The following is a 57,671-nucleotide window of genomic DNA, read 5'->3' on the forward strand; positions in this document are numbered from 1 at the left end:
TAAAGCCCCTTTTTCTAGCAAGTAAAACATGTCTTAAGTCATCTGAAATAATTACAAAAGGCACTTTTTTTTCTTCCAAAGTATTTGCAATCATTCTTCCAAGCATTGAATATCCACAAACAATAGTATGGTTTTTTTGATCAATTGGTGTAATTTTATCTGACTCATAAAACTCAACTACAAAATAAGAAGCTAATTTATAGATATTATTTACAATAAAAGGTGTAATTATCATAGATAAAACAGTAACTAAAATCAAAAATTTACTTAATTCTTCTGATATAATATTATTACTTGCAGCAAGGGCGAAAACTGCAAAAGAGAATTCTCCCACTTGACAAAGGGCAATCGCTGATTTTACCGAGTCACTTTTATTTTCTTTGAACTTAATAATAAAATAAATTACAGCCGCTTTTATAGCCATAACAGCTACAAAAATTAGTAATACATAATGAATATTTGAAAGTAAAAAACTAACATCTATTTTTGTCCCAACTGAAAAGAAAAATGTACCTAAAAGTAAATCTTTATAAGATGAAATATCTGATTCAACTTTTACATGAAAAGAACTATCCGCAATAATCATACCAGCAATAAAAGCTCCAAGGGAATATGTAAATCCTAAACTATGAGCTAAAATAGAAGTTCCAATTACTATTGATAAAACAGAAGCTAAAAATAACTCTTCAAGTTTTGTTTGAGTAGAAAGTCTTAAAAGCAATGAAATAAGTCTTTTCCCAATTATAAACATAAAAGCTATAATACCAACAGCTGAAACTACTGTTTTCAAAAGTACTTCTTGCAAACTTAATGTATCATTTGATAAAAAGCTAATAAGTAAGAGTATTGGAATTACTGCTAAATCTTGAAATATCAAAATTGCAGTTGCTCTTTGTCCATATGGTGTATATATATCTTTTGATTGTTTTAAATAAGTTAAAACAATCGCAGTTGAAGATAATGAAAATGCAAGTGAGATTATTAAAGATGAATTCGTGTCAATTGAAAAAACATATTTAGAAATAACAAATATAATAACGGCACTAATAAATACTTGCGATAAGCCATCAAAAATTAGAGCATTTTTCATTCTTTTTAGTTTTTCTATAGGCATTTCTAATCCTATAGAAAACATCAAAAATACTATACCAAATTCAGCGATTAAATTTAGAGCATCAAGATCTTCTTCACCATTAAAGTTAAACAAAGTACTTATTAGTGTACCAGTTATGATATATCCTAAAATATGGGATATAGATAACTTTTTAAATATGATATTTAAAATGGTTGAAATTGATAATGATATAAATAAAATAAATAGTATTGATTCCATACGATATATTATCAAAAGAAATGAAACAATAGAAAAATTATTTGTATATAAAATATCCAAATAATGATATAATTTTTCAAAGGATGAATATGTTAAATAAGTTTAAAATTTTTTTAAGTCATGGTAAAACTCACATTTTCGAAATAATATTAAAAGGTCTTTTTTGGTTAGCCCCAATTGTTGCTATTACTGTCATCATTAACTGGATATATGGAAAAATAGATGCAATAACAGGATATCTATTTAAAACTATTGGGATAAATCCTGAACATTTTCCTTTTATTTGGACGATTGTTGGTGTTTGTTTACTTTTATTTATTGCATATATTGTTGGAATCTTTGTAGAAACAAGACTTGGAGATTTTGTTCAAAAGATATATTCTAAAGTACCTGGATATGAGACAGTTAAAGAGCTTATAAATATATTTAATACTTCAAAATCTGGTGAAAAGAAAGTATTAGTTGTATTAATAAGAGGATTTTCTAAAGAAGATTACAATATTGGACTTATGTACTCTACTAGTGAAAGTATTATTAAAGACCATTATACCGTTACTCTTTCAATGACTCCAATTCCAAATGGTGGATTTATGTTTGAAGTACATAAAGATAAAATTTTAGTAATAGAAGAAGCAACTTTTGATACCAATTTACAATATTTATTATCAATGGGTGTAAAATCAATGGCAGATATTTTAAAAATAGAACCAAAAGCTATTGATGAGTTTAAAACTATTGTAGAATATTTGGAAAATAAAAAATCTTAAAAATCTTTGGTTTTTAGGGTTTATTCAAACTAAATATTATTTTTTTTCTGATATAATCGCTTACTAATAAAACACTTTTTTAAAGTAGCTATCATGACAAATAAAAACTTAAATAAACACCTTGCTGAACAAACAGTAATGTTCGCAAGTATCACAAAATGGATATTAATTTCTTCTTTAATTGGTGCAATAGTTGGTGCAATCGTATCTTTATTTTTAAAGCTTCTAGAATATTGTGAAAACTCAAGAGAGCTACTTCCCTTTAATTATTATTATACCTTACCCTTTGCCCTTGTTATTACAGTATTTTTAATAAAAAAGTTTGCCCCAAGTGCACAAGGACATGGAACAGAAAAAGTTATTGAAGCTGTGCATAAAAAATCTGGTGAAATGGATATAAAAGTAATACCAGTAAAATTATTTGCAACTGTATTAACCATATTTGCAGGTGGTTCAGTTGGTAAAGAGGGGCCAGGGGCACAAATAGGTGCTGCTGCTGCTTCTTTTATAGCAAATTTATTTAAGTTTTCAAGACGAGATAAAAAGAAGATGGTTATTTGTGGTATTAGTGCTGGATTTGCTTCTGTATTTGGAACTCCATTAGCAGGTGCTATATTTGGTGTTGAGATACTAATTGTTGGTGCCTTGATGTATGATATTTTACTTCCATCTATTGTTGCTGGATTTTCTGCTTTTTTTGTAGCAAAAATGTTATTTGGTATTAGTTATACCTATTTTGATATTGCTTTTTATACGGTTTTTGATTTTAATTATGCACTAATAGCTAAAATCTTAATTGGTGGGATATTTTTTGGATTAGTAGCAGATTTTATTATTACTACTATGTCTGCAGTTGAAAAGTTTGCAAGTAGCTTAAAAATGAATTATATGTTAAAAGCTTTTTTAGGTGGAGTTGTAATTGTAATTCTTACAATGATTTTTGGAACTGAGTATTTAGGATTGGGATTTGAGACTATTAAAAGCTCACTGTCTTCTAGCTTTGAGCTTCACGAAAATGTGCCTTGGTATGCCTTTATCTTTAAAACTGTCTTTACTGCACTTACTTTAGGTTTTGGTGGAAGTGGAGGAGTTATTACTCCTGTGTTTTATATCGGGGCTACTAGTGGAAACTTCTTTGGTTGGCTAGTTGATGGATATATTCCACTATTTGCTGCGTTAGGGTTTGTAAGTGTTCTTGCAGGTGCTACTAGTGCTCCAATTGCAGCTATGATTATGGCAGTTGAACTTTTTGGTATGAATGTTGCCCACTATGCAGCTTTATCAATTATAATCGCCTTTTTAATGACAGGACATAGAAGTGTTTTCCCTTCTCAACTTTTAGCTATGAAAAAATCAGAAGCACTAGATGTGAATTTAGGGGAAGAGATTAATAATACCCATGCAACTTATACAACTAAGTTTTTTGAAAATATAACAAAAATAGGAAAACTAATTTATAGAAAACTAAAAGAGCAAAGAGCTAGAAATAAGGATGAAGACCTATAGAGTTATATTTTCTAAAAACTCTAGTTCTTCATTTACAACAATAATTGCATCTATACAAAATGCAACATTTAGTTTTTTAGTTTGTAAATAATAATCGGCACTTCTTTTTATTTTTGATAGTTTTGATTTAGTTATATTATTTACAGCTGCTTCATATTCAAGACCAGATTTTACTTCTACAAAATGATAAGTTTCATTTTTTGAAGCAATAATGTCAATTTCACCTATTTTTTTTGCAAAAAAGTTTTGCTCAACTATTTTAAAGCCCTGTTCGTTTAAGTACTCACAAGCTTTTGTTTCTGCATATTTCCCTTTATGCTGAGTAGACATATTTTATCAACCACCACCAACAAATTGTAACAATTCTAGTTTATCATCATTTTGTGGTTTATAATTTGTCCACTCATCTTTTTTAACAATTTCCATATTTACCGCTGCTGCCATAACTTTATCTTCGATTTTTAGTGAAGTAATAATTTCTTGCAAAGAGATTCCCTCTTGAAAGTTCTTCTCTTCGCCGTTTATAATAAGATTCATTACACTTTTCCCTCATGTAGGTTTATTTTAGTAATGATTTTATCAAAAATATCTTTATGTTAAGTCAAATAAAAATATTAAGATTTAAGAGCTTGGGCAATTATTTTTATACCTTTTGTAATATCTTCTAAACTAGAGTTTGTAAAATTAAATCTAATCTCATTTTTATTTTTATTTTTTACATAAAATTCGCAACCAGGTACAAATACAACTTTTCTTTTCATACATTTATTTAAAAGTTCAAAGCTATCAACATCTTTAAATTCACCATAGACAAACATCCCACCTTTTGGTTTTTCATAAACAAATTCAGGAAGATATTTATCTAATTGTTCACAAAAGTATTCTGATTTTTCTTTGTAGTATTTTCTTAAAATATTTAAGTGGTTTTGATATTTTTTATCATTTTTTAAATACTCATTTAAAAGATGTTGAGATAAACCACAACTATGTAAATCAATACTCTCTTTTATTACTAAAAGTTCATCGATTAATTTTTTATTTGCTCTTATCCAACCAATTCGAAGTGAGGGACAAAGTGTTTTTGAAAAAGAACCTAAATGAAAACTATTATTTGGAATAAGTGAGCTTATACTTTTGTTTTTTTCATCAAAATATAGTTCAGTATAAGGGCTATCTTCTATTAATAATCCATTATTCTTTTCAACTATTTTTGCTACTTCTTCTCTTTTGTATTTAGAATAAGTTCTAGTTGATGGGTTTTGAAAATCTGGAATCAAATAACTTAATTTTGATTTTTCAAAAGCTTTTTTAAAAGATTTTAACTCTATACCATCACTTTCTAATGGAGCAGTTTTCATTTTCAAATCATTTAATTTAAAAGTATTAATTGCACCTAAATAAGAAGGATCTTCTAAAACTATAGATTTATTTTGGAAGTGTCTTGCTAAGATGTATAAAGCTTGTTGGCTTCCTGTAGTAATAAGTATATTTTCAGCTTCAGTTTCAAAGCCCTCATTACAATATTGTTTTGCAATTTTTTTTCTTAGGCTTTTAATTCCATTACTTAAACTATATTGCCAAACATCTCTTTTTTTTAAGATGTTATTTGCTGATAATTTTAAATCATCAACTGGAAATAATAAGCTATTTGGTAAACCACCTGCAAATGATATTGTCTCTTCATCTATTGCTTCAAGTATCTCTCTTATAAATGAGCGTTTCATTTAATCCTCTTTTTAGTGAAATGATATATGAATAAAATTTTTTATTCTTTACACTTTTTGCTATAAAAACTATCTATTCTTGCTAAAAATATAATATAATATTTTATGAAAAAAGAGACTTTAGAAAAACGAGCAAAAATCACTAATTACATTATGTACTATATTTACAAATATATTGATACCGATATAAATATAGATACTCTAAGTATGGATTTAAATATAAGTAAATTTCATATGCACCGTATATTTAAAGAAGAGTTTGGGAAAAATATTTATGAAGCAATTAAATCAATAAGATTACAAAAAGCCTCTACTTTACTTATTACAAATAAGTACTCAACTATTACCCAAATAGCTTCTATGTGTGGATATAGCTCACAAACTTCTTTTATAAGAGCATTTAAACAAAGATTTAATTGTACTCCTAAAAAATGGAAAAATGATGGTTATAAAGAGTACTCTAAAGAGATTTTAAAAGATTCAATTGATTCTTTGGATTTAAATATTCCTGAATTTAATATTGAAGCAAAAATTGTAAAAATGCCCAAATTAAGAGCTTATTATATAAGACATGAAGGTTATGATAATAGTATAAAAAATATTTGGCAAAAACTTTATACTTGGACACTTACAAAAAATATAAAAAATTATAAACAAATAGGTATTCATCACGATAATCCAGTAATTACACCCCTTGATAAGTGTCAATATATAGCTTGTATAGTTTTAGAAGATGAGGTTGAAATAGAAGACTCTTCTCTTCCAACATTTTTAATTCCAGATGGGATATATGCAAAATTTCACTTAGAAGGTTTTTCTGGAGATACTTTAAAATTTATGCGATGGCTTTATCACACTTGGTTATTAAATAGTGGTTATGAGACTAAAACAGCACCTTCTTATTCAATATATGAAAAGAATCATTTTTTAGAAGATGATGAAAAATTTATTTTAGATTATTATTTACCTATTACATATGTATAAATAGTACTTAATATAAAATTGGTATAATCGCAAAAAATTTTACTAGGAAAAATATGAAGAAAAAAGATTTGTTAAACTATTTATATGTTTTATTAGGAACTATGTCTTTGTCTTTTGGTGCTGTAACTTTATTATCTCCAAATGAGATAATAACAGGTGGAGGAATAGGTATTGCTTTACTTGTTCATTATGTATTTCCTAATCTTACTTTAGGTACATATATTATACTTGTCAGTGCTCCTTTTATAATTGTGGGATATATTTATTATGGTAAAAAATATACGATTAAAACACTAATTACAATGTTATTACTTTCATTCTTTACAGATTTTTTCAAAGAAGTTTTAGAATTAAAACCTTTAGTAAATGATATTCTTTTAGGAGCTGTATTTGGTGGTATATTTGTAGGATTTGGTGTTGGATTTATTATGAAAGGTAAATCATCAACAGGTAGTACTTCTATTTCAGGAGAATTAATAGCTTCAAAAACGAAGTTTAAAGTATCTGAAATATTATTAGCTCAAGATGCAGTGATTTTAATTAGTTCAATATTTGTATATGGAGATATTAAAAAATCATTTTATAGTCTTATTGGAGTTTATATTACTTCAAAAATTGTTGATATGGTATTAACAGGAAGACCATCTAAAAAAGTTGTTCATATAATCTCAAATAAGGTTGAAGATTTAACTGTACACATAAGAGAAAGAATTGAAGAGCATGGAGCTGTGATTACAGGAGTTGGTTTACATAAAGGGCAAGATAAGAATATAATCTTTGTAGCTGTTGAAACAAATAAAATACAATTATTAAGAGATATTATTTCAAAGCATGACCCAGAAGCATTTTTAATCATTTCAGAAGCTTCTGAAATACTAGGAAGAGGAACTAAAATATGAAAATAAAATTAAAAGAAATAGAAAAATTTGATATAGAGATTATTATTTTAAAAAGTTTAAAAGAGTGCAAAAAAGAAGAAAAAGAGTTATTAAAACAAAGTGGTTTCAATGCAAATGAAGGTGAAGTTCTATTTCATGGGAAAAAGTTATATGTTGGTACAAACAAACTAAAAGGCGAAGATCTAAAAATCGCTTTTTCAAATGCTATAAAAGCTATTTTAAAAACAAAATATAAAAATGTAAAAATCTCCCTTGTAAATAAAGATAAGGAATTAAATCTAAAAAATATCGTAGAAGGTTTAGTTTTAGGAGCATATTCTTTTGATAAATATAAATCAAAAAAAGAAGAAAAAGAGTTAAATGTTTTTATTGATAGCAAAGATTCAAAATACAAAAAAACTGATTTGCAAAATGAGTTAAATGAAGTAGTAGCTATTTGTGAAAGCGTTAATTTAGTTCGAAATATTGTTAATACTACACCTGAAGATTTTACTCCAATTACAATGGCACAAAAGGCAAAAGAGATATCTTTTTCAAATGGATTAGAGTGTAAAATCCAAGGGGAAGAGTATTTAGAAAAACATGGCATGAATGCTATGCTTGCTGTTGGACGTGCTTCAAGACATGAAAGCCAACTTATACATTTAACATATAAACCCAAAAATCCAAAGGGAAAAATTGTTCTTGTGGGAAAAGGTTTAACTTATGATTGTGGAGGATTGAGTTTAAAATCAGGTGAGGGTATGGTTTCTATGAAATGTGATAAAAGTGGAGCAAGTGCAGTCTTAGGAGTAATGAATTCTCTAAATGCTATTTCTTGTGAATATGAAGTTCATGGAATCTTAGGTGCTGTAGAAAATATGATTGGTGGAGATGCTTATAAACCAGATGATGTATTAGTGGCTCGTAATGGCAAAACCATAGAAGTGAGAAATACAGATGCGGAAGGAAGACTTGTACTTGCTGATTGTTTATGTTATGCCCAAGATGAGATTAAAGATATAGATTATATCTTTGATTTGGCAACACTGACAGGTGCTTGTATTATCGCTTTAGGTGAATATACAACTGGTGTAATGGGACATAATAAAAAACTAAAAGAAAAAATCAATAAAGCCTCAGAAAAATCAGGAGAATTAGTTGGATTCTTACCTTTTAATAGATATTTACCACCTATGATAAAAAGTGGTGTTGCTGATATTGTAAACTCAGTTGGTTCAAAAGCTGGAGGAGCAATAACTGCTGCATTATTTTTAGATAATTTTATAAAAGATGAGAATAAAAAGAAATGGCTACATTTTGATATAGCAGGAGCAGCTTATAGAGAAAAAGTATGGGGTTATAATCCTTATGGAGCAAGTGGAGCAGGGGTTAGACTTCTTTTAGAATTTATGCAAAATCAAAAATAGCTAAAAAAGCTATTTTTGATAATACTTAATTTTTCATTCTTCTTTTTTCATATTTTGGATAAAGATTTATAATACTTCTTTCAAACTCTTCTTTAAACATTGTAAAACTTTCAAACTCTTTAGGAATTGGTCTAGCAAGAATTTCGAAGATATCAAAACCATTTCTAGCACTATTTTTTAAAGTATTATCTAAATAGTGTAAATAAGCTATATCTTCATTTATAGCATTTTTAGTTCTATCAATTTTTCCATGTCCTGGGACTAAGATTTTATAATTTATTTTTTTTAATTTTTCTAGGGATTTTATCCAATCTGGAATATTTGCATGTGGTGTAGCAAGGGTTCTTTTATTAAAAACTAAATCAGCTGCATAAAGTATTTTAGTATTTTCATCATAAATTACTAAATCACTTTTTGTATGACCATCTAAATAAAAAAGTTTTAATTTATATCCATCTAGATTTAACTCATTTGATTTTAGTATTTCATTTGGAACTTTTATTTTAGTACCATTCATAGCACCTTGCACTAGATTATTTAGATTTGCAATATATAAATCTCCATTTTTTGCTATTTCATTTTTTGTAAATTCTGTTGAAAAGATTTCACTATTAGAAAAAGCATTATTCCCTAAGAAATGATCAGGATGGTGGTGAGTATTGATTACATATTTTATTGGCTTATTTGTGATTTGTTTTATTTTCTTTTTTACTTCTTCTCCATACTCATATGAACTACCAGTATCTATTAAAATAACACTATTTTTTGTGATAATAAAAGCAGTATTTGAAATATCTCCACCATTTTTAACAGAAAAATACTCCTCTTTTCCATAAAAATAGTAGCTATTGTTAGATAGTTTTATGGCTTTTAGTTCAAAATTAAAACTAGTAGAATATAAGAATGTTGAATAAAAAATAAATATATAAAAATATTTCATTATAATTCCAGTTTAAAATCGTTTCCTTCATTATCAAAGAAATGAATATTTAGATTTTTTACTTTCTTATTTATCTCAAAAATAAATCTAGGATTTTCACTAATTGCAGAAGTTGTTTTGATTGTTGATAATATTTTATTTGAATCTTGGATTGTGATTTTTTCTATATAAAATTCTAAGCTACCAAATATTAAACCTGTTTCCATGGGATGGAAGATTGAAGCTTTAATTCTTTTATTATTATTTTTTATAAATATCTTTCCTTTTGTTATACCTAATTTTTTTGCAAATGATTTATCTTTTGATGCAAGACTTGAAACATCACAACCTCCACCTAAACTTTTAATAAGTGCATTGTTTACATGCCATATATTTTTATTATCAAGAACCAATATTCTTAGTGGTGTTTCATTGGCAACTTTTATATTGGTAGAGAATACGGGAAGTATCTCTTTTATATCCATATCTATTATTATAGGGATTGGATTATAATCTGCAAATATAAGCATTCTTTTTGCATTCATTATTTTTGAAGCATCAATATAAATAGGAACTTGCAAGGAATTATCAGCAAACTTTGGAACTTGTATTTTGATATTTTTATTATCAAAGACATATTTATTTTCACCCATAATGGGTTTAGTAATATCTAAAAATGATGATGAATCAATTATTTCATCTGCACTTAAATTAATATTTACTATTAGAAATATAATTGTAAAAACAAACTTTTTCATTATTTTATTCCTTTTATACCTTCTTAATTATCTAAGCTTCTTAAAATTAAATCTTTTAATTTATTATTGATTATTATTGAAATATTATTAGCTTTTTCAAAACTATGAAATTTTTTATATGAGATATATAGATAAGTGTCTTTTTTATATATTGAGATGGAAAGAGGGCAAAATGTAATATTATGAATATTTTCCTCAATCATTTTTAAAGCAAAGCTTCTTTTACAAATTAATAAATTTTTACCTTTTTCTAGTGGAATACTTTTTTTTAAAGCTTTAGCAAGAGTGTTTATTGACTTTGCTAAATCAAGCTCATGGATTATTACATATCCTTGATATGAGAGTTCACTTTTTAAGTTAATTAATAAGTCTTCAAATTTTTTATTTTCAAGCTTAATAGTAAATAAATTTTTGTCCTCATATACAGTAAAACTTGCATGTAAATTTATTGAGAACATTAAGATTATAAATAGCTGTTTATACATTTTATATCCTAATTATATTTGTTTCTATTTAAGAAGAAGACAATTAGTCTTCTTCTGGAAGTGTTTCCAACCAACTATAAATGGCCCATAATGCAGAGTTTGGAATTATATCATCTGGAAAAGGTGGCATGTATACATTTCCATTTCTAACCGCTCCTCCTCTAACCATACCTAAGAAATATTCATCATCACCATCGGTTAAAAGTCTTAAGTCAGGTGCAATACCTCCCGATTTTGCTTCTAATCCATGACATCTTGCACAATTTTGATTAAATGCAGTTGCCCCAACTTCTATTGCTAATTTATTACCTGAAAATGGATTTTTAAATACATCATCTTTTACTTCTGGTAATCCTTGTGTATCAACTTTTTGTGGTGCCATATCTCCATGAGAAAAGGCTAAAGTTGTAACAGTTAATAAAACACATGTTGTCTTTCTTATTATTGACATGTCTTCCCCTTAATAATTAATTTGTGAAAGTATATCATTGGATTATAGCTTCATTATAGCCCTTAATTATCTATAAAATTGCTAAAAAAGTATGTTTTTTGAACTATTAAATTTAATTTATAATTTAGAAATATAATTATATTCCATAAAATGGTTTATTTTAGAATAATTATGTGATGGCTAAATTCAAGCTATAAATGTGTACTAAGATTATGGAATTATTTTTTTGATGAATTAGTAATCTTATTAATTGATTTAAAAAGTAAGTTTATATTAGAAGGGGAGGGATAATGATGAATAATCATTTTTTAAAGAAAATAGCATTAATCGCTTTTTTAAGTTGCATTGGATTCCAATATACTTTGGCAGATGTTAAAACTAGCAAGGTTACTTGGAAAGATATTATTAATGACCAAGATACACCTAAAGATGTTTTAGGTTATGGTATGGGACCAAAAGCACAAAGGTATTCTAAACTTACACAAGTGAATACTGATACTGTTAAAGACTTAGTGCCTGTTTGGAGTTATTCATTTGGTGGAGAAAAACAAAGAGGTCAAGAATCACAGGCTTTAGTTTATGATGGTATTATTTATGTTACAGGTTCTTATTCAAGAATTATTGCCTTAGATGCAAAAACTGGTAAAAGAATTTGGGCATACAATCATCGATTGCCACCAGATATTAGACCTTGTTGTGATGTGGTTAATAGAGGTGCTGCAATATTTGGAGATAAAGTATTTTTTGGAACATTAGATGCTGGAATTGTTGCTCTAAATAAAAATACAGGAAAAGTTGTTTGGAAGAAAAGATTTGGTTATGAAGATAGACCAAATAAAGGTTACCAAGATGGTTATACAATGACTGGTGCACCAACAATAGTAAAAGATAAAAAAACAGGGAAAGTTCTTTTAATTCATGGTTCTTCAGGGGATGAATTTGGAGTAATAGGTAAATTATTTGCCTTAGATCCTGATACTGGGAAAGAAATTTGGATGAGACCGTTAGTTGAAGGGCATTATGGAAAACTAAATGGTAAAAAATCAACTCCTTCTGGAGATCCAAAAGCACCAACTTGGCCAAATGACCCTAAAAATAAAACTGGTAAAAAAACTGCCTGGAGTCATGGTGGTGGTGCTCCTTGGCAAAGTGCTAGTTATGATTTAGAAACAAATACTATTATAATAGGAACAGGTAATCCTGGACCATGGAATACTTGGGAAAGAACAGCAGATGGTGGAGATCCAAGAGATTGGGATAGTTTATATACCTCAGGACAAATTGGTATTGACCCAAGTACTGGAGATATAAAATGGTTTTATCAACATACACCAAATGATGGTTGGGATTTTTCAGGTAATAATGAATTAGTTTTATTTGATTATGTTGATAATGGTAAAACAATTAAAGCTACAGCTCATGCAGATAGAAATGGGTTCTTTTATGTAATTAATAGATCTGAAATGCCAAAAGTTAAAAAACAAAGAGAAGATCAAGCAAGAAGATTCGTAAAAGCATTTCCTTTTGTTGATAATATAACTTGGGCAAGTCATATTGATGAAAAAACAGGAAGACCAGCGGTGGATATTAATCAATATCCACCTTTACCTAAAAAAGGTGAGAAAAAAGGTAAGGTTATCCATGTATCACCTCCTTTCTTAGGTGGTAAAAACTGGAATCCAATGGCTTATAGTCAAGATACTGGACTATTTTATCTAGGTGCAAATCATTGGAAAGAAGACTATTGGACAACACCAATACAGTATAAAAAAGGTGCTGCTTATTTAGGTCAAGGATTTAAGATAAAAAGAATGTATCCTGATCATGTTGGTATATTAAGAGCAGTTGATCCTGTAAAAGGAAAAATTGTTTGGTCACATAAAGAAAAACTTCCTTTATGGGCAGGTGTTTTAGCTACAAAAGGTGGATTAATATTTACTGGAACTGGTGAAGGTTTTGTAAAAGCATTTGATGCAAAAACTGGAAAAGAATTATGGAAGTTTCAAACTGGTTCAGGAATTGTGTCTTGCCCTATTACTTGGGAAGAAGATGGAGAACAATATATTGGTTTAGCTAGTGGTTATGGTGGAGCTGTTCCTTTATGGGGTGGTGACATGGCCAAATTGACTAAATCAGTTTCTCAAGGTGGTTCATTTTGGGTATTTAAATTAAAAAGATAAGATTAAAGTTAGATATATTTATTATATCTAACTTATAAAAGGTACAGAAATGAAAAATGTAATTTTAGCGATAATTATGCTTTTTTCTATAAGTTATGCACAGGAAGATGAATCTCTTATTATTAATGGATGTAAATTAAAATCTAGAACAAGTTGTCCTAATGTAGATCTTAGAAATAAGGATTTATCAAATTTAGATTTAAGTTACTCTAACTTTGAGGGAGCAAACTTTGAAGGAGCTATATTAGATGGGACAGATTTAAGTTTTTCCAATCTAAAAAAAACAAATTTCAAAAATGCGAAATTGCGTCATTCGATTTTAAAACAGTCAGATATGACACAAGTAAATTTAGAAAATGCAAATTTGGCAAGAGCAGATTTAAGACATACAAATATTAGAGCTGCTAAAGCATATAATGCAAATTTTGAAGCAATTAATGCTTGGGCTTTATTTGGTCAAGGTGGAAAGTATGATGGTGCTTCTTTTATAGGGGCTAATTTGAATTTTGCAAGAATGAGTGGTTCTAGTATGAAAAATTGTAATTTTGAAGCTTCAAATCTTGAAGCAGCATGGATGACGAAAATTGATTTTACAGGTTCAAATTTTAAAAATGCTAATTTACAAGAATCAAAGCTTCCTAATTCTTCATTTATAGATGCGAATTTAACTGGTGCACGAATTCATTATGCAAATTTTGGAGATGTAAATATGCAGGGGTGTATAAATTGTCCTGTAAATTGGTAAATAAAAAATAAAATCTTGAAAAGGAGGACAATATTATGAAATGGGAAACACCAGCGTTCGTTGATAATAGATTTGGTTTTGAAGTGACAATGTATATTTGTCATGAATAAAAATTTTCAAAAATAAACTTAAAAGTTAGAGAATTTTTCTCTAACTTTTATTCTTTTTTACTTGAGTTTATAATAGATAAATTCAATTAAAAAAAGAGTTAGGATTATTATGAAAATAGAAGTTTTAGGTTCAAGTGCTGGAGGAGGACTTCCTCAGTTTAATTGTAATTGTGATAACTGTAAAGCTTATAGAGAAGGCAAAAAAACAGTTAAAAGAAGAACTCAAAGTTCAATTACTATTAGTGAAGATGGTAAAAACTGGGTTTTATTTAATACTTCACCTGATATTTTAGAACAAATACATAATTCACCCTTTTTACAGCCCCAACAAAGACGAGAGACTAAAATAAAAGCAATCATTTTTATTGATGCCCAAATTGATCATACAACTGGTCTTTTGATGTTAAGGGAAGGTTGTCCCCATGAAGTATATTGTACAAAAGAGGTAAATGAAGAACTAAATACTTCATTTCCACTTTTTAAGATGTTGACACATTGGGATGGTGGAGGAATTAAATATAATGAAATCACTCCTAATAATAAGAGTTTTGAAATACCAGTAATGCCAAGTTATGAGTTTTTTGCACTTCCTCTTATCTCAAATGCACCCCCATATTCTAAATACAGAGATAAACCAAGAGCAGGGGATAATATTGGTATTGTGGTTAGAAATAAAATCACTGGTAAAAAACTTTTTTATCTTCCTGGACTAGGGGTTGTAGAAAAACATATTGTAACTGAGATGAGAGATGCAGATATTTTACTTGTGGATGGAACAGTATGGACAAATGATGAAATGATAAAAAATGGTTTCTCAATAAAACTTGGAACAGATATGGGACATATCCCTTTAAGTGGTGAAGAGGGACTTATTAAGATACTTGATACTTTGGAAAAACCAAGAAAAATATTAATACATATAAATAATACAAATCCAATACTTGATGAAGAAAATGATGAGTATAAGGAACTTATTTCCCATGGAATTGAAGTGTCCTACGATGGTATGAGTATAGAGATTTAGTAAAAGAAGATAAAAAGGAAATATCATGAAAAATATAGTAATTGTAGCAACAGTTAAAGTAAAAGCTGGATTTAAAGATGAAGTTTATTCTGAACTTCTAAAATTACATGAAGCAACTCATAAACATGATGAGGGTTGTATTCAATATGATTTGCACAAAAATTTAGATGATGAAAATAGTTTTACTTTTGTAGAAACTTGGCAAAATGCAAAACTTTTAGATGAGCATATGAAAAAAGAACATTTTTTGAAATTTGCTCAATCTGTAGATGGTAAATTAGAACTTTTAGATATACAAAAATTAAAAAAAGTTAATTTATAAGAGGAGAAGAAAATGACAAAAAAAATGGAACAATTATTATCAAAAGAAGAGTTTGAAGCAAAACTAAGAGGTATGGGTGAGATGTATCATATTCATCATCCTTTTCATATAAGAATGTATGAGGGGTCTTGTACTAAAGAGGAGATTCAAGGTTGGGTTGCAAATAGATTTTATTATCAAACAGCAATTCCAATTAAAGATGCGGCGATTATGTCAAATAATCCACCACTAGAAGATAGAAGAAAGTGGATAGATAGAATTATTGATCATGATAGTGTTGGTGGAGGAATTGAAGCTTGGTTGGAACTTGGTGAAGCAGTAGGACTTAAAAAGGAAGATTTAATTTCTCACAAATATGTATTACCAGCAGTTAAATTTGCAGTTGATGCATATATAAATTTTGCAAAACAAAGACCATGGAAAGAGGCTGCAATGTCATCTTTAACAGAGATGTTTGCACCTCAAATTCACCAACAAAGACTAGATACTTGGCCTAAAAACTATCCTTGGATTGAGCAAAATGGCTTGAGATATTTTCAAAAAAGATTGAGTGAAGCAAGAAGAGATGTTCAACATGGTTTGGCTTTGACACTTGAAGAGTTTAATACTATTGAGTTACAAAAAAAGGCATGTGAAATTTTACAGTTCAAATTAGATATTCTTTGGACTATGTGTGATGCTTTATATTTAGCATATGAACTTAAGCGACCACCATATTTTAATATAAAGGGATGTAATGCAACTAGAAAAATCAATTGCAGTGAATGATCATTTCCAATTACAATATGAAGAGGCACAAGGGTGTTTTGTACTATTGTATCCTGAAGGAATGGTGCAGTTAAATCAAAGTGCTGGCGAGATTATGAATTTATGTGATGGTAAAAAAAGCTGTTTAGATATTGCAAAAATCTTAGAAGAGAAATTTCAAATGCCTGATTTAAAAAAAGATGTGGAAGCTTTTTTAAAAGAAGCTTTTGAGCGTAAGTGGGTGATGTATGCAAACTGATATTAAGCCACCACTTTGGATGCTTTTAGAGTTAACTCATAAATGTCCTTTGGAGTGTACATATTGTTATAATCAACTTGATTTTGCAAATACAAAAGATAGTATGACAAAAGAAGACTGGTTTAGAGTTATGGAAGAGGCAAGGGCAATGGGTGCTGTTCAATTGGGCTTTTCAGGTGGTGAACCACTTCTAAATAAAGATATTTTGGAAATAGTTAAAAAAGCAGCAGATTTGAAGTTTTATACTAATCTTATAACTTCTGGTGTGGGAGCTGATTTATCTATAGTTCCAAAGTTAAAAGAGGCTGGATTAAAAACAGTTCAACTTGGAATTCAATCACATGATGCAAAAACAACAGCACTAATTACAAATAATAAAAATGCTCAAAGGGATAAATTAGCCTTTGCAAAAGCTTGTAAAGATAATGGCTTGCAACTTATTGTTAATTCGTGTATTACACGACAAAATATTCACCAAGTGGGAGATATAATTGAGTTTGCAAACTCTATTGGAGCAAATTATTTAGAAATAGCAAATATACAATATTATGGTTGGGCTTTAAAAAATATTGATGCCCTTTTACCAACAGAAGAACAACTAAAAAAAGCAAAAGAAGAGGTTGATTTTTATAGGAAAAAAAGAGATGATATGAAGGTATTCTTTGTGGTACCTGATTATTTTGCAACTAGACCAAAAGCCTGTATGAATGGCTGGGGAACTACTTTTTTAACTATCAATCCTGATGGAGTAGCCCTTCCATGTAATACTGCAAATACTTTGCCCTTGGAATTTCCCAATGTAAAAGATTTTTCAATTAAAGAAATATGGAATGATTCTGAAGCATTTAATTTCTTTAGGGGTGATAAATGGATGAAAGAGCCTTGTAGAACTTGTCCTGAAAAAGAGATTGATTTTGGAGGTTGTAGATGTCAAGCATATGCACTTACAAAAGATATGAATGAGTCTGATCCTGTTTGTGATAAATCTTCTTATCACAAAGTTGTTTTGGATAAAGTACAAACTGCTTTAAAATCTACAAGCGAGCCAGTTTATAGAAATAAACAAAACTCTTTGGCTTTGATAAATGAAGCTTAACTAAGTGTAAGAGATTATCTTACACTTAGTTTGTTTTTTTTGATTTGCTCTATTAACTTAGTTATATTTTCCATTTTTTTCTCTTCTTCTTCAATATGATCAATTGCATTCATATTAAATTTCTCTAATTTTTTATCTAAATAACTAGTATCAAGTTTTCCTTCAATAAAATCTTCATCTCTTACGATTTCTCTGTGTAGTGGAATATTTGTAGGTAAGCCTTCTATATAAAACTCATCTAAAGCCCGTCTTGCTTTTTTTACTGCACCTTCCCAATCTAGTGCCCAAACAATAAGTTTTCCTACCATTGAATCATAGTTTGGAGGAATTTTATAACCAGTATAAACACTTGTATCAATTCTAACACCTGGTCCTCCTGGAGTTAAGTATTTATTTATAGTTCCAGATGCTGGCATAAATTTTTTCTTGGGATCTTCTGCATTGATTCTAAATTCTATTGCATACCCTCTGAAATTTATCTCTTCTTGTAAAAATTGAAGTTTATCTCCTTCTGCTATTTCTATCATTCTTTGAATAATATCAACACCAGTTATAAGTTCAGTTACTGGATGTTCCACTTGAACTCTTGTATTCATCTCAATAAAATAAATATTATCTTGTGCATCAACTAGAAACTCAATTGTTCCAACACTTTCATAACCCAATTTGAACATGGCTTTTGTTGAAACTCTATATAACTCTCTTCTTACATTTTCGTTTAATCTAGGACTCGGAGCTATTTCTATTACTTTTTGGTGTCTTCTTTGAATAGAACAATCCCTTTCCCCTAAGTGAAGAACATTTCCATATTTATCAGCTATAACTTGAACTTCAATATGTCTTGGATTTTCCACATATTTTTCTATAAAAGCATCACCTTTTCCAAAGAATTTTTTAGCTTCTGCAGTTGCTGCTTCAAACATAGCTTTAAAGTCTTTTTCTTCTTTTACTATTCTCATTCCTCTTCCACCACCACCAAAAGCTGCTTTGATAATAATTGGAAAACCAATTTCCCTTGAGATTTTTTCACCTTCTTTTACATCAACAATGGGAGTGCTTGTTCCTTCAAGAACTGGAACCCCAATTTTTTTCATAGCAACTTTTGAAGCCATTTTATCTCCAAAAAGTGCTATATGCTCAGCTTTTGGACCTATGAAAATGATACCTGCTTTGTCACAAGCTTCGGCAAATTCTGCACTTTCTGATAGAAATCCATATCCTGGATGAATAGCATCACATTGGGCTTTTAAAGCAAGAGATATGATTTTTTCAATATTTAAATAAGCATCTAATGGATCTCCTAAAAACGGATAGCATTCGTCAGCTTTCTTTACCCAAATACCTTCAATATCTACTTCTGAAAATATTGCAACACTTTTTATATCCAACTCTTTACATGCTCTTATTATTCTAAGAGCTATTTCACCTCTATTTGCTACTAGGACTTTAGAAATTTTTTTTGACATAATTCTTCCCTATTTAAGTTTTTCATATTCTAGGGTTTTAAAAAAAATAGTTCTTCTTTTTTTTTGCTCAAATAGTTGTTTATTAGTGCTTATTTATTAGTTCTATAGTGTTATTTATGTTAAAAGATACTTAGTTTGGTCTTTCTACCATATAGCCAATAGCTCTAATATTTAAAATAAAATCTTCTTTTAATACTTTTTTTACTCTATTTACTTCTGCTCTTATTGTGGCATTATCTATGTAGTCATCATTCCAAACATATTCTCGAAACATGTCATAATTGCAAACCAAAGATCTATTTGCAGCTAATAAATCGATGATTTGGATTTGTCTTTTAGGTAGTATTTGTGGTTCATTGTTAAATAATAAAATCATATTTTTAGAATCATAACTATATGATTTTGATAATCTTTTGTGTTGTTGATGAACTTGGCTTGTTTTTAGAAATTTGTTTATTCTAAGTGTTAGTTCTTTTAGGTGAAATGGTTTTTTTAAATAATCATGGCATCCTATATCAAAAGCTCTTGTGATATCTTCAATATCAATTAATGCTGAGATAAAGATTGTAGGAACCATTCTTTTTTGTTTATGTAAATCTTCTAGTATGGTTAATCCGTCCACATCTGGAACATTTATATCAAAAACTAATAAGTCAAATTGTTCTTTTTCTAAAGTTTCTATACAATGTTTACCATCCATAACAGAGTGAACGACATGCCCAGTAGATTCTAAATAAATTTTGATAGCTTTATTTAGCATAATATCATCTTCAAGTAGTAATATTTTCATTTTATGCCTTTAAAAATATATGTAAAACTAGTAGTATCACTGTCGGAATCGACTTTTATGATAACACTTTCTTCATCACAAATTCGTTTAACTAAATTTAAACCCAACCCAAAGCCATTGTTTGATTTTTCTTCTCTATAATACTCTTGGAATATTTTATCTGGGTCTTGTATTTTTTTTGAGTTACTTGATACTGTAAATTTTAAGTAATTGTTTACTTCTTCAACTTTTACATTTATATCTTTGCCTTTATTTGTGTATTTTATAGCATTTGATAAAGTATTGTCAACTATTCTTTGTAATTTTGTCTCACTAAAATTAATCATCATCTTGTCCCTATTAGACTCTAAATTGAACTTTGAAGATACTTGTGTTGCAACATTTTTGAAAAAGTATACTCTACTTCTAACAAAATCCACCAAATCAAGAGAATAAACTTTATATTCAACTTGATCTTTTTTTACTAAATAACTTAAATCATCATAAATAGAAAATATACTTTTCATGGCAACTTCTATATTTGAAAGATATTCACTTTTATGATATTGCATCTCATGTAGTTCTATATTACTCATGATAACTGATAATGGAGTATTTGTTTCATGAACCGCATGTCTTAAAAACATTTTTTGGTTTTTTAGTATATTTTCTGAATAAGCGATATGTTCTTCTAATCTTTTTGATTGTTCGTCATGATCTTTAGCACTTTGTTGAATTAGATTTGTTAAGGCTTGAATAGTCTTAGCATAAGAGCTTTCATTTTGGTTTACTATTTTTTCTATTTTAGGGATATCTTTTTTTACTGTATGAATATTCTCAGTCAATCCTACAAGAGTGATTGTTTGATTCATAAGTTCATTTCTATCATTATCATGGAAAAATTCTGCATAAGTAAAAAAGCCAGAAGTAGGAGCAATACTAGCAAAAGGTTCTATCTCAAGTTTGATTAGGCTTTGCATATATCTTCTTCTTGCCATACAAGAATATATAAAAAATGTTTCTGCTGGATATTCATGTATATTTTTCAAATATTGTATAGGATTTCTTATTATAAGTTCTGCATTTGCAAAACCTAGCCTCACTTTATCACCTTTGTATAAGTTCCCTCCACAACCAAAACTTCCATCAGGGTATCTTGTAAGAACTGCTCTTGCTACAGACATGCCATTTCTTTGAACTATTAGTGGGAATTCTGTATAAGAATCACTATTACCTAGGTACTTCTCATAAAAATCCATGGCATCCATTCCCGAAATTTCATAAATTCTATTGCCCTTGACTCTATTAATAGTGTGTTCAATTCCAATTGGAGACCAATCATATTTGTGATCATTTGTTACAAGTAAGGTATCAGAGTTTAAAGATACTGCAACTGCCCCATTAGCCAATATTTTTCTGCCACAAGATACATAAGTTTGTTTAAACACACCATTATCTCCAGCCATTCCACCAGCTACCATTATGGATTTATTATATGCAGTTATTCCTTTTAGATAATCTTCTCCATTTGTAGTTGTTCCATCTGTAAAAGTAATGATTAGTTTTGTATTATCTGTTATTATATCTTTTGCTATTTCATATCCACAATTAAAAGAGTTACTTCCTTCTTTTATAGATGATTTAATAGTAGTATTTTCAAAGACAGATATAGAAATAACAGTTTTAAAAGTAGATACTTTTTTATCTTTTATCTCTCCATCAGTTGTTGTACCTAGTATAGTTGCATGAGGTATATTATCAGCTAATAAGTTAATAATATATTCTAAAGTATTTTCTTCTTTTCCACAAAATACTTGAATTAAAATATTCTTTTTATCTTTAAAAAATTCATAATCTATTTCTTTTTTAAATGAGTGGTTCTGATATATATAATTGTAAGTGTTCATGAAAATATTGTAACATAAATAATTACTTTTTTTATAAAAAATAAATAAAATTTCAAATGCTATTTAAAAGCTACTAAGCCCATATAATAGTCATTGTATTAAATAAAATAAATGGCTATATTTGCGCTATATAGTTGGCTATACTCAGGCTATAATTGTGGAGTAGAATTTCATTACAGAAAAAATTTGTCTATCAAACTTTTTCATATTTACTAAGATAAAAGGAAAAAAAATGGCATACGCAAAACCAACATACAAATCTCAATATGAAAACTTTATAGGAGGAGAATGGGTTGCACCAAGAAGTGGTGAATATTTTGATAATGTTTCTCCAGTTGATGGTGAAGTTTTAACTAGAATTCCTAGATCAAACGAAGAAGATGTAGAACTAGCAATTAAAGCAGCAAATAAAGCATTTGAATCTTATAAGCACACTTCTGTGATTGAAAGAAGTACTCTTTTAAATAAAATTGCTGATGCAATTGAAGCAAATTTGGAAGCTTTAGCTATCGCTGAAACTTTAGATAATGGTAAAGCTGTAAGAGAAACTTTAGCAGCTGATGTTCCTTTAGTTGTTGACCACTTTAGATATTTTGCATCAGTTATAAGAGCAGAGTCTGGTACAGTTGCAGATTTAGATGAAAATACTATTTCTCAAGAAGTTCACGAACCATATGGTGTTGTTGCTCAAATTATTCCTTGGAATTTCCCATTATTAATGGCTGCTTGGAAATTAGCTCCTGCATTAGCTGCTGGAAATTGCATTGTAATGAAACCAGCAAGTGCAACTCCAATGTCTATTTTACTTTTAATGGAAACAATTCAAGATGTATTACCAGCAGGTGCAATTAATATTATTAATGGTGCAGGTGGAAAAATCGGTAAATATTTATCAACTCACCCAGATATTAAAAAAGTTGGATTTACTGGTGAAACTACAACTGGTCAGTTAATTATGCAATATGCAACTGAAAATATTATTCCTTCTACATTAGAACTTGGTGGAAAATCACCAAATATCTTCTTAGAATCAATTATGGATAAAGATGATGAATTCTTTGACAAAGCTATTGAAGGACTTGTATTATTTGCATTTAATTCAGGGGAAGTTTGTACTTGTCCATCAAGAGCATTAATCCAAGAATCAATTTATGAGCCATTTATGGCAAGAGTATTAGAGAGAGTAAAAGCTATCAAATTAGGAGATCCATTAGATCCAACTTGTATGATGGGTGCTCAGTGTTCAACTACTCAAAAAGAGAAAATCATGGAATACATCAAAATTGGTAAAGAAGAGGGTGCTGAACTATTAATTGGTGGTGATGAATATAAAAGTGAAAAATATCCAAATGGAAACTATATTCAACCAACACTATTTAAAGGTCACAATAAAATGAGAATCTTCCAAGAAGAGATTTTTGGACCAGTTTTAGCAGTTACTACTTTTAAAGATGAAGATGAAGCATTAGCTATTGCAAATGATACTATTTATGGATTAGGTTCTGGTGTTTGGTCAAGAGATGCTCACCAATTACATAAATTCTCAAGAGGAATCGAAGCTGGTAGAGTTTGGGTAAATTGTTACCACATGTATCCATCTCATGCATCATTTGGTGGATATAAAAAATCAGGTATAGGGAGAGAAACTCATATGATGATGTTAAACTCTTATAGACATACAAAAAATATCTTAACTTCTTATAGCAAAGATGCAATGGGATTTTTCTAGGCCTTTACTTTAAAACAAAAAAGTTTAAAATGCATAGAAGAGTTCTTCTATGCATTTTTTTTTCTGCATAAAAAGAATAATTCGTTTATTCTCTTTAAGGTTTGTTTCTTTAACAATTTTTTTTAAATTGTGATAAAATAAATCTAATATGAACAGATCCTTTAACATGGAATATTTCAAGGATAAAAAATGGCACTAAAAAGATTATTAGTTACAAAAGCTGCGGCTTTAGTAATAGAACAATTAAAAAAAGAAAATGGTGAATTAGTTTTTAACCAAAGTGGTGGTTGTTGTGATGGCACAGCTCCTATGTGCTATGCAAAAAGTGACTTTCATGTTCCCTCACGAAATGTAAAAATGGGAGAGATATGTGGATGTGAATTTTTTATAGACAAAGACCAATTTGAGTATTTTAGACATTCAGAAATAACTATTGATGTAAAAGAAGAAAAAGCTGCCTTTGGAAACTCTTTTTCACTGGAAATAGATTTAGGTTACCAATTTATCACAAAATCTAGAATCTTTACAGATGAAGAGTATAAAGAAATAGAAAAGTTATAACTTTTCTATTTTATATTTATAAAAAGACTTCAAAAAAAATCAGAAAACTTTACTACTTCTTGACTATCTTTTGGAATAATTAAATGATAATTTAAAAAAGGAAGAAGTATGAAAAATATAAGTACAAGAAATAAGTTAATTATCTTAGCATTTGTTGCAATTATAGGGTTAGTAATAATTGGAATTTCAAGCATAGTTCAATTAAAAAAAGTAAATAATGGTCTACAAACTGTTTATTATGATAGAGTTGTTCCCTTAAAACAGTTAAAAATAATTGCAGATGAATATGCAGTTAATATTGTTGATACAACTCATAAAACAAGAAATGGAAATATTACATTTGAAGAGTGTATTTCTAATATTAACGGTGCAGAAAATAATATAAAAAATGAATGGAATAATTATTTATCAACATCATTGACAGAAAAAGAACAAAAGTTAGTAAATGAAGCTAAAAAATTAATGTTAGTTGCAAATGACCTTTCAAAAAATATAAAAATGGCCTGTGAAAAAAAAGATTTAGAACTTATTGGTAAATTTACTACTGATGAACTGTATCCTAAAATTGACCCAATAGGAGAAAAAGTTTCAGAATTGATATCTTTACAACTAAATGTTGCAAAAAGTGAGACAGAAAAAGCTGAAAATATATATTCTAATAGTATATACTTTGTGATAACTGTTATTATATTTTCGTTAATAATTATCGTATTACTATCATATGTAATAATATCTGATATAACAAAAAAATTAGAAATATTCAAAAATGGACTTATTTCATTTTTTTCATTCTTAAATAGAGAAAATAATAAAGCAGATTTAATAGAAATAAATACAACTGATGAATTTGGGCAAATGGCAAAAGTAGTAAATCAAAATATTGAAAGAACAAAAGTAGGAATAGAAGAAGATAGAAAATTAATAGATGAAGCTATTTTTGTTTTAGGAGAATTTGAAAATGGTGATTTAAGTAAAAGATTAGTAGTTAAAGTTTCAAATCCATCATTATTACAATTAAAAGATGTGTTAAATAAAATGGCTGATAATTTAGAAAATAATATTGAAAAAGTTTTAAATATATTAGATGAATATTCAAACTACAATTATCTAAATAAAATATCAACTACAAATATAAAAGAGCATTTATTAAAATTAGCGAATGGTGTAAATATGTTAGGTGATTCTACTACTCAAATGCTAGTAGAAAATAAATCAAATGGATTAACCCTTGATTATAGTTCAGATAGGTTACTTAAAAATGTGGATAAGTTAAATGACAGTTCAAATGAAGCTGCCGCATCACTTGAAGAAACAGCAGCTGCTGTTGAAGAAATCACAAGTAATATTAGATCAAATACGGATAATATTGCAAAAATGGCTAATTTCTCAAATGAAGTGACAACTTCAGCAAACGAAGGAGAAAGATTAGCTAATGAAACATCAATATCTATGGATGAAATTAATGAACAAGTTCAATCTATTGTTGAGTCTATCGGTATAATAGATCAAATAGCATTTCAAACAAATATTTTAAGCTTAAATGCTGCAGTGGAAGCAGCAACTGCAGGTGAAGCTGGAAAAGGGTTTGCAGTGGTTGCACAAGAAGTAAGAAATCTTGCTACTAGAAGTGCAGAAGCTGCAAAACAGATAAAAGTTTTAGTGGAAAATGCTACATCAAAAGCAAATGCAGGTAAAAAAATAGCAGGAACTATGATAACAGGATATAAAAAATTAAATGCTAATATTTCTCAAAGTATTAAATTAATCTCTGATATAGAGAGTGCTTCAAAAGAGCAATTATTTGGAATAGAACAAATTAATGATTCTATCAATCAACTTGATCAACAAACGCAAAAAAATGCGATGGTATCATCTGAAGCTCATGAAATAGCAGTTTCAACAGATAAAATTGCTAAACTTATTGTAAGTAGTGCTGATCAAAAAGAATTTACTGGTAAAAATGATATAAAAATTGACAAGTGACAAAATGCTACTTTTTAATAAGTAGCATTTTAAATCTATCACCCATACCTGTTGGTTCAAGGAGACTTTTTACTTTTTGAACTTCTTTTAGGTAGTTTTCTTCACTTACATTTTTTTGTAATATTTGAAGCAAGTCTAAAATACCAAATTCTACTAGGGCTTTTAACTGGGTTTGATATTCAACTTCACATTTACAGAAACTATTAAAACTATCAATTACATGGGAAAAGTTTACATCATAGGTGATATCTGAATTTTTATATAATTTATCTAAATCAAGTTTTTCATCAAAGATTGGAAAAACTTCATGTTTTGAATAAATTCTACAAGAAAAATCATTTCTTGGATATTTTTCTCCATAATCAAAACTTAGAAAGTAGAAGTTTTTAATATTTTTACAAATATTTTTTGCAAACTCTTCATAACCTAAAGCTAATTCACCTTTTGTGATTTTGTATTTTTTACATTTATTTATAATATTCTCATCTGAACAATCTTTGAACTGTATTTCCCCTTTTTCTACAAATGCAGTTTGTAATTTATCATCTTTTGTATAGATTAATTCACAAGAGAAAGCATCATAAATCTCATTTGCCACAATAAAAGCATGGGCAAGTTTTATTTCACTTATGTCATCATAAAAATCAAATTTAATACCATCACCAAATGAGTTTTCTAGATATTCTTTTTGCTCATTTTTTAAGTTATCAAATCGCTCAACTATTGCGAAGTTTAGGCTTTCAAGGAGTTTTGGATTTAAAGTATAAATAAACTGAATAATATCAGCTAATAAATAGCCATGATGGGCACCAATTTCTACAATAGTAGTATTATGTGGAAGTTTATTATTTAAGATTGTATCAACTATCTTTTTGGCAATACTTCCACCAAAAAATATTGAAGTTGAAACTGCTGTAAAGAAGTCTCCATCTTTTCCAATAGCATTATATTTTGTATAATATCCATCTTTGCCATAAAGCCAATTGTCAAAATAATCACTAAATTTTGTATTCATGAAAATAATAATATCTAAAAACTGTTTATAAAATGTTACTAGTGTGTAATACGGTTATGGTATAATCATAAATAAAATAGGAAAGGAAAGATTTATGAATAAAAGAACAAAAATATTAGCAACCTTAGGCCCAGCAAGTGATACGATAGAAATAATAGAAGGATTGATTAAAGCTGGCGCAAATATGTTTAGACTTAATTTTTCACATGGAAGTCATGAATACCATCTAAATACATTAAAAAATATTAGAAAAGCAATGGAAAACTTAAATACTACAGTTGCTATTTTACAAGATATTTCAGGACCAAAAGTTAGATTAGGGGATTTAAAAGAGCCTTTTGAACTAAGAAAAGGTGATACAATAAGATTCGTAAAAGATGATATAGAAGGATACCAAGAGAGTGAAAATGAATATGTAGCATCTCTAAATTATCCAGAATTACTTGATAAAGTAAAAAAAGATGAATATATATATCTTTATGATGGAACAATTAGAGCAAAAGTAATAGAAACAGGTGTTCAAGTAAAAGCAGAAATAGAAAATCATGGAAAATTAGGCTCAAGAAAAGGTGTAAACTTTCCTAATACAATAATTGATATTGATGTTATTACTAAAAAAGATGAGAAAGATATCGCTTGGGGAGTTGAAAATAAAGTTGATTATTTTGCAATCTCTTTTGTACAAAATAAAAAAGATATGTTGCACGCAAGAAAACTTCTAAATGGATATCATGGAAAACTAATAGCTAAAATAGAGAAATTTGATGCAGTTGAAAATATAGATGAAATAATAGAAGCTAGTGATGGAATCATGGTAGCAAGGGGAGACTTAGGAATAGAAGTTCCTTATTATGAAGTTCCAACAATCCAAAAAAGACTTATCAAAAAAGCAAATATTGCTTGTAAACCAGTAATAACAGCAACTCAAATGCTTCTTTCAATGACAGAAAATGAAAGAGCAACAAGAGCAGAAATCTCAGATGTTGCAAATGCAGTTTTAGATGGAACTGATGTTGTAATGCTTTCTGAAGAGAGTGCAGTAGGAACAGACCCTGTAAATGTTGTAGAAACAATGAGTAATATTATTGCTAAAACAGAAGAGATTTATAACTTTGATAAACAAAGTAAATTTGCATATTTAGATGAATTTGATGTTATTCAAGGAACAGTTACAAAATTAGCAGATGATTTAGGTGCAAAAGGAATTTTAGCACTTACAAGCTCAGGTAAATCAGCAATGAAAATATCAAGATATAGACCAAAAACAAAAATCTTAGCATTTTCTCATAAAAGAAAAGTATTAAACTCTTTAAGTGCTATTTGGGGTGTTTATCCTATTACAGTATTAAAAGAAGGACAAGCCTCGAAGATGATTCAAAAGATGCTTAAAAATCTAGAATCAAGAAATATCTTAGATAAAACAGGACCATATATAGCAACAATTGGATATCCAGCTGGGATACCAGGAAGTACAAATACTATCAAAATACTAACAGAAGGTGAGATTGAATATTATTTAAATCTACCAGCAAATAAGAAGAAATAATCTTCTTATTTGTTTTACTCTCCTTGTCATGTAGACTATAAAATTATTACAAATTTGTAACTTTACTATAACAATAATAAACTATTAAATTACTTTTAAGTATCATATGCAAAAATAATTGGATAGATTATGGGTAATGAATATAATGTAATAGAATCAGGATTTATAAAATGCGCTTGTGGAGGGAAAGTAACCCTAACATCAAGTGTCCCAAACCTAAAGATTGCAGGAGCAAAACCTTTATACCTAAAAGATATATTAGGAGCACCAGTTGCTTGCCCAAGAAGTAAGAATAAGTGCACGAAAGTTGCTAGTAATTCAACTGCTGGTACAGAAACAAATGTCTCAGCCACAGGCTTGACATATCTTCTTAGGACAGATGGATTTAAAACAGATAAAGGAAGAGCTGTAATTTTAGTGGATCCAGGACAAAGTACTTCAAAAATATCTGCTCCTCCTTCTTTATTTTCTCAAGAAATTGTTGCTGAAGAACCTACAGAAAAGGCAATTAAAGAATCAGAAGAAAAAAAAGAAAAAGAAAAATATAAATTATATTTGATAAGATCAACAAAAGATAATGATAATATAGATATATACAAACCTCTAAGGGCAATAAGAGTTTTTCTAAAAACAGAAAATTTTTTCTCTGTAGATAAAGATATAAATCCAAGAATAAAAGATAAAGTTTATTCAGAGTTAGAATCTTATGTATATGTAAAAACCAAAAAATCTATTGATGAATATAAAATTGTATCAAGAGGAACTCTTTGTTCTGAAAATTTAAATGAAATATCTTATAAAGATGAGCAAAATATTCTTAAAAAATATATAGCTTTAGAAAATGATGATGAAGTAGAAATTGTTTATTCAAATGTAAAACTTAGAAAAGCACAATCAAAAAGAGCTAGTGATTTTAAAAAGTTTAAAGCAATTAACATAAATCCAAAAACTCTTGAATCTACAAAAGAAAAAGCTTTTTATATCAAAGATGTACAAAGTCTAGCTTCAAATGAAATTACAAAAGAAGATATACAAACACAAAAGAAATTTGATCCACTATCTAAACATGAAAAAAATACAAAATTATATCCATTAGATATAATTGCGGTTATTGATGATGAATTAGGAGTTTTAGAAGATTTAAAAGAATATTATGAATTTTCATTTAAGAAAAACTTTGTTGATAATGAAAGTATAATAGATGATATTCGAGATAAAAATGCTTATGTATATACTGTAGCAAATCAACTTAATTATTTTTATGTACCAGAGGGTAGAAAAAATAAATATAATAAAAATCTAAATAAATTAAGAAAATATTATAGTACTTTTGTAAGAGAAATATTATATGGCAAACTATCAAATCTTATATTTGAAGATGATACTCTTGATTTAGCAAATATTGTAGTTCCGAATTTTGATATGGCAAGTAATTATTATAGACAAATAGAATTTTTGAGTAAATCATTTTTTAAAAATATGAAAATAGAACTATATGATGGGCAATTGAAATTTATAAATAATCAATTAAACTACTATTATAATCCAAAAATCTCAAGTACTGAAGTAGAAAGTAGAAATAATGATATTAAGAAATATGCAGAAGAAAGAGGTATAAATAGAACTATTCATACTGCTCATGGATATCTGAAGTTTTCGAATTATCATAATGATTATAAGCTATATAGAGAAGACCCAAATAAGCTATTAGCCTTGATAGTATTTTCTATTTTATTTTCTGGTGATTACGATGATGAACTAAGAGCTATATCAGATATTGAAGATAATAAATTAGAGTTTTACAATCTTATTATAAATATGAGACCATTACCAGCCATAAGTGAAGATGATATAGAAGATGTAAATTATAAGATGAAAGATCAAAGTTTATATAAAGAGATATTTGAAGGAAGTACAAAAAAGAGTGGGTTTATTTTTACAAAAGAGAATAAAGATAAAAATACACTTTTATCACAATTTGATAATCTAGAATACATCCATAAAAAAGTATCATTTTCATATAAAGAAGCTAAGAAGATAAAAATTCAAACAGCTTTGGAATTTGAAGACTTATATAAAAGTAAAGATTTATCATCCTTTAAAACTGATGACTATTTATTATCTCCTGATAAGTTACTAAAACTTGTTGTAAAAGAACAACAAAACCCAAAAATCAAAGAGCTTTTAGGTTTATACTCAGGTATAAAAGAGTTTGATAATGAAGATGAAAAGATAAGATATCATTATAATATGTTAAATTTATCCTATGATTTAACAAAAATAATAGCTTTTATGGATGAAGAGTTAAATATCTCTTCTATTTTTAATGCTCAATCAAAAGATATCCTAAGCTTTATGGAAGAGCTTGCAAAATCAAGAGAAAATATTGAAGATATGAATAAATGGGCTGAATATAGAGAAAATAAAAAACTATTCTTTGAAACTTATTCTATGGTTACAAACTCAGTAGTAACTCACTCTTGTATTCAAAATGGTCAAAATGATGCTGATAAGAAGTTTAAAGAAAGACAAACAAATGTCTTAGAATTTTTAAATACAATCTCAAAACTACAAGGACTACAAACAAAAATTGATTTTGAATTTTCCCAAGAAAAAAAGAAAAATCCAAATCAAAGCTATAAAACACTTATCTCAACAAACTTTGATATGGCTCAAAAATCACAAGACACTGCTGAAGCTCTTTATTCTACACTAAGTGCTATAAATGGTTTTACAAAAAGATTAAATGAGATGAATTCAGTCTTAGAAGATATAAAAGCTCTAAAAGAAGAAAATAAAGCTTTAAGTAATGAAATAAAGAAGATGAAACAAGATAAAAGTACAAGACGAAATATTAAAAAGAGAAGACAAAAAGAGATTATTCAGCTGATTGAAGAGAAAGAATCTAAGATTAGTAATCTAGGAGGGGATATACTAACAAATAAGAAATTTGGAAAAACTAAACTGAAAACAATAACTGAATATTATGTTTTAAAAAAAACCTTAGCCTCAACTAAAACCCTATCAAATGTAGTAGCACTTATGGGAATAGTAAACTATTATAACTCTTACGATAAATTAAAATTATCAAATCTAACTGCTTTTGCATCAGATGTATCAACCTTGTCTATTTTAGCTTTAGAAGGATTAGAAAAAGCAAGAAACAATGCAAAATTAGCCACAACCCTGATAACTCAAGCAGCAAATAAAGCAAAATTAAATATAGGGATATTTGCATATAGATTAGATATCTTTATAACAATAATAACTGGAGTAAATAGATTTGTAAAACTTGATGATGAAGATGGAGATGGGAAAAAAATAACAGGTTTAACAACAACACTACAAGTAATATTTTTATTAAGTTCATCTTGGATAGGTTTGGGAACAGGCTTCATATTAGCAGGATTAACAGAATTGGCATATCAGTTAATACTAAACTTCACCCACATAATAAATAGTCCAATAGAAAATTATATAAATAAGTCCCTTCTTTATAAAACAAAAACAGATGATGGTCTAAAATTTAAAACAACAATCTTAAATAGAACACTTAAAGATTCAGATTTAAGAATACCACAATTTAATACCTTTAAAGATATTCAAAACTTTATAGGAGATAATTATGATAAAAACAAAGGAATGCTAGATTCTGCTTTAGTAAATGAGATATCAGTACTTAAAAAAACACTTTTTGGATTGGATTTAGAGTTGTTTAGTTCTAGATATTCAATAGATAAAGAAACAAAATTATATAAAGCAACAAGAGTAAAAATACCTAAACAAATATTTGATGATAGTAAGTTTAAACTCATTATAAAAACTGACAAAAATGAATATAAGGTAATGCAGAAACCTGAATCAACAATTTATGAAAACTTCTATACTTATGATTTATCAAATAATGATATAATCGAAGCTTCAAAAATATCAGAGTTAAATCATAAAAAATACTCAATCATAGTTTTAACAGAAAATATATTATTAAAATATAATTACACATATTCTTTCAAAGAAGTAGTTTATATATCAGTACTAAACTTTAAAGAAGCCTTTATAGACCAAGAAGATGAAAAATTTATAGGAACAATAACAAATGAATAAACTAATAAAAATAATAACAATACTTGCACTTTTAATCTTTATCAGTGGTTGTGAAGAAAAACCTATAGGAAAAATCACTAAAGATACATATAATTTAAAATCAGACATGGACCCAAGGCTTAAAGCTTATCCTGAGGCTGTTGAGTGGTATGAGAGTTCAATGATATCAAAAAAATCTGCTTTTAACTTAGGTCTTTTTTATGATAAAAAATTAAAGGATAAAGATAGTTCAATTATATGGTATAAAAGAGCTTATAATCTAGGAGATAATAATTCCGCAATTAATATAGGAGCAATATATGAAAATTCATTAAATAATGATGATGCAATTAAATGGTATTTATTAGCTAATAACAATATCTCATTAACTAATTTAGGTCTTCTATATGAAAAATTAGAAGATTATACTAGTGCAAAAAAATATTATAAAATTGCGATTGAGAGAGAGAGTATGGATTCAATCAATAATATTGCAGTATTATACTATAAAGAAAAGAACTATATTAAGTCCTCAGCATATTTATTAACATTAATAGAATATCCAAATTACACAAAAGAAGAAGTAGTAAATTATCTAAGAAACGATTTAAAAATAGATGATGAAACAATAAAAAAAGGCTACGAACTACAACTAACAATGCCAGGACTTCCAAGAAGATATAAAGGTGGGATTTAATTCCACCTTTGTCTAAAAAAAACCAGCCTCAACTAAAACCCTGTCAAATGTAGTTGCACTTATGAGAATAGTAAACTATTATAATTACAAAATACCCAAGCTAGAAGTGTTTAGTGTATTTTTAGCTTATTTTAGAATAAATATCTAATAGTTCGATTTGTTTATCGATATTGTAAATTTTGAGGTCTAGTTCTCTGATTTTTTTGGAATTTAGTAGGGTATCCACATCACTTTGGGTTTTTAGTTCTGCTTCTTTCTCTTCTACAACTACATCAAGTAGGGAGTTGTATAATACATAATCATTTTTTGCAATGTTTATTTTTGAATCTATCATTTTGATTTTTGATAGTTTACTTTTGAAATAGTTTTCTTGTTCTAAAATTTGGTTGTCAAAATCTAATTTTGCCTTTAGATAATCTATTCTAGTACTTTGAATATCATTGAATGTTCTTGTATCAAGTGGCATAGTGATTTTTATTCCATAGTTTTGTACATCATCTCCTGTGTCAATTGTAGGATTATTACTTGAGTGATATTTTGTATAATCAAAGGTTGCACTGACTGTTGGAAGATATTTTGATATAGTCATCCATGAGAAGTCTTTTTTACTACTTATATCTGCTTTTGCTCTTTTTAAAGTTAGATTATCTTTTAAGAAATTTTCTTTATCTAAAATACTAAATTTTGGCAAAGTAAAACTTTCATAATCACCACTTGCATATGTACCAAACTGATTTATTAATTCTTCTTTTTGATAAACTAAATCAGCTAGAGCATTTCTACTTGTATTTGTATCAAGTATTGCATTATCTAGTAATGAAGTATCAGCAAAGCCATTAAGTACTTGTTCTTTTTTTCTTTGGATATCTATTTCACCATTTTTTACTAAGAGTTCTTGTTTTTTTATTTGAAGTTGCAGTTTATGGATATTGAATAAAATGGTTGTGGTATCTTTTATCATAGCTTTTTTTTGCAAATCTAAATCTAGGTGAGAATAGAGTCTTTGAGCATTTGCATATTTTATAGCTTTGTAAATACCACCAGTTTTAAATATGGGTTGGTCTACAGAGATAAGAGACTTTTCAGTATCATATTTATCTCCATAAACTTTTGAATAGGTATAATTTACTGGATTTATCCAATCTTTTTTAAGTTTTGAACTATTCTCTTCTATTTGCTCTTTTGATAAGTCAAATATTTCTAATCTTTTTTTTGAAAGAATAGAGTCATCTAACTTATCACTTTGTGCTGCAAAAGAAGAACTAGCAACTAAAACAATAGTTGCTAAAGATAGTCTAAATCTTAGAAATTGCATCATCTAGCCTTTTGAACCCTTCATCAATTTCTTCTTTTGTGATAGTTAATACTGGTAAAAATCTTAAAGTATTTCTTCCTGATTTTAAGACTAATACCCCTTGCTCAAAACTATTTTTAATAATAGCTGCTAAAGTAGCTTCATCTTTAGCTCTAAGTCCTCTCATAAGACCTAAACCAACTTTTGAAATAAAGATATTTGGATACTTTTCATATAAAGCAGCTAATTTTGATTCAAAGTAGATAATAGCTTCATCTAGCGCACCTTTATCTTTATATTCATCTAAGATTTTTAAAACTTCTAATCCTGCTCTTGTAACTAAATAATTTCCACCAAAAGTTGAACCATGATCACCAGGAGAAAAGATATCTTTGTGTTTTGTCAAAATAGCTCCAATAGGAACTCCTCCACCTAAACCTTTTGCCAAAGTTACAATATCAGGTTCTATTTCATATAAGTTTGAGGCTAAAAATTCGCCTGTTCTATAAACACCTGTTTGAACTTCATCTACGATAAGTAAAATCTCTTTTTCTTTTAAAAATGCAGCTAATTTTTGAATCTCTTCTTTTTCGAAAGGTTGAACGCCACCTTCACCTTGAACAAGTTCAATCATCACTGCAACAGTTTCTTCATCTATTGAGTTATAGATGTCATTGATTTGTTTATTGTATGAAAACCCTTCAGGATATGGAGAAAAATTTGGCGAGTGAAATTTATCTTGACCTGTAGCTTTTACAGTAGTAATAGTTCTTCCATGAAAAGAGTGCTCTAAAGTTATCACTTTATATTTTTTATTTGCAAATTTTGTTTGCCCATATTTTCTTGCAATTTTTATTGCACCTTCATTTGCTTCGGCTCCACTATTTGCAAAAAATGTTGCCACATCATAACCACTAAGTTTAGCAATTTCTTTAGCTAAAAGTGCTTGTGGCTCGATTGCATAAAGGTTTGAAATATGAGTTATCTTACTAACTTGATCATAAATAGCATCTGCTACTTGTTTGTTTCCATGTCCAACACTAACAACACCAATACCTGAAGTAAAATCTATGTAGTTATTATCTTTATCATCAAAAAGAGTAGCATTTTCTCCTCTTTTAAAGTTAACATAATTTCTTGCATAAGTATTTAATACATAATCTTTATCTAATTGTTCTAACATTTTATAAACTTCCTAAAAAAATATGCTTATTATATCGAAAATATATTTTTAATTAGTTATAGGAAGAATAGATTTTTTAAAATATCTATTTAAATCAAAAATTCCTGAATCTATAGGTTGCTCCTTATTAAATTCATTTTGAAACCAATCATATACTTCCCAAAAGTTTTTATTTTCTCTACTAATAAAATATTTAGATAATTTTTCATTATCATCTTTCTTATAATTTATTAAAATATTAAAAAATTCACTTAAATCATCTTGTTTTACAACAATAAATAAGTTTGGATATGAGCCTACAAAACCTTTTAATATATTTATTCTATCTTTGCTAGAATTCAATCTTTCACTTTCATTAAATAAAAACGCAACATTGTCATGCCATTTATTTATGACTATTGAATAAACATAGTCTTCTTTATTATTCATTTGTATTCTTAAATATGAAAGATTGAAATTATTACTTGAATAGTCTCTAAAAAGAGCTGTATTCTTTTTTAGTGTTAAGTCTTTTAAACTTTGCTCGATTTGACTTTTTGTATTATATTGTTTCAATATAGGGGATTGCTTATACCCTTTTTCTATAAAATTTAATTTATCTTTTGGTGTATTTGTATATTTTAATATATCTAACATCAACTCTTTTTTATACTCTTTAGATTTATATTTTACTAAGGTTTCATTTTGAGAGGGAGTATAAGTTATTAGCCATTTTGCAGTATACCCTAAGTACCATTTATCAAATTGAGTTTTTCTTATATCTTTTGGAAGGTATTCTAAAAAGTTACTTTCACCTTCTATTCTTAATCTGTCCATATATTTTCTTACTAGTAGTTTATGAGGAGTATTCCCAAAAACATCAAATCCCACAACAAGAGAATAATAAAGTCTTTCTAATAAAGGGTAATCAATGACCCACATAGTTTTAGGAATATCACCTAAGGCTCCCTTTTGAACTGAGGCAGAGTTAAAATGTCTATATATGGTCAATATTGCATCATTGTTTTTTTCTTCACTATTATTGCCTTTCCAGATACTATTTATATCTATTCCCTTTTTATAATATTTTTTATATAGTTCATTTTTATTTTTATAATAAGCTATAGTGTCTTGGTCGTAACTAAAAAAATCAAAAGCATCCAAAATAGGGGCGTTGGGTCCATACTCATTTGGTACACTTAATTTTTTTAAATTATCATGTATAAAGTTACTATCATGAAGAGTTACATCAAATTTTGGATCTTTAAAGGCAACCCAAAAATGGTCATTTATAACATTTAGTGCAATCTGACCTTTACAAACAGGACCTCTTATAAATGTCATAATAAAGTAATGGATATTATCAAGTAAAAAATTGTATTTAGATGTTGCAGGTATTTGTTCATAAGCTGTTAATGGATTTGCTGCTATTTTTGAATCATAACTTACTAAAGTAGGTTTTGCTTCCCAATTTGTATTTATAAAAAGGTCTTTATATCTTTTTAATTTACTTTCATCAAGATTGTATACCATATGTGTTTTATGAACAATAGTTGATTTTATTTTTTGAAATCTATAATAAAATGGTTCTTCTACTTTATCATAAGGAAGTCTTGTTGCTATTACCTTTACACTTGTATTTGGTTTTGTATAAGACCTTACTAGTTCGTAAAAATCATTACTATCAGGAAATTTAATATGAGCTAAGAAAAGATGTTCATAAATATATCTAGCTGTTACTTTATGTTTTACATCTTGATTATTCAAAAAGTCTTCGAAGATTTTTATCTCTTTTGGTTCTTTTGTTTGTATGATTTTAGGCTTTTTTATTCCTTTATCTAACCAAGTCATAAGAAGGTTATGTTCTTCTTTTTTTAAAGCTGGAAAACCATATGGCATACCATGATAAGGCTTATCATTTAAATATTTCTCAAGTTCATCTTTATCTTTTATACAAGTTAGTTCATCATCTTCTGGTGCATAATTTCCTTTTATTTTTGGAAATTTTTGTTTTTGATTTAATAAATAAGACATGATAGAAGCATTTAGATTTGGTATCTTTTCATTTACTGGATAAAAGCCTTTTTCTCTCCATTTTTCAGTTGTAGTTGCATCTACAAAGAGCCTTGTCATCTCTCCAGCTTTTAATCTATTTTTATAAATAACCTCTTTTGTTGCTCCCCTTAAAAGACCTTCAAGTGAGCTCATTTTTAATTGGCAAGGTGAATTATAACAAGAGTGACAAACTACACATCTTTTGTCTAGTATGGGTTTTATATCATTTTCATACGAGATATTTTTTTTAACTTCATCAAAGGAAACTTTTTGATTAAACTGTGCATTTGCATTAGAAAGTAAAAATGTGATTGTAAATATTAAAAAAAGTGAAAATTTCATTAAGTTCCTTAGGGAGAATAGGAAAATATTATAACCAATTTAATCTTTTTTTTGATAAAATTTGTTTTTAAAAAGGCAAGGATAATAGATGCAAAACCTCATAAGAACTTCAGACTTTACAAACGAGGAGATTATTTCATTATTTGATGATGCAAAACTGTTTTTAGATATGAAATCAAGGGATATTTTAAAAGGCAAAGTAGTAGTAACTCTATTTTTTGAAAACTCTACAAGAACTAGAAGTGCTTTTGAAATAGCTGCAAAAAGATTGGGTGCTGAGATTGTTTCACTTGATGTGGGAACAAGTTCAAGTAGTAAAGGTGAAACTATATTTGATACTGTTGCAAATATCAATGCAATGTGTCCAGATGCTATTATTATAAGACATTCAGAGTGTGGATTACCAGGAACTTTAGTTGATCTTGTAAATTGTCCAATAATCAATGCAGGTGATGGCAAACATGCACATCCTACTCAAGCTTTACTTGATTTGTTTACTATTATGGAACATTTTGATGGAGAAGTTGAAAATAAAAAAGTTGCAATAGTAGGAGATGTTAGAACTTCAAGAGTTGCTGGATCTAATAGAAAACTTCTTCCTAGATTTGGTTTAGATGTGTGTTTTGTAGCACCTGATTGTTTTAAATCAGAAACAAATGAACATAAGCAATATGATAATATTTCAGAAGTAATTGATGAAGTTGATGTTGTGATGAGTTTAAGAACACAATTAGAAAGACACAATGAAATATATTTCCAATCAATTAATGATTATGCAAAAGATTATTGTATTACAAAAGAAGTTCTAGGAGATAGAGATATTTTACTTCTTCACCCAGGACCAGTGAACAGAAATGTTGATATTAGTGATGAGATGTTATTGGATCCTAGATCAAAAGTTTTAAAACAAGTTAAAAATGGTGTTGCTGTTAGAATGGCAGTACTTAAAAAACTAATACTTTCTCAATAGTATATATTTGAATAATCAAGAATTAATAAATCAACTTAATAATTATGGCTCTTCTAAAGAGCCATTTTTTTTTATGATAAGTTATGACTTAAAAAACTACTTTTTAAAACCCTTAAAAGATTTACCCCAAGATATAAAATATGAAATCTCACCTAAAGAGAAAAAAAGTTCAATAAAAAACGAAGCCTTGATAAAATGTCCAATGAGTTTTGAAGAGTATAAAACAAAATTTGAGTATGTGCAAGAACAAATAGCTTCAGGAAACAGTTATTTATTAAATCTAACAGCTAAAACAAAAATAAAGTGTGATTTGAGTTTAGATGAGATTTATGAAAGATCAAAATCAAAGTTTAAATTAAAATTTAAAGATGAGTTTGTGTGCTTTTCTCCTGAAAGATTTATAAAAATTAAAAAAGATAAAATCTATACTTATCCCATGAAAGGCACTATTGATGCAAGCTTAGCAAATGCTAGTGTTAAAATTTTGGGTGATATGAAAGAGATGGCTGAACATACGATGGTAGTAGACTTACTTCGTAATGACTTGGGAATAGTTTCAACTAAAGTTAGAGTAGATAGGTTTAGATATATTGATGAAATACAAGCAGGGGATAAGAAACTTCTGCAAGTGAGTTCTAAAATATCAGGAGAACTACAAAGCAATTGGAATGAAAAGTTAGGAGATATTTTACTTTCCCTTCTTCCAGCTGGTTCCATAACAGGAACACCAAAAAGGAAAACTGTAGAAATCATAAAAGAAATAGAAGGATATGAGAGGGATTATTATACTGGTATTTTTGGGGTTTTTGATGGAAAAAGTTTAGATAGTTCAGTTATGATTAGATTTATTCAAAAAGATAAAGATGAAAATCTTTATTATAAAAGTGGTGGAGGTATTACTTGTGATAGTGATGCCAAGTTAGAATATCAAGAGATACTTGATAAAATTTATTTACCATTTTAAGAAATTTGTAGTTTATATCCAATCCCAATTTGTGAAGTTATTGTATCTTTTGGAAGTTTCTTTCTTAGTCTTTTTACAAGTGTTCTGATACTCTCATTTGTAGTAAAATCACCTTCCCAAACATATTGTTCTATGTGTTCAAAGGTAACTATTTTCTCACAATTTTTTATAAATAAATTTAAAAGTAAAATCTCTTTTTTTGCTAATTTTATCTCTTGTTTATTTTCATCATACAAAAGTTCACTACTTGTGTTATAAGTATAGTTTTCAAGTAGATTTATAGTCTCTTTTTCTTTTTTACAAAATTTATTAAGCTTTAATTCTAACTCATAGATATAAAATGGTTTTTTCAGATATTCATCGCAACCATTAGTATAAGCATCTTTAATAGTCTCTAATTCAACATTTGCACTTATTATTATTGCGGGTGTTTTTTTATCCATAACTCTAATTTCTTTTAATAAACTAAGACCATCTATTCCTGGTACATTTATGTCTAAAATAAAACAATCATAACCATCATGAACTGCATTCAAAGCATGTCTTCCATCTTCGAACCAATCAATTTTATATTTTTTTTCCCATAGGGCTTCAATAATAAGTTTTGATAATCTTTTATTATCTTCTAATAATAATATTTTCATTCTAATTCTCTATAGAATTATCTAAACAAATAAGAATATTTGCTCCTTCATCACAAGGCAAAGCTTTTATTGTGCCATTCATCTTATCTTCAATTATTAATTTTACCATATGAAGTCCAAACCCATCACCATTTTTTTTACTTGTAAAAAATGGCTCAAATATTTTTTCTAAGTTTTCATCTTTTATTCCAATGCCATTATCTTTTATTGATATACATAATAAGTCATTTTCAGAAGATATTGAAATAGAGATTTTTGCTTGGAAATTTTGGCTTTGTCTTCTTTTCAAAATACTATCTTTTGAGTTATTTATTATATTTAAGATGGCCTGTTTAAATTCATTTGCATAACCATATATTGTATAGCTTCTATTCTCTTCATAATTTACATCTACATCTATGTAGTTATATTTTGTATTGTGTTCAATTACTCTTAGAAGTTGATTTATTGCAGAATTTATTTCAAATTCACTTTTTCTAATTGAAGGTTTTATAAAATCTTTAAAATCATCAATAGTACTTGTCATATATTTAACTTGTGTCATAATTTCATCAACAAACTCTTTACTAGAGCTTTTTGAGATGTCTTTTTTATAAAGTAACTCTTGAGCTATAGTTGATATTTCTATTAGAGGAGCTTTCCATTGGTGAGCAACAGAAGTTATCATTTCTCCTACTTCATAAAGCTTTGATCTTTGTACTATAAATTGTTCATCTTTTTTTCTTTGATTTTCTAATCTTTTCAAATCAGTAATATCATTTATGATTGTAACAATCCCTGCTTCTTCATTTTTCTTATTTAAATACTTTTTTCGTCTAATTAAAACATTTAGAACCTCATTATTTCTACCTTCTAAAGTTGTTTCAAGATCACTTACAAATAGCTTTTTATCATCAACTTTTTGACAAATCTCAGGGAAAATGTCATTTAGTTTTTCTCCTATAATTTTATTTCTTGAAAGATTTAAGTATTTGCATAAAGCATCATTACAACCTAAAACGATACCTTCTTTACTTTTCCAATAAATTATATTTTTAATGTTATTTAACAAAACATTGTCCAATTTAGTTTGTTCTAATAGTTTTATTTCTAAATTGACTTTTTTTACAATATTAACAATTAATCCAATAATCAAAAGAAAGAGTAAAGGCAATAAAATAAAAGTACTATCTATTATTTTTCTATTTTTTTCAAAAAAATCTTTTGGTTTATTTATTGTGCTTGATTGTATTGGAATATTTGAATTATGTAAATGAAATTTTTTTAATACAGAATAATCAAAATAATGTTTTGAAATAGGTGTTGATATATCTATATCTTTAATAGGTGTCCCATTTAAAAAGTAATTTGCTTTGTTTCCTGCTAGTTTTCCTTGTTCATATGGATCTACCATAATTCCACCAACTACCCCTGCACCTAAATGTATTTTATTTATAGCAAAAACAGGATATTTAGATTTTCCAAAAAACTCTTTTAAGTCTTTTTGATAGAGAAACTTTCCATTTATATCTTTATATAAACTTGTAAAAAGAACAGCACTATGTGAGGGAAGTTTTTCAATTTTTTGGTTTAGTGTTTTTATATCAATCTTTGTATCAAAAATGATATTGATTTTATTTTTATATTCTGAAATAGCATCAAGTATTTGATTTCTTATTGCTTTTGAAGATAGAGTATTATCACTTATAATATATAAAGTATTTAAATTTTTTATTGAATCTTTTATAAGTTGAATATTTTTTTTAATTTCTTTATATTCTATGACACCAGTGACAGAATTTTTCATATTATCTGGAATTTGTATTTTATCATAGTTTTCAAGACCACAAAAAATAATAGGAGTATTATGAAATAACTTTTTATTATTTGAAAGGGCAAAATTAAAAGCATAATTATCAACAGTGATAATTAAATCATATTTTTTATCTGCATATTTTTTTGCATATAGTAAAGATAAAACTTCAAAGTATTCTTTACTATAATTCCTTTTTGTATCCATATATTCAATTGTAAGTTCATAATCTGGATATCGTGAAATAACACTTTGCAAACCATCTGTTATCTCATCACTCCATTTTAGTCCATTATTATAAGAATGTAGAAGCAAGATTTCTTTTGGAGAATTTGCAAATAAGAAGTTGAATATAAGTAGAAAGAAAAAAATATATTTCATTTGTGGCCTAGTGATATTTTGCTTTATTCTATCAAAAAATAAAGCAAAATAACTAATTGATTATATATATGATAGTTTATACTTTTTTTATTTTACAAATCGTATCATTCCACGATTGCATTCCAACAATTGGAGCTGGATTTACTGGAATTATATTATTTGGGTTGAATCCATTTCCACTTCCACCTAATCTTTTGTCCCACCAAATATTTCCATTTAAATCTAAGTCCTGATATTTAGTATATCCTTTAATATTCTCTTTTATCCCATTTTTAGCTTTTGGTACTCGACCTCCATAATTCATTCCTAAAGAGTTACTTATTGCTAATACTTCTGGATGAATCCCTTGGGTTACAAAAGCTTTTACTTCCATACTTCCTAAGACTTCATTTTTAGAAGCTTTATAACCTTCTTTTGGTCTAAATGTAGTGATTCTTATTTTATCACCCATTTTGATGCCATATTTTTTTGCTGTTTGTGTATTTATCCAAACAGGATTATCATGAACTATTTCAGTAAGATATTTTTGTGGAGCAGTTCTAGCTTGTGTATGAACATTCCATTTAAATGTAGTTAAAACAAGTTCATTTTTACTTTTTTCTTTCAAAGATTTTGGCATTTTAAAGTGTGGATAACCATCTTCATCAAGTCCAAGTTTTTTGGCATCTATTATAATATCATTCGATTTTATTTCAAATTTTCTTGATGGAGTTTTTAATCCTTTAAATGCTTTTCCGTCTTTTATTATACCTATGGCTTGTTTTTTACCTTTTTTATCTACATAAATAATATCATTTTCTACAAAACTATCTTTTAAATCTTTTTCTTGAAGTTTTATATTATATGGTTCATAATTTTTTGGCTTATCCTCTATCCATACACCATATTTTTTCATATAATCAAAACCACTAAGACCTTCTTTGATTGGTAGTTTTGAAAATCTTAATTTAATAAACTCTTCATAAGAATCAAAAGCAAAATATTGGGCTACTGGTTCTCCTATTTTTTTTGCAACTTTTATAAGAGTATCTGCAAAGTTTTCACAATCATAAGGGGGTTTTACAGCAGGTTGTCTAAGACCAAAATATGGAACTAAATCATAAGCATTTCTTCCTTCTATTGTGTATCTTTCAAAATATGTTGCATCTGGTAAGATAAGATCAGCATAGTGTGCCATCTCTGAATAAACTACATCAGAACAAACATGAAAAGGAATTAATTTTTCATCTTTTAATACTTCAACTGCCGTTTGTGGGCCTTCTGGCCAAGTTTGAGGTGAAGATATTGTATATGACATATATACTTGAATATTATGTTTTTTAGTTTTGATTTTGTCATAACATAATTCACTTACTCTCATTTTTTGCCATTTATTTGCAAAAGGATAAAGTTTTGGGTCTTCTAAATCTGTACTAAATGTTGGTTTTGGAGGAATAGGGCTTGGCATAGGGAATGATTTATGTCCTTTATTTTTTGAACCACCAAAAGCATAACCACCTTTTTTCCCTACACTTCCAACAAGGGCATTTAATATTACTACTGCTCTATCATTGTGTAATCCATTATAGTGAGCTTGTGAACCTCTATTTGTAAAAGCAGCACAATTTGGAGCTGCTTTTGCAAACTCTATTGCAACTCTTTTTATATCACTAGCACTTAAGCCACTTTGTTCTTCGGCAAACTCAGGAGTATATGGAGCAATAAACTTCTTATATTCATCTACCCTTACATTACACCATTCATTAATAAATTTTTCATCATATAAACCTTCATTCATGATTACATTTGCCATTGCTAGTGCCACTGCACCTTCACTCGATGGATAAGGAGCAAACCATTCATCACTTCTTCCTGCTGTATTTGATAATCTTGTATCAAAAGTAACTAATTTTGCACCCTCATTTTTTGCCTCAATAAATCTTTTAAGTAGAGGGAAACCTCCTTGATGTGTTTCTAAAAAATTTGAACCAAAATTAAGAAAATATTTACAATCTCTAGCATCAACAGTTTCCCAACTTGTATCTCCTATTGTAGTGTAGTTTGCTGCTCTTTTATTAGATGAACAAAGGGCTCTATGGTTTAAAATCACAGGAGAACCAACTGCATCCATAAATCTACCAGTTATATCTCCCATTTTGTTTCTTCCACCATGAAAAACTATGCCTTCTGGTTTTTTATCATCAATACATTTTTTGATTTTACCTGCCATCATATCATAAGCTTCTTCCATGGTGATTCTTTTCCAAAGACCATCACCTCTTCGTCCCACTCTTTTTAATGGATAAACAATTCTTTCTGGATAATTAACTGCACTAACTCCTCCATGAGCTTTTGCACAAAGCTTACCTTCACTATTTGGGTCTAGTGGATTTCCTTCAACTCCAAGAATTTCTCCATCTTTTACTAAAACAGTCATTCCACATATCGTAGAACAATTTAAACATACACTTGGAACTCTTTCTATTCCTTTTATATTTTTAGCCAAAGTATTAAACTCTTGAAAAGTTGTTATTTCACTTGCTTGTGCGCTTGTTGGAGATAAAGATATGACATCTCCTAGTTTTAGTGCTGCAAGAGTTATAGCTCCATTTCTTAAAAAATCTCTTCTATTCATAATCCACCGCCCAATTTTCGATTTCATAATTTAATGGAGAAAAACTTCTTCCAAAAGTTAATTTATTTTTCATTTTTTCATTAGCTCCAATGTGCAATGTTCCAGGTTTGTCATCTTTATGATTTTTAAATGGTTTTGCATCTTTTGGAATATATTTTTTATCTGTAATTATTGTAATTGCATTTGCAACGCAAGTTGCTTCACATGCTGTTTGAAGACCTTGTTCTAATCGGTGTTCACATAAGTTACATTTTTCAGCAATATTTGTAAATGGATTTACATAAATGGCACCTATTGAACAAGATTTTATACAATCTTTACAACCTGTACATTTACTTTCATCTATTTTTACAATTCCATTTTCTTTTGAAATAGCTCCTTTTGTACAGGCTTTTAAACATAATGCCTCATTACATTGTCTACACATAAGAGGCAAAAAATCTCTTTTTACTTTTGGGAAAGTCCCACTATCTAAATACATTGTCATTGTTCTAAAGTAACCAAGGGGAGCTTTAAACTCCTGTTTACAGGCTACTTCACATGCATGACATCCCACACATTTTTGTGCATCAATTATCATTTGGTAATTTTTCATAAGTTTAATTTTCTTTTGTTTTGGATATTGAAGGTGTGTTTTAATAAAATAAACACTACTTGTTACACAAGTCTAGGTTAGTTATAATTTAATAGAAGTAGTATATAACTTATATTAAAATGGTAAATAGAATTTTACCAAAAATAAAATTAAATAAAAGAGTTAATTTTTTATTTTATATTTAATTAATTTAAGAGGTAAGAATGAAATATTTTGAAACTATAAAATGTGAAGATAAAGAGGTATTTAATCTTATTTTTCACAATTTAAGAATATCCAATACTATAGGGAAAAATATAGATTTAAATGAATATATCTATCCCTTAAATAGTAAACTTTTAAAATGTAAAGTTATATACAATGACGATGAAATATTAGATGTAAGATATGATGAATATAAAAAAAGAGAAATAAAAACTTTTAAAATAATTTATGATGACAAAATTGAGTATTCAAAAAAATATCTCAATAGAAGTTCTTTAGATGAACTTTATGCTAAAAAAGAAGATGCTGATGAAATAATTATTTTTAAAAATTTTTTATTAACTGACACATCTATTGCAAATATTGCCTTATATGATGGTTCTAATTGGTATACACCTAAAAAGCCATTATTAAATGGTACTACTAGACAAAGGTATCTTGAATCTAAAAATATCATTGAAAAAGACCTTACAATCGAAGATTTAAAATCAGCTTCAAAGCTTGCACTTATGAATGCAATGATTGATTTTGACATCATCGAAAATCCAATTTTTATCTATTAAAATCCATTTGTAATCAAAAAGTTTTTTTTCTAATATAAAATCCTTTTGTGTGACAACAAAAGGAGATAAAATGAAAAACACTATATTCATAATTGAATATGCAAAAGGAAGTGATAAAGGCTTTGATGGTTTTCGACCAGATACAAAACCTATCTTGGATGCTATAGAAAAAGTAACAGATTATAAAACTGAGATTGTATTTTATAGACCAAATAGAAAATATGATTTATTGGATTATCTAAAAGAAAAAGCAGTTGCTGTTATAAGTAGAATCAATCCTGGCAATTTAAAAGAAGTGGATGAATATTTTCAATTTCTAAAGGCTTTGGGAAATTCTGGTATTGAGGTACATACCCATCCAGATGTTATGATTAATCTTGATTTTAAAGATATTCTTGCCAAATTAAAAGGAACACAATTAGGAGATGATGAAAGCTATTTTTATCATACCTTTACAGATTTTGCAACAAGATTTCCAGCTGATTTAGATAAACATGGAATAAGAGTTTTAAAAACAAATTATGGCTCAACAGGTGAGGGTGTTTATTTGGTATCAAAAAAAGATGATGGTTCTATATTTTCTGTGGAAGCTGTAAATAATCAAAAGTTTTATTTTGATGATATCAATGAATTTTTACATAAATTTGAGCCAAATTTTGAAGACAATATTTCAGAATATGCTGCATATTTTACAGGAAAAACTGGCTTTGTAGGGTGTAGATATTTGGAACGAATAAGTGAAGGAGAGATAAGAGTTTTACTTGTAAATGATAAGCCTATCTCAGTTGTTCATAAAAAACCACAAGAGGGACAATTCTCTGCAACACTATTTTCAGGAGCAAAATATAAATATGAATCACCAAATGAGCCAAAATGGAAAGCAGTAGTAGAACTTACAATGCATGGATTGAAAGATTTAAAACCATATCTAAACGGTCAAAATTATCCTTTACTTTGGACTATGGATTATATTTTAGATTATAATGAAGATGGAAGTGATAAATATGTTTTATCAGAGATAAATTGTTCTTGTGTAGGAATTACAAGTGAGCTCCAATATGCAAAAGATGTTGCTGAGGTTTTTGTATCAAAAAAGAAAAAATAATTGTGTAAATCAAGGAATTAATTTACTCCTTGTTTACATAAACTCTTTTAAGTAAGTTATTCCATTTATCTTCTTTTCCCCAATTAACTTTGACTTTTTTGCTTATTTTATCATTTTTCATAAGATAGGATTCTTTTTCATTAAATATAAAATCCACTTCCAAGGAGGGTCTTTTATTTAAAGGTATTACTCTAAAACTAAGATTATCTAAGACATATGGGATTTTATCTCTTCTTGGAAAATAAAGTAGCACCATATGTTTAGTAGCTTTTCCTTTGACTTGAACAACAGCTAAAAAAAGATTATCTTTAGAAAAGCCATTTTCAAGAAGTGAAAAGTACTTTGCAATAGTATAATCTTCACAATCACCTCTCCCTTCAATCAAAAACTCTTTTCTTGTACTCCAATAATCACTTATCCCATATTTTTGTTTATCAAGTTCTGGAAGAATGTGATTGTAGAAACTATTGATGTGCCCAAGTTTTCTAATTGTAGAGAAATTTTTAATTTTCTTTTCTAATGCTTCATAATTTTGTATTCTTTTTATAATTGCATTTTTATTTGGATTATCTTTTATCTTTGCAATATCTGATTGGGTAAATTGTAGAGTATGACCATATATTAATGTTGAAATCAGTAAAATAAATGTAATTGTTTTCATGTAATTATATATTATCATGGATTTTTAAAAAAAGGAATAAAATATGGTAAATGATATAATACAAAGTGTTGAATTTAAGAATCTTATGATTAAACAAGTAAAAGATATGATAGTTTTTTTATTGGAAAGAAATAGTGAATTTGCAATAACAGTAAATGTAAATGGAGCAACTTTTGATCCTACTTTACCAAGTGCCATAGAAAAAAAACTTGCTAAGTTTTCACTTTTTGTTTTAAGTAATTATACCTATACAACTATAAAAATTGAAGATAATTTTATCTCATTTGAAGCTGGTTTTGGTTCTGAAAACTTTGGTTCAACGGTTACAATTCCTCTAGAGTCAGTTTTTCAAATAGTAATTGATGAGTCAATTTTATTGATTAATCCAGTAGCAACTGTAGAAAAGTTTAACACTAGTTCTAAAGCTTCTTTACATAAATCAATAAATGTATTTAAAAATAATCCAAATAATAAAAAGTTTCAATAAAAAGTAAAATTGGGAAGGTTATAATTAAGATAAATTTATCTTAATTATATTATTTTTTAGGTGAGAATGGGAATAAAGCACTTCCCCAAGTAAGTCCAGCTCCAAATGCATCAAAAAGTACATTATCACCAGCTTTTATTCTTCCTTGTTCATAAGCATAGTTCATAGCCATAGGAATAGAAGCTGCTGAAGTATTTCCGTATTTATCTACAGTTACAACAGTTTGCTCATCATTTAGTCCTAAAGCTTCACCAACAGCTTTTATAATTCTATAGTTCGCTTGGTGAGGAATAAAATGATTAATCTCTTCTGCTTTTAAATTATGTTTTTCAAACATCTCTTTTACATCAGAAGTTAAAGTTTTAACTGCCAATTTAAAAGTTTCGCCACCCTTCATTTGGATACAAGCTAGTTTTTGCTCAACTACTTCAGGTGAACAAGGATTTCTACTTCCTCCCCCTGGAGTCATGATTAAGTGGTCATAATCACCATCACTAGAACATTTTACATCAACTATTGCTTCTTCTTTTTTATCAGTTGCAGATATAATTGCTGCACCTGCACCATCGCCAAAAATAAAAGCTGTTCCTCTATCTTCATAATTTAAAATAGAAGTATATTTTTCAGCACCTACAATTAGCACATTTTTTTTCATGCCAGATTCTATAAATGCTTTTGCAATAGATAAAGCATATATAAATCCAGTACATGCAGCACTTATATCGAAAGCTTGCACATCTCTTAAACCCAATTTTGATGCTAATACACAAGCAGTTGAGGGCATACAAAGGTAATCAGGAGTTACAGTTGCACAGACAATCATATCTATGTCAGTTAGTTCTATTCCTGCTCTTTGAATAGCAATTCTGGCTGCATTTGCACCCATATCAGATGGAAATTCATCCTTTGCTGCTACCCTTCTTTCTTTTATACCAGTTCTTTTTGTTATCCATTCATCAGATGTGTCCATGATTTTTTCAAAATCAAAGTTAGTCATGATTTTTTCTGGTATGTAAGCACCTATTGATCTAAAAGCTGCGTAAGCCATTCTTAGTCCTTAAAAATTTCTATATTTTGCAAGTTTATCTTCTATATCTTGTTCTAGTCTAGAACTCGCTGCACTTATAGCCTGATTTATTGCATTTTTTATAGCTTTTGGATTTGATTTTCCATGTGCTATTATCACTGGAGCTTTAACACCTAATAAAGGAGCTCCACCATATTCTGCATAATCAACTCTTACTTTTAGCGATTTAAAGACTTTTCTCATTAATACAGCACCTGCAATAGAGATTAGAGATCTTTTTAGATTTTTTTTCAATATCTGCCCAATAGTATCTGCTACACCTTCGGCTGTTTTTAACAATATATTTCCAATAAATCCATCACAAACAACAACATCAACTGTCCCTTTGAAGATATCACTACCTTCAACATTTCCAGCAAAATTTTTGATTTGTGAATTAGCTAATAATTCATAAGCTGCTTTTGTAACTTCGTTACCTTTTGATTCTTCTTCCCCATTACTTAGTAATCCAATAATTGGTTCATCAAGTTTCAAAACATCTTGAGCGTAGATTTGTCCCATAACTGCAAATTCAAAAAGATTCTTTTCATCACAATCAACATTTGCCCCTACATCTAATACTAAAGTATTTTGATTTTCACTAGTTGGCATAAGTGTTGCAATAGCAGGTCTTGTAACACCTTTGATTCTTCCAATTCTTAACGTAGCTAAAGACATTGAAGCTCCAGAATGTCCTGCTGAAACAACAGCATCTGCTTGACCATTTTTAACAAGTTCAATAGCTTGATAAATAGAGCTATCTTTTCTTTTTAATGCATCAGTCGCATGGTCTTGCATAGATATAACATCATTACAATCAAGGATTTCTATTCTTCGTAAGTATTCAGGTGGGATAAGTTTTAGTAGTTCTTCTTTTCTACCTACAGCAATTGCAGAAAAAGCTGTGTTTATTCTAAGAGCGGCTATTAGACCGTCTATAATAGGTTCGGGACCGAAGTCCCCACCCATCGCATCAATTGCTATTTTTAGCATTAGTTTTTATATTCGCCAGTATTCGGGTTTACCGTATGAGGCATTTTCCAAGTTCCATCACTATCTTTTACAGGTCTTTTAAGTGTAATTTTATAGTGAGTTCTTCTCTTAGCTGATCTTGAGTGTGACACTCTTCTCTTTGGTACTGCCATGTTATTCTCCTTTTAATATTCTTTTTCTATACTATCTTTATTTTCTAAACAAAGAGCACATATGTGATAATCACTTCTTATAGATGAAATTTCACTTTCGATTATTTCATTAAAGTCAATCATATCGTTTTCTATCTCAATTACCAAGTTTTCCAACTCAGATTCATCTTCATACACTTTATTTGATAACAAAAACTCTAAATTTTCATTAAGTTCTATAGTGTATTCAGCCCCGCATCTACAACAATCCACAGCTGTAGGACCTGCCAAAGTTGCTTCAACTTTAGCCAATGTAGGCGACATTTTACAAAAAGTACCCTCTAATTTAACTGAATCAAGTTCAAGAGAGAACTCTTTTGGTGTAAAAGGGACTTTTCTAAATTCTATTTGCATAAATATTTACTAACAGATTTCTCTATCTGAAAAGAAAAATTTAATTTCATTAGCTGCATTCTCTACAGAATCAGAACCATGAACTGCATTTGCATCAATAGAATCAGCAAAATCAGCTCTAATTGTACCAGCAGCAGCTTCTTTAGGATTAGTAGCACCCATTAAATCTCTGTTGATAGACATTGCATTGTCACCTTCTAAAACTGAAACTACAACAGGTCCAGAAATCATAAATTCTACTAATTCACCAAAAAATGGTCTCTCAGCATGTACAGCATAAAAAGCTTCAGCATCAGCTCTACTTAATTGCATTTTTCTAGTAGCTGCAATTCTTAGTCCAGCAGATTCAAATCTGTCTAAGATTTTCCCTACAACATTTTTAGCTACAGCATCAGGTTTGATGATAGATAATGTTTGTTCCATATGATATTTTCCTATTTTGAATTTCAAGTCGCGGATTATATCTAAAAAAATAAAAAAAGGCAAGTAATTGTAAAATTACTTGCCCTTATAATTGTTTTAAAATATTTTTAAATTAGTCTTCTACGCAAGGAGTACCGGCTACAACGCCTTCTGTATCAGGATTTTCACCCCATACAATACATCCTTCTGTTGGACATGCATCTGCACATGCTGGTGTATCATTATGACCTATACACTCAACACATTTGTCTTCATATACATAATAAATATCTTCACCTGTAGGATTTTCGTCATTATCAACGATAGCTTCAACTGGACATTCGTCAAGGCAAGCATCACAGCTTATACATGTATCAGTAATTACTACTGCCATTTAATCTCCTTAATATATTTTTGAGTAACTCTATCACATCAAATATAAATATAACTTTAAAATTTATTGTAGTATTTTTCGCTAATAATAGATGTTTTTAGTATATTTTTTTAAAAATATTAAACATTTTTATCAAAAATTAGCATATTTTGATTTAAAATTGTAAAAATCACCTCTATATTTAAGAAATTTAAATTTGAACACTTATAGAAGTGTATGTCTTTTTTACACATTTTTTGTACTCATTATATATATGTAGTATATTTTTGTTTGGATGTATTAAGGATAAGTAATAAAAAATAGTCATTATTTTATCTTATGGATAATTTTTATCCTAAAATAAATTTTTTCTTAAATATAAAATTAAACATTATATTTGATGGTTCATTTTAGCTTATTATATTATAATTACATCACTTAAAACTTAAATAAAGGAATAAAATATGTTAGTTACAAAAAAAGCTCCAGATTTTACAGCTACAGCTGTACTTGCAGATGGTCAAATTGTTGAGGATTTTAATTTATATGAAAACATTGGTGAAAAAGGTGCAGTTGTATTCTTTTACCCACTAGACTTTACATTTGTTTGTCCTTCTGAAATCATTGCATTCTCAAAAAGAGCTGATGAATTCAAAGAAAGAGGAGTAACAGTTATTGGTGTTTCTGTTGATTCACAATTCTCACACTTTGCATGGAGAGAAACTCCTGTTGAAAATGGTGGAATCGGAAGAGTTAAATTCCCATTAGTTGCTGATTTAAGTAAACAAATTTCAAAAGATTTTGATGTATTATTTGGTGAATCAGTTGCCTTAAGAGGTTCTTTCTTAATTGATGCTGATGGAACTGTAAGACATGCAGTAATCAACGACTTACCACTAGGAAGAAACATTGATGAAATGATTAGAATGGTAGATACTATGATATTTACAAATGAGCATGGTGAAGTTTGTCCTGCAGGTTGGCAAAAAGGTGATGAAGGTATGAAAGATACTACTGCTGGTGTTGCTGAATATTTATCTAAAAATGCTGATAAATTATAATATATAGTTTAAATTATTAAAAAAGGGTGTCAAGAAATTGGCACCTTTTTTTTGTTTAAGCCAAAATATTTGACAATTTATTAAATAAAGACTAAAATTACACCACTTAAAATTCTAATCACAAGAATTAACTACAAAAAATCACTTTACTGAAAATGACAAAGGTCTAAATATAAATGGAAGAGACAACAACTCAAACTAAGAAGAATACTCCTGCAAAAGGAAATTCTAATGGCAGAAAAACTAGGACACATATCCCTGTAGAAGGGCATACAATCGAAAAGTTAAGAGAATATCCTCTAGAAGAATTACTTCAAATAGCTAAAAAACTCGATGTTGAAAATCCGCAAGAACTAAAACGACAAGAACTAATGTTCTCAATTTTGAAAACTCAAATCGACCAAGGTGGATTTATACTTTTCACAGGTATTTTAGAGATAAAAGATGGTGGATTTGGTTTTTTAAGGGCTATGGATGGAAATTTTTCTGATACATCTAATGACTCTTATGTAAGTGCAACACAAATTAAGAAATTTGCATTAAGAACTGGGGATATTGTAACTGGACAAGTTAGGCCTCCAAATAAAGAGAGTGAAAAATATTACGCTCTACTTAAAATAGAAGCAATAAATTACCTACCAATCCACGAATCGAAAAACAGACCACTATTTGATAACTTAACACCTTTATACTCAACTGAAAGATTTAAATTTGAATATGAATCACATAAAATGACAGGAAGAATCTTAGATTTATTCTCTCCTATGGGTAAAGGTCAAAGAGGACTAATCGTTGCTCCTCCAAAAACTGGTAAAACAGAACTTTTAAAAGAACTAGCACATGGTATTTCAAGAAATCACCCAGAAGCTCACTTAATGGTTTTATTAATAGATGAAAGACCAGAAGAAGTTACAGATATGCAAAGAAGTGTAAAAGGTGATGTTTACTCTTCTACTTTTGACTTACCTGCACAAAATCATGTAAGAGTTGCAGAAATCGTTATTGAAAAAGCAAAAAGAATGGTAGAGATGAAAAAAGATGTAGTTATCTTACTTGACTCAATCACAAGACTAGCAAGAGCATACAATACTGTAACACCAAGTAGCGGAAAAGTACTTTCAGGTGGGGTTGATGCAAATGCACTACACAAGCCAAAAAGATTCTTTGGAGCTGCTAGAAATATAGAAGAGGGTGGAAGTTTAACTATCATCTCAACTGCTCTTATTGATACAGGCTCAAAAATGGACGAAGTTATTTTCGAAGAGTTCAAAGGTACAGGAAACTCAGAAGTTGTACTTAGCCGAGATGCATCAAATAAAAGAGTTTACCCAGCTGTTGATATTATCAAATCAGGTACAAGAAAAGAAGAACTTCTTCTTACTCCTGATATCTTACAAAAAACATGGATACTAAGAAATGCAATCGCAAGCATGGATGAAGTAGAAGCATTGAAATTTCTTTATAGTAAGATGCTAAAAACGGCGAATAACGAAGATTTTTTCGCAGGAATGAACGAATAATAGTTTCATAAAACTGCCTCTTTTTGCAAATTTCCGCGTCAGTGCGGAAATTTTGCTCGTCATGTACTAATTGTACACTCCCACACAAAATTACCCCACTTCCTTGAACTTTATAAAAATAGTCAGCTTTCTGAAACTATTACATTTAAATAAGAAGTATAATTCCTATTTAAGTTTTAAGTAGCTATTATGAGAAATATACTTCATATAAAGGCGTGTTTTGAATTTAATAGATTTAGGTCAGAAAATAAAAGAATTACGAAAAAGTAAAAATATTTCGCAAGCACAATTAGAAGATTATTCAAATATAACAAAAAGAACTATCTCTAAAATAGAAAATGGCTTTATCGAAGAAGTGGGAATAAAAAAAGTAGAGACGATACTTGATTTATTGGGCTATGAATTTAATATACGATTAAAAGATAGACCAAAAACATTGGAAGAGTTGCAAGATGAAAGAAAATAATTTAAAAGTATTTATCAATAAAAATAGTTGCGGTAATTTATATAAAGAAGAAGATAAATTCATTTTTAACTATAAAGATGATGCCCAAGAGATACTCTCTTTAACTATGCCAATAAGAGCCCAGTCTTGGTCTTCAAAAAAACTACACCCTATATTTCAAATGAATCTGCCAGAAGGTGCACTTAAAGAGGTAATAAGAAATCATTTTGCAAAAATCAAAACTATGGATGATATGGGATTTTTAGAATTAATTGGTCCATATGTTCTGGGGAGAGTTAAGTATAATGAGATTTTAAAAGATAAAGAAACACTCCAATTAGATGAAATCTTACACAATAATAGTGAGGATTTATTTGAAGAACTACTTGAAAAGTTTGCAATCACATCTGGTGTTTCAGGAGTACAACCCAAACTACTTTTAACTGCACAAAATAAAACAACAATGAAATTTGAACACTATATCGTAAAATCTTGGACAAATGAATATCCTCAATTGGCAATTAATGAATACTTTTGCATGAGAGCTATTCAAAATGCAAATTTACAAACAGAGGAATTTTATCTGTCAGAAGATTTATCAATGTTTGTATGTAAGAGATTTGATGTAAATGAAGATAATAGTTATTTGGGTTTTGAAGATATGTGTGTATTAACAGCTAGAGGTACAGAAGAAAAATATGATGGTTCTTATGAAGAGATTGTAAAAGTTATAAAAGATGTGATACCTATAGAAAATAGAAAAGATACATTAAAAACTTTTTTTAAAGCACTTATTATGAACCATCTATTGCAAAATGGAGATGGACATTTAAAAAATTATGGAATACTTTATAATAAAGATTTCACAGACTCATATTTTGCACCTATTTATGATGTAATCACAACTACAGTTTATATAAAAAAAGATATCCCAGCTCTTAGATTATCAGATGGAAAATTATGGTGGAAAAATAAAACATATAAAAACTTTGCAAAAAACTCTTGTATGATAAACAATAAAGAGTATGAAGAAATATTACATGAGTGTAAAGAAGCTATTATTAAAACAAAAAAAGAAATAGATGATTTTAAAACAGATAAAGAAGAAGTAAGGTTGTTTTTGGAGGAGTTGAAAGTGATATGGCTAGAAGAAATAAAATAGTTTCATAAAACTGCCTCTTTTTGCAAATTTCCGTGTCAGTGCGGAAATTTTGCTCGTCATGTACTAATTGTACACTCCCACATAAAATTACACCACTTCCTTGAACTTTACAAAAATAGTCAGTTTTCTGAAACTATTAAGTTAGAGTTTATCTTTTGCTTCTATTATGACAATATCCAGTGCATAAATCATCATATAGTCGTTTTTCACCTGTTGCTCCAGGCTTATAATTATCTACATGAAATTCACTATCTAAAATATCAATATTTTTTAAAATTGTAGTAAAGTCATTTTTATTGGGAATTAATTTTTCAATTCTATTATAAGCATCTCTTAGGAATCTTGCATGAGCCATAAATCCATTTGAACGGCTTAAAATGTATCCTGTCTCAAAATTATTCCAAGCTTCAGGCCACCTTTCTTTAACTGCAGTGTAATAATCCCAAATTATGTCAGTTATATCCATTTCCATATTGTCTATAAATAGATTTCTAAATATAAGTTTATCTTTGTCTTTATCCTTTGTTTTTTCAGGTATTTTATTTTTCATATATAAATCTCTATCTTCCATTTGTTGAGATTCATTTTTTGAAATATATTTTATAAAAGAGCCTACAAATGCAGATTGTGTGATTGTTTCGTTAAATCTACCTTCAGTTGCAACCCCTAATCTTTTAATTCTATGGAATAGTGGACTATCTTCAATATTATTAAGAGTTACTGCTATATTATGACAACATTTTTGAGGACTTTTATGTTTTGCTAGTTCTGATAAATCATATACTAAACTTTTATTT

Annotated in this window: 55 protein-coding genes (2 of these 55 running past the window's edge); 28 read left to right on the top strand and 27 right to left on the bottom strand. The window is 28.3% G+C overall.

Translation table 11 applies throughout. From position 1 onward, the window contains the following. Positions 1 to 1,333 carry the 5' portion of a cation:proton antiporter gene (locus tag CRU95_RS02285; RefSeq protein WP_129099534.1) on the bottom strand. It extends 272 nt beyond the left edge of the window, so the window shows 1,333 of its 1,605 coding nt (coding positions 1-1,333); its start codon is at positions 1,331 to 1,333; its stop codon lies beyond the left edge, outside the window. A gap of 89 nt (positions 1,334 to 1,422) precedes the next feature. Between CRU95_RS02285 and CRU95_RS02290 the strand changes: the two genes are divergently transcribed. Together CRU95_RS02290 and CRU95_RS02295 are read left to right on the top strand one after the other, a co-directional pair. Then, positions 1,423 to 2,100: a DUF502 domain-containing protein gene (locus tag CRU95_RS02290; RefSeq protein WP_129099535.1), complete on the top strand. Its 678-nt coding sequence runs from the start codon at positions 1,423 to 1,425 to the stop codon at positions 2,098 to 2,100. 93 nt (positions 2,101 to 2,193) lie between these two features. Further along, positions 2,194 to 3,606 (top strand): chloride channel protein, encoded by a 1,413-nt coding sequence (locus CRU95_RS02295; protein WP_129099536.1) that lies wholly within the window; start codon positions 2,194 to 2,196, stop codon positions 3,604 to 3,606. Here the strand turns inward: CRU95_RS02295 and CRU95_RS02300 are convergent. The 3 genes from CRU95_RS02300 to CRU95_RS02310 all read right to left on the bottom strand — a co-directional run bounded on the left by CRU95_RS02300 (position 3,601) and on the right by CRU95_RS02310 (position 5,330). Next, positions 3,601 to 3,936 carry a YraN family protein gene (locus CRU95_RS02300; RefSeq protein WP_129099537.1) on the bottom strand — a complete coding sequence of 112 codons (336 nt, stop codon included), beginning with the start codon at positions 3,934 to 3,936 and terminating at the stop codon, positions 3,601 to 3,603. The genes CRU95_RS02295 and CRU95_RS02300 overlap by 6 nt on opposite strands. Before the next feature lie 6 nt (positions 3,937 to 3,942). Continuing rightward, positions 3,943 to 4,143, bottom strand: coding sequence for a sulfur carrier protein ThiS (thiS, locus tag CRU95_RS02305; RefSeq protein ID WP_129099538.1), 201 nt, complete (start codon positions 4,141 to 4,143; stop codon positions 3,943 to 3,945). Positions 4,144 to 4,220: 77 nt separating this feature from the next. Then, positions 4,221 to 5,330, bottom strand: coding sequence for a PLP-dependent aminotransferase family protein (locus CRU95_RS02310; protein WP_129099539.1), 1,110 nt, complete (start codon positions 5,328 to 5,330; stop codon positions 4,221 to 4,223). 105 nt (positions 5,331 to 5,435) lie between these two features. On the opposite strand from CRU95_RS02310, the gene CRU95_RS02315 reads away from it, so the two are divergent. The 3 genes from CRU95_RS02315 to CRU95_RS02325 are packed head-to-tail and all read left to right on the top strand — an operon-like array spanning position 5,436 to position 8,622. Beyond that, on the top strand, positions 5,436 to 6,314 hold the full coding sequence (locus CRU95_RS02315) for a GyrI-like domain-containing protein (protein WP_129099540.1): 879 nt from the start codon (positions 5,436 to 5,438) through the stop codon (positions 6,312 to 6,314). A 53-nt stretch (positions 6,315 to 6,367) separates the two neighbouring features. Then, positions 6,368 to 7,213: a YitT family protein gene (locus CRU95_RS02320; protein WP_129099541.1), complete on the top strand. Its 846-nt coding sequence runs from the start codon at positions 6,368 to 6,370 to the stop codon at positions 7,211 to 7,213. Next, positions 7,210 to 8,622, top strand: a complete 1,413-nt coding sequence (locus CRU95_RS02325; RefSeq protein WP_129099542.1) for a leucyl aminopeptidase — start codon at positions 7,210 to 7,212, stop codon at positions 8,620 to 8,622. The genes CRU95_RS02320 and CRU95_RS02325 overlap by 4 nt, the downstream gene beginning before the upstream one ends. A 25-nt stretch (positions 8,623 to 8,647) precedes the next feature. On the opposite strand, the gene CRU95_RS02330 is transcribed toward CRU95_RS02325, so the two are convergent. Genes CRU95_RS02330 through pedF form a run of 4 tightly spaced genes read right to left on the bottom strand, consistent with a single transcriptional unit; the run spans position 8,648 to position 11,235 of the window. Next, on the bottom strand, positions 8,648 to 9,562 hold the full coding sequence (locus CRU95_RS02330) for a quinoprotein relay system zinc metallohydrolase 1 (protein ID WP_129099543.1): 915 nt from the start codon (positions 9,560 to 9,562) through the stop codon (positions 8,648 to 8,650). Continuing rightward, entirely contained in the window at positions 9,562 to 10,299 is a 738-nt protein-coding gene (locus CRU95_RS02335) for a quinoprotein dehydrogenase-associated SoxYZ-like carrier (protein WP_129099544.1), read from the bottom strand. The genes CRU95_RS02330 and CRU95_RS02335 overlap by 1 nt, the downstream gene beginning before the upstream one ends. 23 nt (positions 10,300 to 10,322) lie before the next feature. Beyond that, positions 10,323 to 10,784: a DUF302 domain-containing protein gene (locus CRU95_RS02340; protein ID WP_129099545.1), complete on the bottom strand. Its 462-nt coding sequence runs from the start codon at positions 10,782 to 10,784 to the stop codon at positions 10,323 to 10,325. Between the two features lie 43 nt (positions 10,785 to 10,827). After that, on the bottom strand, positions 10,828 to 11,235 hold the full coding sequence (gene pedF, locus CRU95_RS02345; protein ID WP_129099546.1) for a cytochrome c-550 PedF: 408 nt from the start codon (positions 11,233 to 11,235) through the stop codon (positions 10,828 to 10,830). A gap of 290 nt (positions 11,236 to 11,525) precedes the next feature. Between pedF and CRU95_RS02350 the strand changes: the two genes are divergently transcribed. From CRU95_RS02350 to pqqE, 8 genes are all read left to right on the top strand, one after another. Continuing rightward, positions 11,526 to 13,415, top strand: coding sequence for a methanol/ethanol family PQQ-dependent dehydrogenase (locus tag CRU95_RS02350; protein WP_129099547.1), 1,890 nt, complete (start codon positions 11,526 to 11,528; stop codon positions 13,413 to 13,415). Positions 13,416 to 13,464: 49 nt separating this feature from the next. Next, entirely contained in the window at positions 13,465 to 14,160 is a 696-nt protein-coding gene (locus CRU95_RS02355; RefSeq protein ID WP_129099548.1) for a pentapeptide repeat-containing protein, read from the top strand. A gap of 35 nt (positions 14,161 to 14,195) precedes the next feature. Further along, the gene (gene pqqA, locus CRU95_RS02360; protein WP_129099699.1) at positions 14,196 to 14,270 is read left to right on the top strand and encodes a pyrroloquinoline quinone precursor peptide PqqA; all 75 of its coding nucleotides are present in this window, start codon (positions 14,196 to 14,198) and stop codon (positions 14,268 to 14,270) included. A 109-nt stretch (positions 14,271 to 14,379) separates the two neighbouring features. Continuing rightward, a complete protein-coding gene (pqqB, locus tag CRU95_RS02365) occupies positions 14,380 to 15,294 on the top strand; it encodes a pyrroloquinoline quinone biosynthesis protein PqqB (RefSeq protein ID WP_129099549.1) in 915 nt (304 codons plus the stop codon). A gap of 25 nt (positions 15,295 to 15,319) precedes the next feature. Then, entirely contained in the window at positions 15,320 to 15,616 is a 297-nt protein-coding gene (locus tag CRU95_RS02370) for a putative quinol monooxygenase (RefSeq protein WP_129099550.1), read from the top strand. 12 nt (positions 15,617 to 15,628) lie between these two features. Next, the gene (gene pqqC / locus CRU95_RS02375; RefSeq protein WP_013136575.1) at positions 15,629 to 16,384 is read left to right on the top strand and encodes a pyrroloquinoline-quinone synthase PqqC; all 756 of its coding nucleotides are present in this window, start codon (positions 15,629 to 15,631) and stop codon (positions 16,382 to 16,384) included. After that, positions 16,353 to 16,622: a pyrroloquinoline quinone biosynthesis peptide chaperone PqqD gene (gene pqqD / locus CRU95_RS02380; RefSeq protein WP_129099551.1), complete on the top strand. Its 270-nt coding sequence runs from the start codon at positions 16,353 to 16,355 to the stop codon at positions 16,620 to 16,622. The genes pqqC and pqqD overlap by 32 nt, the downstream gene beginning before the upstream one ends. After that, positions 16,612 to 17,718, top strand: coding sequence for a pyrroloquinoline quinone biosynthesis protein PqqE (gene pqqE, locus CRU95_RS02385; RefSeq protein ID WP_129099552.1), 1,107 nt, complete (start codon positions 16,612 to 16,614; stop codon positions 17,716 to 17,718). The genes pqqD and pqqE overlap by 11 nt, the downstream gene beginning before the upstream one ends. Before the next feature lie 14 nt (positions 17,719 to 17,732). Here the strand turns inward: pqqE and CRU95_RS02390 are convergent, their stop codons facing one another. From CRU95_RS02390 to CRU95_RS02400, 3 genes are all read right to left on the bottom strand, one after another. Further along, entirely contained in the window at positions 17,733 to 19,184 is a 1,452-nt protein-coding gene (locus tag CRU95_RS02390) for an acetyl/propionyl/methylcrotonyl-CoA carboxylase subunit alpha (RefSeq protein WP_129099553.1), read from the bottom strand. Positions 19,185 to 19,314: 130 nt separating this feature from the next. Then, the gene (locus tag CRU95_RS02395; protein ID WP_129099554.1) at positions 19,315 to 19,974 is read right to left on the bottom strand and encodes a response regulator transcription factor; all 660 of its coding nucleotides are present in this window, start codon (positions 19,972 to 19,974) and stop codon (positions 19,315 to 19,317) included. Beyond that, positions 19,971 to 21,860 (bottom strand): FIST N-terminal domain-containing protein, encoded by a 1,890-nt coding sequence (locus tag CRU95_RS02400; RefSeq protein WP_129099555.1) that lies wholly within the window; start codon positions 21,858 to 21,860, stop codon positions 19,971 to 19,973. Before CRU95_RS02400 ends, CRU95_RS02395 begins: the two co-directional genes overlap by 4 nt. 232 nt (positions 21,861 to 22,092) lie before the next feature. Between CRU95_RS02400 and CRU95_RS02405 the strand changes: the two genes are divergently transcribed. The 3 genes from CRU95_RS02405 (at position 22,093) to CRU95_RS02415 (ending at position 26,133) form a co-directional block, all read left to right on the top strand. Further along, positions 22,093 to 23,589: an aldehyde dehydrogenase family protein gene (locus tag CRU95_RS02405; RefSeq protein ID WP_129099556.1), complete on the top strand. Its 1,497-nt coding sequence runs from the start codon at positions 22,093 to 22,095 to the stop codon at positions 23,587 to 23,589. A gap of 189 nt (positions 23,590 to 23,778) precedes the next feature. Next, entirely contained in the window at positions 23,779 to 24,150 is a 372-nt protein-coding gene (locus tag CRU95_RS02410; RefSeq protein ID WP_129099557.1) for a DUF779 domain-containing protein, read from the top strand. Between the two features lie 108 nt (positions 24,151 to 24,258). Then, positions 24,259 to 26,133, top strand: coding sequence for a methyl-accepting chemotaxis protein (locus CRU95_RS02415; protein ID WP_129099558.1), 1,875 nt, complete (start codon positions 24,259 to 24,261; stop codon positions 26,131 to 26,133). 7 nt (positions 26,134 to 26,140) lie between these two features. Here the strand turns inward: CRU95_RS02415 and CRU95_RS02420 are convergent, their stop codons facing one another. After that, positions 26,141 to 27,148 (bottom strand): SAM-dependent methyltransferase, encoded by a 1,008-nt coding sequence (locus CRU95_RS02420; RefSeq protein WP_129099559.1) that lies wholly within the window; start codon positions 27,146 to 27,148, stop codon positions 26,141 to 26,143. Between the two features lie 94 nt (positions 27,149 to 27,242). Between CRU95_RS02420 and pyk the strand changes: the two genes are divergently transcribed. The 3 genes from pyk to CRU95_RS02435 all read left to right on the top strand — a co-directional run bounded on the left by pyk (position 27,243) and on the right by CRU95_RS02435 (position 33,474). Then, positions 27,243 to 28,694 (top strand): pyruvate kinase, encoded by a 1,452-nt coding sequence (gene pyk, locus CRU95_RS02425; protein WP_129099560.1) that lies wholly within the window; start codon positions 27,243 to 27,245, stop codon positions 28,692 to 28,694. Positions 28,695 to 28,823: 129 nt separating this feature from the next. Then, positions 28,824 to 32,798 carry a hypothetical protein gene (locus CRU95_RS02430; RefSeq protein WP_129099561.1) on the top strand — a complete coding sequence of 1,325 codons (3,975 nt, stop codon included), beginning with the start codon at positions 28,824 to 28,826 and terminating at the stop codon, positions 32,796 to 32,798. Continuing rightward, complete coding sequence (locus CRU95_RS02435) at positions 32,791 to 33,474, top strand: tetratricopeptide repeat protein (RefSeq protein WP_129099562.1); 684 nt, start codon at positions 32,791 to 32,793, stop codon at positions 33,472 to 33,474. Before CRU95_RS02430 ends, CRU95_RS02435 begins: the two co-directional genes overlap by 8 nt. 121 nt (positions 33,475 to 33,595) lie before the next feature. On the opposite strand, the gene CRU95_RS02440 is transcribed toward CRU95_RS02435, so the two are convergent. From CRU95_RS02440 to CRU95_RS02450, 3 genes are read right to left on the bottom strand one after another with little or no spacing between them, the layout of a single operon-like run. Further along, a complete protein-coding gene (locus CRU95_RS02440; protein ID WP_129099563.1) occupies positions 33,596 to 34,789 on the bottom strand; it encodes a TolC family protein in 1,194 nt (397 codons plus the stop codon). Further along, positions 34,770 to 35,951: an aspartate aminotransferase family protein gene (locus CRU95_RS02445; protein WP_129099564.1), complete on the bottom strand. Its 1,182-nt coding sequence runs from the start codon at positions 35,949 to 35,951 to the stop codon at positions 34,770 to 34,772. Before CRU95_RS02445 ends, CRU95_RS02440 begins: the two co-directional genes overlap by 20 nt. Positions 35,952 to 35,999: 48 nt before the next feature. Beyond that, positions 36,000 to 38,327, bottom strand: a complete 2,328-nt coding sequence (locus CRU95_RS02450) for a fatty acid cis/trans isomerase (protein ID WP_129099565.1) — start codon at positions 38,325 to 38,327, stop codon at positions 36,000 to 36,002. Positions 38,328 to 38,415: 88 nt separating this feature from the next. On the opposite strand from CRU95_RS02450, the gene CRU95_RS02455 reads away from it, so the two are divergent. Together CRU95_RS02455 and CRU95_RS02460 are read left to right on the top strand one after the other, a co-directional pair. Continuing rightward, the gene (locus CRU95_RS02455) at positions 38,416 to 39,297 is read left to right on the top strand and encodes an aspartate carbamoyltransferase catalytic subunit (RefSeq protein ID WP_129099566.1); all 882 of its coding nucleotides are present in this window, start codon (positions 38,416 to 38,418) and stop codon (positions 39,295 to 39,297) included. A gap of 7 nt (positions 39,298 to 39,304) precedes the next feature. Further along, entirely contained in the window at positions 39,305 to 40,261 is a 957-nt protein-coding gene (locus CRU95_RS02460) for an aminodeoxychorismate synthase component I (protein WP_129099567.1), read from the top strand. Here the strand turns inward: CRU95_RS02460 and CRU95_RS02465 are convergent. The 4 genes from CRU95_RS02465 to CRU95_RS02480 all read right to left on the bottom strand — a co-directional run bounded on the left by CRU95_RS02465 (position 40,258) and on the right by CRU95_RS02480 (position 46,287). Beyond that, positions 40,258 to 40,905, bottom strand: a complete 648-nt coding sequence (locus tag CRU95_RS02465) for a response regulator transcription factor (RefSeq protein ID WP_129099568.1) — start codon at positions 40,903 to 40,905, stop codon at positions 40,258 to 40,260. The genes CRU95_RS02460 and CRU95_RS02465 overlap by 4 nt on opposite strands. Position 40,906: 1 nt before the next feature. After that, on the bottom strand, positions 40,907 to 43,078 hold the full coding sequence (locus tag CRU95_RS02470) for an ABC transporter substrate binding protein (RefSeq protein WP_129099569.1): 2,172 nt from the start codon (positions 43,076 to 43,078) through the stop codon (positions 40,907 to 40,909). Positions 43,079 to 43,154: 76 nt separating this feature from the next. After that, on the bottom strand, positions 43,155 to 45,692 hold the full coding sequence (locus tag CRU95_RS02475) for a molybdopterin-dependent oxidoreductase (RefSeq protein WP_164969710.1): 2,538 nt from the start codon (positions 45,690 to 45,692) through the stop codon (positions 43,155 to 43,157). Beyond that, positions 45,685 to 46,287, bottom strand: coding sequence for a 4Fe-4S dicluster domain-containing protein (locus CRU95_RS02480; protein WP_129099571.1), 603 nt, complete (start codon positions 46,285 to 46,287; stop codon positions 45,685 to 45,687). The genes CRU95_RS02475 and CRU95_RS02480 overlap by 8 nt, the downstream gene beginning before the upstream one ends. A 203-nt stretch (positions 46,288 to 46,490) precedes the next feature. Between CRU95_RS02480 and CRU95_RS02485 the strand changes: the two genes are divergently transcribed. Together CRU95_RS02485 and CRU95_RS02490 are read left to right on the top strand one after the other, a co-directional pair. Next, complete coding sequence (locus CRU95_RS02485; protein ID WP_129099572.1) at positions 46,491 to 47,054, top strand: aminotransferase class IV family protein; 564 nt, start codon at positions 46,491 to 46,493, stop codon at positions 47,052 to 47,054. 70 nt (positions 47,055 to 47,124) lie between these two features. Continuing rightward, positions 47,125 to 48,159, top strand: coding sequence for a Cj0069 family protein (locus CRU95_RS02490; RefSeq protein WP_129099573.1), 1,035 nt, complete (start codon positions 47,125 to 47,127; stop codon positions 48,157 to 48,159). 22 nt (positions 48,160 to 48,181) lie between these two features. Here CRU95_RS02490 and CRU95_RS02495 read toward each other — a convergent pair whose 3' ends face one another. Beyond that, positions 48,182 to 48,820: a transglutaminase-like cysteine peptidase gene (locus CRU95_RS02495; protein ID WP_164969711.1), complete on the bottom strand. Its 639-nt coding sequence runs from the start codon at positions 48,818 to 48,820 to the stop codon at positions 48,182 to 48,184. A gap of 43 nt (positions 48,821 to 48,863) precedes the next feature. On the opposite strand from CRU95_RS02495, the gene CRU95_RS02500 reads away from it, so the two are divergent. Next, a complete protein-coding gene (locus CRU95_RS02500; RefSeq protein ID WP_129099575.1) occupies positions 48,864 to 49,307 on the top strand; it encodes a hypothetical protein in 444 nt (147 codons plus the stop codon). 49 nt (positions 49,308 to 49,356) lie between these two features. Here the strand turns inward: CRU95_RS02500 and CRU95_RS02505 are convergent, their stop codons facing one another. The 6 genes from CRU95_RS02505 to CRU95_RS02530 all read right to left on the bottom strand — a co-directional run bounded on the left by CRU95_RS02505 (position 49,357) and on the right by CRU95_RS02530 (position 52,707). After that, positions 49,357 to 50,355: a beta-ketoacyl-ACP synthase III gene (locus CRU95_RS02505; RefSeq protein WP_129099576.1), complete on the bottom strand. Its 999-nt coding sequence runs from the start codon at positions 50,353 to 50,355 to the stop codon at positions 49,357 to 49,359. A 9-nt stretch (positions 50,356 to 50,364) separates the two neighbouring features. Further along, a complete protein-coding gene (plsX, locus tag CRU95_RS02510; RefSeq protein ID WP_129099577.1) occupies positions 50,365 to 51,366 on the bottom strand; it encodes a phosphate acyltransferase PlsX in 1,002 nt (333 codons plus the stop codon). Next, positions 51,366 to 51,518: a 50S ribosomal protein L32 gene (rpmF, locus tag CRU95_RS02515; protein WP_013136543.1), complete on the bottom strand. Its 153-nt coding sequence runs from the start codon at positions 51,516 to 51,518 to the stop codon at positions 51,366 to 51,368. Before rpmF ends, plsX begins: the two co-directional genes overlap by 1 nt. A 12-nt stretch (positions 51,519 to 51,530) precedes the next feature. Next, positions 51,531 to 51,911 (bottom strand): hypothetical protein, encoded by a 381-nt coding sequence (locus tag CRU95_RS02520; RefSeq protein ID WP_129099578.1) that lies wholly within the window; start codon positions 51,909 to 51,911, stop codon positions 51,531 to 51,533. 9 nt (positions 51,912 to 51,920) lie between these two features. Then, on the bottom strand, positions 51,921 to 52,334 hold the full coding sequence (gene ndk, locus CRU95_RS02525) for a nucleoside-diphosphate kinase (protein WP_129099579.1): 414 nt from the start codon (positions 52,332 to 52,334) through the stop codon (positions 51,921 to 51,923). A gap of 112 nt (positions 52,335 to 52,446) precedes the next feature. Beyond that, on the bottom strand, positions 52,447 to 52,707 hold the full coding sequence (locus CRU95_RS02530; protein WP_013136540.1) for a ferredoxin family protein: 261 nt from the start codon (positions 52,705 to 52,707) through the stop codon (positions 52,447 to 52,449). Positions 52,708 to 53,150: 443 nt separating this feature from the next. Here CRU95_RS02530 and CRU95_RS02535 point away from each other — a divergent pair, with 443 nt between their 5' ends. The 4 genes from CRU95_RS02535 to CRU95_RS02550 all read left to right on the top strand — a co-directional run bounded on the left by CRU95_RS02535 (position 53,151) and on the right by CRU95_RS02550 (position 56,874). Next, a complete protein-coding gene (locus CRU95_RS02535; protein ID WP_129099580.1) occupies positions 53,151 to 53,747 on the top strand; it encodes a peroxiredoxin in 597 nt (198 codons plus the stop codon). A 176-nt stretch (positions 53,748 to 53,923) separates the two neighbouring features. Next, the gene (rho, locus tag CRU95_RS02540) at positions 53,924 to 55,267 is read left to right on the top strand and encodes a transcription termination factor Rho (RefSeq protein ID WP_129099581.1); all 1,344 of its coding nucleotides are present in this window, start codon (positions 53,924 to 53,926) and stop codon (positions 55,265 to 55,267) included. A 220-nt stretch (positions 55,268 to 55,487) separates the two neighbouring features. Next, a complete protein-coding gene (locus CRU95_RS02545; RefSeq protein WP_129099582.1) occupies positions 55,488 to 55,733 on the top strand; it encodes a helix-turn-helix domain-containing protein in 246 nt (81 codons plus the stop codon). Then, positions 55,720 to 56,874: a type II toxin-antitoxin system HipA family toxin gene (locus CRU95_RS02550; protein WP_129099583.1), complete on the top strand. Its 1,155-nt coding sequence runs from the start codon at positions 55,720 to 55,722 to the stop codon at positions 56,872 to 56,874. The genes CRU95_RS02545 and CRU95_RS02550 overlap by 14 nt, the downstream gene beginning before the upstream one ends. 148 nt (positions 56,875 to 57,022) lie before the next feature. Here the strand turns inward: CRU95_RS02550 and CRU95_RS02555 are convergent, their stop codons facing one another. Next, on the bottom strand, positions 57,023 to 57,671 hold the 3' portion of the coding sequence (locus tag CRU95_RS02555) for a DGQHR domain-containing protein (RefSeq protein WP_258238605.1). Its footprint extends 539 nt past the window's final position; the window shows 649 of its 1,188 coding nt (coding positions 540-1,188); its start codon lies beyond the right edge, outside the window — the gene reads right to left on this strand; its stop codon occupies positions 57,023 to 57,025.

The sequence above is a fragment of the Arcobacter sp. F2176 genome (assembly GCF_004116465.1).
Lineage (GTDB): Bacteria > Campylobacterota > Campylobacteria > Campylobacterales > Arcobacteraceae > Arcobacter > Arcobacter siniprincipis.

Bases quoted from the DNA above. Each gene is read 5' to 3' on its own strand.
- CRU95_RS02290 (WP_129099535.1), top strand. From the start codon at position 1,423: ATGTTAAATAAGTTTAAAATTTTTTTAAGTCATGGTAAAACTCACATT.
- CRU95_RS02295 (WP_129099536.1), top strand. From the start codon at position 2,194: ATGACAAATAAAAACTTAAATAAACACCTTGCTGAACAAACAGTAATG.
- CRU95_RS02300 (WP_129099537.1), bottom strand. From the start codon at position 3,936: ATGTCTACTCAGCATAAAGGGAAATATGCAGAAACAAAAGCTTGTGAG.
- thiS (WP_129099538.1), bottom strand. From the start codon at position 4,143: ATGAATCTTATTATAAACGGCGAAGAGAAGAACTTTCAAGAGGGAATC.
- CRU95_RS02310 (WP_129099539.1), bottom strand. From the start codon at position 5,330: ATGAAACGCTCATTTATAAGAGAGATACTTGAAGCAATAGATGAAGAG.
- CRU95_RS02315 (WP_129099540.1), top strand. From the start codon at position 5,436: ATGAAAAAAGAGACTTTAGAAAAACGAGCAAAAATCACTAATTACATT.
- CRU95_RS02320 (WP_129099541.1), top strand. From the start codon at position 6,368: ATGAAGAAAAAAGATTTGTTAAACTATTTATATGTTTTATTAGGAACT.
- CRU95_RS02325 (WP_129099542.1), top strand. From the start codon at position 7,210: ATGAAAATAAAATTAAAAGAAATAGAAAAATTTGATATAGAGATTATT.
- CRU95_RS02330 (WP_129099543.1), bottom strand. From the start codon at position 9,562: ATGAAATATTTTTATATATTTATTTTTTATTCAACATTCTTATATTCT.
- CRU95_RS02335 (WP_129099544.1), bottom strand. From the start codon at position 10,299: ATGAAAAAGTTTGTTTTTACAATTATATTTCTAATAGTAAATATTAAT.
- CRU95_RS02340 (WP_129099545.1), bottom strand. From the start codon at position 10,784: ATGTATAAACAGCTATTTATAATCTTAATGTTCTCAATAAATTTACAT.
- pedF (WP_129099546.1), bottom strand. From the start codon at position 11,235: ATGTCAATAATAAGAAAGACAACATGTGTTTTATTAACTGTTACAACT.
- CRU95_RS02350 (WP_129099547.1), top strand. From the start codon at position 11,526: ATGATGAATAATCATTTTTTAAAGAAAATAGCATTAATCGCTTTTTTA.
- CRU95_RS02355 (WP_129099548.1), top strand. From the start codon at position 13,465: ATGAAAAATGTAATTTTAGCGATAATTATGCTTTTTTCTATAAGTTAT.
- pqqB (WP_129099549.1), top strand. From the start codon at position 14,380: ATGAAAATAGAAGTTTTAGGTTCAAGTGCTGGAGGAGGACTTCCTCAG.
- CRU95_RS02370 (WP_129099550.1), top strand. From the start codon at position 15,320: ATGAAAAATATAGTAATTGTAGCAACAGTTAAAGTAAAAGCTGGATTT.
- pqqC (WP_013136575.1), top strand. From the start codon at position 15,629: ATGACAAAAAAAATGGAACAATTATTATCAAAAGAAGAGTTTGAAGCA.
- pqqD (WP_129099551.1), top strand. From the start codon at position 16,353: ATGCAACTAGAAAAATCAATTGCAGTGAATGATCATTTCCAATTACAA.
- pqqE (WP_129099552.1), top strand. From the start codon at position 16,612: ATGCAAACTGATATTAAGCCACCACTTTGGATGCTTTTAGAGTTAACT.
- CRU95_RS02390 (WP_129099553.1), bottom strand. From the start codon at position 19,184: ATGTCAAAAAAAATTTCTAAAGTCCTAGTAGCAAATAGAGGTGAAATA.
- CRU95_RS02395 (WP_129099554.1), bottom strand. From the start codon at position 19,974: ATGAAAATATTACTACTTGAAGATGATATTATGCTAAATAAAGCTATC.
- CRU95_RS02400 (WP_129099555.1), bottom strand. From the start codon at position 21,860: ATGAACACTTACAATTATATATATCAGAACCACTCATTTAAAAAAGAA.
- CRU95_RS02405 (WP_129099556.1), top strand. From the start codon at position 22,093: ATGGCATACGCAAAACCAACATACAAATCTCAATATGAAAACTTTATA.
- CRU95_RS02410 (WP_129099557.1), top strand. From the start codon at position 23,779: ATGGCACTAAAAAGATTATTAGTTACAAAAGCTGCGGCTTTAGTAATA.
- CRU95_RS02415 (WP_129099558.1), top strand. From the start codon at position 24,259: ATGAAAAATATAAGTACAAGAAATAAGTTAATTATCTTAGCATTTGTT.
- CRU95_RS02420 (WP_129099559.1), bottom strand. From the start codon at position 27,148: ATGAATACAAAATTTAGTGATTATTTTGACAATTGGCTTTATGGCAAA.
- pyk (WP_129099560.1), top strand. From the start codon at position 27,243: ATGAATAAAAGAACAAAAATATTAGCAACCTTAGGCCCAGCAAGTGAT.
- CRU95_RS02430 (WP_129099561.1), top strand. From the start codon at position 28,824: ATGGGTAATGAATATAATGTAATAGAATCAGGATTTATAAAATGCGCT.
- CRU95_RS02435 (WP_129099562.1), top strand. From the start codon at position 32,791: ATGAATAAACTAATAAAAATAATAACAATACTTGCACTTTTAATCTTT.
- CRU95_RS02440 (WP_129099563.1), bottom strand. From the start codon at position 34,789: ATGCAATTTCTAAGATTTAGACTATCTTTAGCAACTATTGTTTTAGTT.
- CRU95_RS02445 (WP_129099564.1), bottom strand. From the start codon at position 35,951: ATGTTAGAACAATTAGATAAAGATTATGTATTAAATACTTATGCAAGA.
- CRU95_RS02450 (WP_129099565.1), bottom strand. From the start codon at position 38,327: ATGAAATTTTCACTTTTTTTAATATTTACAATCACATTTTTACTTTCT.
- CRU95_RS02455 (WP_129099566.1), top strand. From the start codon at position 38,416: ATGCAAAACCTCATAAGAACTTCAGACTTTACAAACGAGGAGATTATT.
- CRU95_RS02465 (WP_129099568.1), bottom strand. From the start codon at position 40,905: ATGAAAATATTATTATTAGAAGATAATAAAAGATTATCAAAACTTATT.
- CRU95_RS02470 (WP_129099569.1), bottom strand. From the start codon at position 43,078: ATGAAATATATTTTTTTCTTTCTACTTATATTCAACTTCTTATTTGCA.
- CRU95_RS02475 (WP_164969710.1), bottom strand. From the start codon at position 45,692: ATGAATAGAAGAGATTTTTTAAGAAATGGAGCTATAACTCTTGCAGCA.
- CRU95_RS02480 (WP_129099571.1), bottom strand. From the start codon at position 46,287: ATGAAAAATTACCAAATGATAATTGATGCACAAAAATGTGTGGGATGT.
- CRU95_RS02485 (WP_129099572.1), top strand. From the start codon at position 46,491: ATGAAATATTTTGAAACTATAAAATGTGAAGATAAAGAGGTATTTAAT.
- CRU95_RS02490 (WP_129099573.1), top strand. From the start codon at position 47,125: ATGAAAAACACTATATTCATAATTGAATATGCAAAAGGAAGTGATAAA.
- CRU95_RS02495 (WP_164969711.1), bottom strand. From the start codon at position 48,820: ATGAAAACAATTACATTTATTTTACTGATTTCAACATTAATATATGGT.
- CRU95_RS02500 (WP_129099575.1), top strand. From the start codon at position 48,864: ATGGTAAATGATATAATACAAAGTGTTGAATTTAAGAATCTTATGATT.
- CRU95_RS02505 (WP_129099576.1), bottom strand. From the start codon at position 50,355: ATGGCTTACGCAGCTTTTAGATCAATAGGTGCTTACATACCAGAAAAA.
- plsX (WP_129099577.1), bottom strand. From the start codon at position 51,366: ATGCTAAAAATAGCAATTGATGCGATGGGTGGGGACTTCGGTCCCGAA.
- rpmF (WP_013136543.1), bottom strand. From the start codon at position 51,518: ATGGCAGTACCAAAGAGAAGAGTGTCACACTCAAGATCAGCTAAGAGA.
- CRU95_RS02520 (WP_129099578.1), bottom strand. From the start codon at position 51,911: ATGCAAATAGAATTTAGAAAAGTCCCTTTTACACCAAAAGAGTTCTCT.
- ndk (WP_129099579.1), bottom strand. From the start codon at position 52,334: ATGGAACAAACATTATCTATCATCAAACCTGATGCTGTAGCTAAAAAT.
- CRU95_RS02530 (WP_013136540.1), bottom strand. From the start codon at position 52,707: ATGGCAGTAGTAATTACTGATACATGTATAAGCTGTGATGCTTGCCTT.
- CRU95_RS02535 (WP_129099580.1), top strand. From the start codon at position 53,151: ATGTTAGTTACAAAAAAAGCTCCAGATTTTACAGCTACAGCTGTACTT.
- rho (WP_129099581.1), top strand. From the start codon at position 53,924: ATGGAAGAGACAACAACTCAAACTAAGAAGAATACTCCTGCAAAAGGA.
- CRU95_RS02550 (WP_129099583.1), top strand. From the start codon at position 55,720: ATGAAAGAAAATAATTTAAAAGTATTTATCAATAAAAATAGTTGCGGT.